48 protein-coding genes (1 of these 48 only partly in view) are annotated in these 55907 nt (G+C 73.6%); 17 read left to right on the top strand and 31 right to left on the bottom strand.

Annotated elements, in window-relative coordinates; translation table 11 throughout:
• On the top strand, positions 1–1165 hold the 3' portion of the coding sequence (locus ACIQ9P_RS14105) for an FUSC family protein (RefSeq protein WP_402354709.1). 497 nt of this gene lie to the left of the window's left edge; the window shows 1165 of its 1662 coding nt (coding positions 498–1662); its start codon lies off the left edge, out of view; it ends in the stop codon at positions 1163–1165.
• A 149-nt stretch (positions 1166–1314) separates the two neighbouring features.
• Here the strand turns inward: ACIQ9P_RS14105 and ACIQ9P_RS14100 are convergent, their stop codons facing one another.
• From ACIQ9P_RS14100 to ACIQ9P_RS14070, 7 genes are read right to left on the bottom strand one after another with little or no spacing between them, the layout of a single operon-like run.
• On the bottom strand, positions 1315–2010 hold the full coding sequence (locus ACIQ9P_RS14100; RefSeq protein WP_402354707.1) for an alpha/beta hydrolase: 696 nt from the start codon (positions 2008–2010) through the stop codon (positions 1315–1317).
• A 14-nt stretch (positions 2011–2024) separates the two neighbouring features.
• Positions 2025–3335, bottom strand: a complete 1311-nt coding sequence (locus ACIQ9P_RS14095; protein ID WP_402354705.1) for a beta-ketoacyl-[acyl-carrier-protein] synthase family protein — start codon at positions 3333–3335, stop codon at positions 2025–2027.
• Positions 3332–4615 carry a beta-ketoacyl synthase N-terminal-like domain-containing protein gene (locus ACIQ9P_RS14090; RefSeq protein ID WP_402354703.1) on the bottom strand — a complete coding sequence of 428 codons (1284 nt, stop codon included), beginning with the start codon at positions 4613–4615 and terminating at the stop codon, positions 3332–3334. Before ACIQ9P_RS14090 ends, ACIQ9P_RS14095 begins: the two co-directional genes overlap by 4 nt.
• 40 nt (positions 4616–4655) lie before the next feature.
• Positions 4656–5510, bottom strand: coding sequence for an SDR family NAD(P)-dependent oxidoreductase (locus ACIQ9P_RS14085; protein ID WP_402354701.1), 855 nt, complete (start codon positions 5508–5510; stop codon positions 4656–4658).
• The gene (locus ACIQ9P_RS14080; protein WP_402354699.1) at positions 5507–6040 is read right to left on the bottom strand and encodes a hypothetical protein; all 534 of its coding nucleotides are present in this window, start codon (positions 6038–6040) and stop codon (positions 5507–5509) included. Before ACIQ9P_RS14080 ends, ACIQ9P_RS14085 begins: the two co-directional genes overlap by 4 nt.
• Positions 6037–6837, bottom strand: coding sequence for an SDR family NAD(P)-dependent oxidoreductase (locus ACIQ9P_RS14075; RefSeq protein WP_402354697.1), 801 nt, complete (start codon positions 6835–6837; stop codon positions 6037–6039). The genes ACIQ9P_RS14080 and ACIQ9P_RS14075 overlap by 4 nt, the downstream gene beginning before the upstream one ends.
• On the bottom strand, positions 6830–7099 hold the full coding sequence (locus ACIQ9P_RS14070; protein ID WP_402354695.1) for a phosphopantetheine-binding protein: 270 nt from the start codon (positions 7097–7099) through the stop codon (positions 6830–6832). Before ACIQ9P_RS14070 ends, ACIQ9P_RS14075 begins: the two co-directional genes overlap by 8 nt.
• A 442-nt stretch (positions 7100–7541) precedes the next feature.
• On the opposite strand from ACIQ9P_RS14070, the gene ACIQ9P_RS14065 reads away from it, so the two are divergent.
• The gene (locus ACIQ9P_RS14065) at positions 7542–8243 is read left to right on the top strand and encodes a helix-turn-helix domain-containing protein (protein ID WP_402354693.1); all 702 of its coding nucleotides are present in this window, start codon (positions 7542–7544) and stop codon (positions 8241–8243) included.
• Here ACIQ9P_RS14065 and ACIQ9P_RS14060 read toward each other — a convergent pair.
• The 4 genes from ACIQ9P_RS14060 to ACIQ9P_RS14045 all read right to left on the bottom strand — a co-directional run bounded on the left by ACIQ9P_RS14060 (position 8213) and on the right by ACIQ9P_RS14045 (position 13695).
• On the bottom strand, positions 8213–9226 hold the full coding sequence (locus ACIQ9P_RS14060) for a trypsin-like serine peptidase (protein ID WP_402354691.1): 1014 nt from the start codon (positions 9224–9226) through the stop codon (positions 8213–8215). The two genes, ACIQ9P_RS14065 and ACIQ9P_RS14060, sit on opposite strands and share 31 nt — an antisense overlap.
• Before the next feature lie 172 nt (positions 9227–9398).
• Positions 9399–10967: an MFS transporter gene (locus ACIQ9P_RS14055; RefSeq protein ID WP_402354689.1), complete on the bottom strand. Its 1569-nt coding sequence runs from the start codon at positions 10965–10967 to the stop codon at positions 9399–9401.
• Positions 10968–11196: 229 nt separating this feature from the next.
• Positions 11197–12921 (bottom strand): DUF885 domain-containing protein, encoded by a 1725-nt coding sequence (locus tag ACIQ9P_RS14050; protein WP_402354687.1) that lies wholly within the window; start codon positions 12919–12921, stop codon positions 11197–11199.
• Positions 12922–13005: 84 nt separating this feature from the next.
• Positions 13006–13695, bottom strand: a complete 690-nt coding sequence (locus tag ACIQ9P_RS14045; RefSeq protein WP_402354685.1) for a rhomboid-like protein — start codon at positions 13693–13695, stop codon at positions 13006–13008.
• Positions 13696–13912: 217 nt separating this feature from the next.
• On the opposite strand from ACIQ9P_RS14045, the gene ACIQ9P_RS14040 reads away from it, so the two are divergent.
• A complete protein-coding gene (locus tag ACIQ9P_RS14040; protein WP_402354683.1) occupies positions 13913–14662 on the top strand; it encodes a TetR/AcrR family transcriptional regulator in 750 nt (249 codons plus the stop codon).
• Positions 14663–14770: 108 nt separating this feature from the next.
• Here the strand turns inward: ACIQ9P_RS14040 and ACIQ9P_RS14035 are convergent, their stop codons facing one another.
• A complete protein-coding gene (locus ACIQ9P_RS14035; RefSeq protein WP_402354681.1) occupies positions 14771–15631 on the bottom strand; it encodes a fumarylacetoacetate hydrolase family protein in 861 nt (286 codons plus the stop codon).
• Positions 15632–15957: 326 nt separating this feature from the next.
• On the opposite strand from ACIQ9P_RS14035, the gene ACIQ9P_RS14030 reads away from it, so the two are divergent.
• Positions 15958–16659: an MBL fold metallo-hydrolase gene (locus ACIQ9P_RS14030; RefSeq protein ID WP_402354679.1), complete on the top strand. Its 702-nt coding sequence runs from the start codon at positions 15958–15960 to the stop codon at positions 16657–16659.
• On the opposite strand, the gene ACIQ9P_RS14025 is transcribed toward ACIQ9P_RS14030, so the two are convergent.
• The 7 genes from ACIQ9P_RS14025 to ACIQ9P_RS13995 form a co-directional block, all read right to left on the bottom strand.
• The gene (locus ACIQ9P_RS14025) at positions 16615–17829 is read right to left on the bottom strand and encodes a protein kinase (RefSeq protein WP_402354677.1); all 1215 of its coding nucleotides are present in this window, start codon (positions 17827–17829) and stop codon (positions 16615–16617) included. The two genes, ACIQ9P_RS14030 and ACIQ9P_RS14025, sit on opposite strands and share 45 nt — an antisense overlap.
• 146 nt (positions 17830–17975) lie before the next feature.
• Positions 17976–18962 carry an ABC transporter substrate-binding protein gene (locus tag ACIQ9P_RS14020; RefSeq protein WP_402354675.1) on the bottom strand — a complete coding sequence of 329 codons (987 nt, stop codon included), beginning with the start codon at positions 18960–18962 and terminating at the stop codon, positions 17976–17978.
• Between the two features lie 42 nt (positions 18963–19004).
• Positions 19005–19757 carry an amino acid ABC transporter ATP-binding protein gene (locus tag ACIQ9P_RS14015; protein ID WP_402354967.1) on the bottom strand — a complete coding sequence of 251 codons (753 nt, stop codon included), beginning with the start codon at positions 19755–19757 and terminating at the stop codon, positions 19005–19007.
• A gap of 80 nt (positions 19758–19837) precedes the next feature.
• Positions 19838–20848 (bottom strand): amino acid ABC transporter permease, encoded by a 1011-nt coding sequence (locus tag ACIQ9P_RS14010; protein WP_402354673.1) that lies wholly within the window; start codon positions 20846–20848, stop codon positions 19838–19840.
• Positions 20849–20876: 28 nt separating this feature from the next.
• On the bottom strand, positions 20877–21830 hold the full coding sequence (locus ACIQ9P_RS14005) for an ABC transporter substrate-binding protein (RefSeq protein ID WP_402354671.1): 954 nt from the start codon (positions 21828–21830) through the stop codon (positions 20877–20879).
• Positions 21831–21903: 73 nt separating this feature from the next.
• On the bottom strand, positions 21904–22416 hold the full coding sequence (locus ACIQ9P_RS14000; RefSeq protein ID WP_402354669.1) for a GNAT family N-acetyltransferase: 513 nt from the start codon (positions 22414–22416) through the stop codon (positions 21904–21906).
• Complete coding sequence (locus tag ACIQ9P_RS13995) at positions 22413–23591, bottom strand: LLM class flavin-dependent oxidoreductase (protein ID WP_402354667.1); 1179 nt, start codon at positions 23589–23591, stop codon at positions 22413–22415. Before ACIQ9P_RS13995 ends, ACIQ9P_RS14000 begins: the two co-directional genes overlap by 4 nt.
• Positions 23592–24293: 702 nt before the next feature.
• Here ACIQ9P_RS13995 and ACIQ9P_RS13990 point away from each other — a divergent pair.
• Both ACIQ9P_RS13990 and ACIQ9P_RS13985 read left to right on the top strand, forming a co-directional pair.
• On the top strand, positions 24294–25376 hold the full coding sequence (locus ACIQ9P_RS13990) for an amino acid ABC transporter permease (RefSeq protein ID WP_402354665.1): 1083 nt from the start codon (positions 24294–24296) through the stop codon (positions 25374–25376).
• Complete coding sequence (locus tag ACIQ9P_RS13985) at positions 25373–27367, top strand: FAD/NAD(P)-binding protein (RefSeq protein WP_402354663.1); 1995 nt, start codon at positions 25373–25375, stop codon at positions 27365–27367. The genes ACIQ9P_RS13990 and ACIQ9P_RS13985 overlap by 4 nt, the downstream gene beginning before the upstream one ends.
• 21 nt (positions 27368–27388) lie before the next feature.
• On the opposite strand, the gene ACIQ9P_RS13980 is transcribed toward ACIQ9P_RS13985, so the two are convergent.
• Positions 27389–29266 (bottom strand): protein kinase, encoded by a 1878-nt coding sequence (locus ACIQ9P_RS13980; protein WP_402354661.1) that lies wholly within the window; start codon positions 29264–29266, stop codon positions 27389–27391.
• A gap of 217 nt (positions 29267–29483) precedes the next feature.
• Here ACIQ9P_RS13980 and ACIQ9P_RS13975 point away from each other — a divergent pair, with 217 nt between their 5' ends.
• Together ACIQ9P_RS13975 and ACIQ9P_RS13970 are read left to right on the top strand one after the other, a co-directional pair.
• Positions 29484–31763 carry an FdhF/YdeP family oxidoreductase gene (locus tag ACIQ9P_RS13975; RefSeq protein WP_402354659.1) on the top strand — a complete coding sequence of 760 codons (2280 nt, stop codon included), beginning with the start codon at positions 29484–29486 and terminating at the stop codon, positions 31761–31763.
• 19 nt (positions 31764–31782) lie between these two features.
• Complete coding sequence (locus ACIQ9P_RS13970; protein ID WP_402354657.1) at positions 31783–32385, top strand: CatB-related O-acetyltransferase; 603 nt, start codon at positions 31783–31785, stop codon at positions 32383–32385.
• Positions 32386–32465: 80 nt separating this feature from the next.
• Here ACIQ9P_RS13970 and ACIQ9P_RS13965 read toward each other — a convergent pair whose 3' ends face one another.
• The 3 genes from ACIQ9P_RS13965 to ACIQ9P_RS13955 all read right to left on the bottom strand — a co-directional run bounded on the left by ACIQ9P_RS13965 (position 32466) and on the right by ACIQ9P_RS13955 (position 33904).
• A complete protein-coding gene (locus ACIQ9P_RS13965; RefSeq protein WP_402354655.1) occupies positions 32466–32657 on the bottom strand; it encodes a DUF397 domain-containing protein in 192 nt (63 codons plus the stop codon).
• Positions 32658–32856: 199 nt separating this feature from the next.
• Complete coding sequence (locus ACIQ9P_RS13960) at positions 32857–33039, bottom strand: DUF397 domain-containing protein (RefSeq protein ID WP_402354653.1); 183 nt, start codon at positions 33037–33039, stop codon at positions 32857–32859.
• Between the two features lies 1 nt (position 33040).
• The gene (locus ACIQ9P_RS13955; RefSeq protein ID WP_402354651.1) at positions 33041–33904 is read right to left on the bottom strand and encodes a helix-turn-helix domain-containing protein; all 864 of its coding nucleotides are present in this window, start codon (positions 33902–33904) and stop codon (positions 33041–33043) included.
• Between the two features lie 295 nt (positions 33905–34199).
• On the opposite strand from ACIQ9P_RS13955, the gene ACIQ9P_RS13950 reads away from it, so the two are divergent.
• Genes ACIQ9P_RS13950 through ACIQ9P_RS13940 form a run of 3 tightly spaced genes read left to right on the top strand, consistent with a single transcriptional unit; the run spans position 34200 to position 35007 of the window.
• Positions 34200–34565, top strand: a complete 366-nt coding sequence (locus tag ACIQ9P_RS13950) for an ATP-binding protein (protein ID WP_402354650.1) — start codon at positions 34200–34202, stop codon at positions 34563–34565.
• Positions 34562–34795: a hypothetical protein gene (locus ACIQ9P_RS13945; RefSeq protein WP_402354648.1), complete on the top strand. Its 234-nt coding sequence runs from the start codon at positions 34562–34564 to the stop codon at positions 34793–34795. The genes ACIQ9P_RS13950 and ACIQ9P_RS13945 overlap by 4 nt, the downstream gene beginning before the upstream one ends.
• Entirely contained in the window at positions 34792–35007 is a 216-nt protein-coding gene (locus ACIQ9P_RS13940) for a hypothetical protein (protein WP_402354646.1), read from the top strand. Before ACIQ9P_RS13945 ends, ACIQ9P_RS13940 begins: the two co-directional genes overlap by 4 nt.
• A 645-nt stretch (positions 35008–35652) precedes the next feature.
• On the opposite strand, the gene ACIQ9P_RS13935 is transcribed toward ACIQ9P_RS13940, so the two are convergent.
• Complete coding sequence (locus ACIQ9P_RS13935; RefSeq protein WP_402354644.1) at positions 35653–36237, bottom strand: hypothetical protein; 585 nt, start codon at positions 36235–36237, stop codon at positions 35653–35655.
• A gap of 86 nt (positions 36238–36323) precedes the next feature.
• Complete coding sequence (locus tag ACIQ9P_RS13930; RefSeq protein WP_402354642.1) at positions 36324–37988, bottom strand: NlpC/P60 family protein; 1665 nt, start codon at positions 37986–37988, stop codon at positions 36324–36326.
• A 413-nt stretch (positions 37989–38401) separates the two neighbouring features.
• On the opposite strand from ACIQ9P_RS13930, the gene ACIQ9P_RS13925 reads away from it, so the two are divergent.
• Together ACIQ9P_RS13925 and ACIQ9P_RS13920 are read left to right on the top strand one after the other, a co-directional pair.
• On the top strand, positions 38402–39595 hold the full coding sequence (locus ACIQ9P_RS13925) for an anion permease (RefSeq protein ID WP_402354965.1): 1194 nt from the start codon (positions 38402–38404) through the stop codon (positions 39593–39595).
• A 29-nt stretch (positions 39596–39624) separates the two neighbouring features.
• Entirely contained in the window at positions 39625–39879 is a 255-nt protein-coding gene (locus tag ACIQ9P_RS13920; RefSeq protein WP_402354640.1) for a hypothetical protein, read from the top strand.
• Positions 39880–40367: 488 nt separating this feature from the next.
• Here ACIQ9P_RS13920 and ACIQ9P_RS13915 read toward each other — a convergent pair whose 3' ends face one another.
• The gene (locus ACIQ9P_RS13915; protein ID WP_402354638.1) at positions 40368–41921 is read right to left on the bottom strand and encodes an MDR family MFS transporter; all 1554 of its coding nucleotides are present in this window, start codon (positions 41919–41921) and stop codon (positions 40368–40370) included.
• Positions 41922–42040: 119 nt separating this feature from the next.
• Positions 42041–42514 carry a MarR family winged helix-turn-helix transcriptional regulator gene (locus ACIQ9P_RS13910; RefSeq protein WP_402354636.1) on the bottom strand — a complete coding sequence of 158 codons (474 nt, stop codon included), beginning with the start codon at positions 42512–42514 and terminating at the stop codon, positions 42041–42043.
• Positions 42515–42625: 111 nt separating this feature from the next.
• On the opposite strand from ACIQ9P_RS13910, the gene ACIQ9P_RS13905 reads away from it, so the two are divergent.
• Entirely contained in the window at positions 42626–43723 is a 1098-nt protein-coding gene (locus tag ACIQ9P_RS13905) for an ABC transporter permease (protein WP_402354634.1), read from the top strand.
• Positions 43724–43800: 77 nt separating this feature from the next.
• Here the strand turns inward: ACIQ9P_RS13905 and ACIQ9P_RS13900 are convergent, their stop codons facing one another.
• The 4 genes from ACIQ9P_RS13900 to ACIQ9P_RS13885 all read right to left on the bottom strand — a co-directional run bounded on the left by ACIQ9P_RS13900 (position 43801) and on the right by ACIQ9P_RS13885 (position 49164).
• A complete protein-coding gene (locus tag ACIQ9P_RS13900) occupies positions 43801–45015 on the bottom strand; it encodes an ROK family protein (protein WP_402354632.1) in 1215 nt (404 codons plus the stop codon).
• Positions 45016–45094: 79 nt separating this feature from the next.
• Entirely contained in the window at positions 45095–45580 is a 486-nt protein-coding gene (locus ACIQ9P_RS13895) for a GtrA family protein (RefSeq protein WP_402354630.1), read from the bottom strand.
• A 119-nt stretch (positions 45581–45699) separates the two neighbouring features.
• Positions 45700–48195 (bottom strand): endopeptidase La, encoded by a 2496-nt coding sequence (gene lon, locus ACIQ9P_RS13890; protein ID WP_402354628.1) that lies wholly within the window; start codon positions 48193–48195, stop codon positions 45700–45702.
• A gap of 186 nt (positions 48196–48381) precedes the next feature.
• Entirely contained in the window at positions 48382–49164 is a 783-nt protein-coding gene (locus ACIQ9P_RS13885) for a rhomboid-like protein (protein ID WP_402354626.1), read from the bottom strand.
• A gap of 549 nt (positions 49165–49713) precedes the next feature.
• On the opposite strand from ACIQ9P_RS13885, the gene ACIQ9P_RS13880 reads away from it, so the two are divergent.
• From ACIQ9P_RS13880 to ACIQ9P_RS13870, 3 genes are all read left to right on the top strand, one after another.
• Complete coding sequence (locus ACIQ9P_RS13880; RefSeq protein WP_093864899.1) at positions 49714–50451, top strand: response regulator transcription factor; 738 nt, start codon at positions 49714–49716, stop codon at positions 50449–50451.
• Between the two features lie 89 nt (positions 50452–50540).
• A complete protein-coding gene (locus ACIQ9P_RS13875) occupies positions 50541–51671 on the top strand; it encodes a sensor histidine kinase (protein ID WP_402354624.1) in 1131 nt (376 codons plus the stop codon).
• Positions 51672–51963: 292 nt separating this feature from the next.
• Positions 51964–55734, top strand: a complete 3771-nt coding sequence (locus ACIQ9P_RS13870; RefSeq protein WP_402354622.1) for a multifunctional oxoglutarate decarboxylase/oxoglutarate dehydrogenase thiamine pyrophosphate-binding subunit/dihydrolipoyllysine-residue succinyltransferase subunit — start codon at positions 51964–51966, stop codon at positions 55732–55734.
• Positions 55735–55907 lie beyond the last annotated feature (173 nt).

Raw genomic sequence — 55907 nt, 5'->3', positions numbered from 1 at the left:
GGTGGCCCTCTTCCAGGCCGCCGCCGTCCGGACCGGACTGGTTCCGGCTCCCGTCCGGGCGCCCGCGCCGGAGTCGGCGCCACCACCGGAACAACCCGAGCCGGAGCCGGCGGCCCGTCGGCGGCCGGGCGTCCACACCCGGACGGCGCTCCAGACGGCGGGCGCGGTGGGCGGGGCGTTCCTCGCCGGGCGGGCCGTCTGGCCGGACCACTGGGCCTGGGTGGTGCTCACCGCGTTCATCGTCTGCAGCGGCGCCCGCGGCCGGGGCGACGTGTTGTTCAAGGGGCTTCAGCGGGCGGTCGGCGCGGCCGCTGGCACGGTGGTCGCGACGGCTGTCGCGGGTGCCTTCGGACCGCACGAGGACGCCGCCGTGGTGCTGATCTTCGCGGTCCTCGCGGTCGCCACCTGGCTGCGCGAACTCAGCTACGCCTACTGGGCGGCCTGTGTCACCGCCGTGCTCTCCCTGCTGTACGGCTGGTTCGGCCAGAGCTCCGACGACCTGCTGCGCACCCGGCTGGCGGCGATCGGCCTCGGCGCGGCCGTCGGCATCGCGGCCTCCTGGCTGATCCTCCCGCTCCGTACCCGGGACGTGCTGCGCCGGCGGACCGCCGACGCGCTGGCGGCGTTGACCGAACTGCTGGGTGTCGCGGGCACCGACCGGCCGGCCCTGCACCGCGGACGGGCCCGGTTCGCGTACGGGGCCGCGCAGCTCGAACTGCTGGCCCGCCCGCTGCGGGCCGAACGCCGGGCCGGGCGGTCGGCCCGGCGGCTGACCGGGCGCGGGTCCCCCGCCGGGGGCCCTTACCGGGCCGACGTGGTGGACGCCGTCGCCGCCTGCGAGGCCCCGCTGGGCGTGCTGGTGGACGGGGCGGTCGCCGACCCCGCGCTCTGGTCCGACCCCCGGGTGGCCCGGCTAAACCGGGCGGTCGCGGCCAACAGCGCGGCGGTCCGGCGGGCGATCGGCCGCCGGCCGGGGCCCGCCTACCAGGGCGTCCGCGCCCGGATCCCCCGGCAGCCGGGTACGGCTCCGGCGGGCTCTCCCGAGCAGCTGCGGATGCTGGCGGCGCTGCTCGCCGTCGACGACGCGCTCGGCACGATGGCCGCGGTCTTCGGCGACCCGCCGCGGGCCGGGGCCGAGGACGCCGAGGGGGCGGTGGCCCCCTGATCGTTCCGGCGGCGAGTACCCCTCGCCACCTCGGCACGGCACCGAAGCCCCCGCTCGCACCGGAAGTCGGCCGGGCCGACTTCGCGCGCAACGGACGGGGCCGGGCTTCGGGAGAGGTCCCGAAGCCCGGCCCCGTCCGAACCCGACGGTCAGCCTCCGTCGGGCCCGGGGCCGAGGACCCGGTCGAGGAAGACCGGCAGTGCGCGCTTCACTCCCCCGAAGGGCTCGTGTCCGGCACGGTAGCGCTGCCAGCCCACCGGGTGGCCCCAGTCCGCCAGGACGTCCCGCACCTTCGCGCCGCTCTGCTCCGGGATGATCCAGTCGAAGGCGCCGTGGCCGATCCAGACCGGCAGGTCCACCGCGACCGCCGACCGGCGGGAGGCCAGCAGCGGGACGGCCTCGTCCGGGAGGAACGGCGCGTACAGCGCCAGCCCGGCCAGCCGCTGCGGGTAGCGCAGGGCCAGCACCAGCGCCATCAGCGCCCCCTGCGAGAACCCGGCGACGACCGTCCGCCCGGCCCCCACCCTCGCGGTCTCATCGTCGAGCACGGCCCGCAGCCGCCGTTCGACCGCGAGCACACCGGGCAGCGACGCCGGGCCGGGGTTCTCCAGGGCGAACACGTCCTGTTCGAACCAGGCCCGCACCGGGTCGCCGGAGACCCGGCCGATCGGCCGCAGCGGTGCCTGCGGGAAGACCCCGCGGATGCCCGCCCGGTCCAGTTCCAGCCGGTCGGCCACCTCCGCCAGGCTCTCCGGCCCCTGGCCGAGGCCGTGCAGCCAGAGGACGGTGGCCCGGTGCCGGCCGACCGGTTCGATCACGTCGACCGGCAGCCGCGCGGTGCCCACCGCGTTCCCGCCGCTCACCGGACCGGGGCCCGACGGGGCTGCGCCGGGCGCTTGAACACCATGGACGCGTACTGCCCGCCGAAGCCGAAGGAGTTCTTCAGCACCGTGGCCACCGGGCGTTCCACCGGCGTCAGCGAGGTCTTCACCGCGCAGGCCGGGTCCGGTTCGGTGCAGGTGACCACCGGCGGGACGACGCCCCGCCCGAGGGTGAGCGCCGCCGCCACCGTCTCCACCACCCCGGACGCGGCCGAACCGTGCCCGGTGAGCGACTTCACCGCGCAGACGTCGAGCTCCGCCGTGCGCTCGCCGAACACCCGGTGCAGCGCCCGGGCCTCGGTGATGTCGTTGAGCTTGGTGGACGTGCCGTGCGCGTTGACGGTGTCGATGTCGTCCGGCGTCAGCCCGGAGCCCGCGATCGCGGTGCGCATCACCCGCTCGACCATGCCGACCTGCGGCGCGGTGATGTGGGTGGTGTCCACCGCCAGGCCCCAGCCGCCGACCACCGCGTGCGCCCCGGCCGAGCCGCGCCGGGCGGCGTGGCCCGCGGTCTCCAGGACCAGCGCCCCGGCCGATTCGTTGATCACCATCCCGGAGCGGCGCCGGTCGAACGGCATCGACGAGAGGGCCGGATCGCCCTTCCAGCGGGACAGCGCCATCAGCTGCCCGTACTGGGAGAGCACGTACTGGGTGTTGCGGGAGACCGAGACCGCGACCACCGCGACCTCCACCCGGCCGAGGCGCAGCAGCCGGACCGCCTCGGCGATCGAGCGCAGGCCGCCGGAGCAGGTGGCCTCCACCCGGGAGGCGATCAGCGGCACGCCCAGGCGTCCGGCCAGTTCGACCGGGAAGGCCGAGTGGTCCGACGCCTCCGCCGACAGCCGGCGGCTCCGCAGGCTCTCCAGCACGGCGGCCGGGTCGTTCCCGATCCGCCGGTACCGGTGGCCGAGCTCCCGGAAGTGGACCGCGTAGTCCTGCGGGAAGGAGCCGCTCGGCCCCGGCCAGACCCGGGACCAGACCAGTCCGGCGGCGTCGCCGCCGAGCGGGGCGGTGATGCCCGCGTCGGTGAGCGCCTGGTCCACGACGCAGTGCAGCAGGGTGTCGCCCCAGGTGCGGTCCGGGGCGCCCCAGCGTTCGGACACCTCCTTCCTGACGTCCTCGGGGATCAGGCCGGCCGCCCAGCCGCAGGGCAGTCCGCCGAGGTCCATCCGGTCCTCGGCGACCACGCCCGACCGGCCGGCCAGATTGGCCTCCCAGAAGTCCTCCACGGTCCCGCCGATCGGGGTGACCACCCCCATCCCGGTGATCACGATGTCCTCGTCCGTCACCGCTCCTCCTCCCGCTGTGCCTGCTGGTCGCCCGGGTCCCCGGTGACGCCGCCGAGCACCAGTGCGCCGGCCGAGGCGCTGCTCCGGCCGTGGTCGATCCCGGTGATCAGGGCGGTGCCGAGCCCCGGAACCGGACGGGCCCGCCCGGTCACGGTGTCCGGTCCGCCCAGCCGCGGGTCGGGCCTGCGCAGCAGGCCCACCGGTGGCAGCTGGCCGCGGCGCAGCGACTCGACCGCGAGGGCGGTGTCGATCAGGGCCGAGCACTCCAGGGCGAGGCCCAGGGTGCCCTTGCTGCTGGTCACCGGCACGGCGCCGATCCGGGGCAGGACGGCCGAGACCTCCTCCCGGTCGGCGGCCGGCGAGCCCGAGCCGTGCGCCCACCAGAGGTCCGGCCGCTCGCCGGCCCGGCGGAGCGCCGCCCGTACCGCCAGCCCGGTCGCGCTCGCCCGGTCGGCGGCGACCACCGTCTCGCAGGCGAGCAACCGGGCCAGCGCCCGGGGCGCCGGGGCGTCCGCCGGGGCGGCCCGCTCCAGCAGGACGGCGGCGGCGCCCTGACCGAGCAGCGGTCCGGCCCGTTCCGCGTCGAACGGACCGCGGCCCGGGGCGGCCTCGGTGCCGAGCGGCTCGTCCCGGTCGAAGGAGTGGAGCGCGGTGACCGAGGACGGCGGGGCCACCCCGACCACCAGTACCCGGTCGAGTTCGCCGCTCTCCAGCAGCCGCAGCGCGAGCGCCAGCGCGCCCAGGCCGCCGGCCGCCACCTCGCCGTAGGCGGCGACGTTGGAGCCCCGGAAGCCCGTCGCCATGCAGACGAACTGGCCGAGCTGGGAGGGGATGCCGCGGATGTAGGAGTAGTCCGGCACCTCCTCGTAGAGCAGGGTGGCGAGCGGGCGCGGGTCGTCCAGGGCCATCCCGGCGAGCCTGGGCATCACGTCGCCCAGTTCGTCGCCGGTGCTGCCGACGGCCATCACGGTGCCGCCGCGTTCCGGGTCCCCCCGGCCCGGCCGGTCGGGGGCGTCCGGGTCGCGGCCGGCCTGCCGCAGGGCGAGCCGGGCCGCTCCGACGGCCCAGTGGGCGGCCAGGTTGGCGTACTTGCGGTTGTCCACCCAGGGCTTGCCGGACGGCCACTCCACGGCGCCGCGGTCGACCGCGGCCACCGGCCAGGGCAGCGGCCCGGCCGGGCCGAAGAGCGAGCGGCCGGCGGCCATCGCGGACCAGAGCGCTTCGGTGCCGAGGCCGGCCGGGGAGATCACCCCGGTGCCGGTCACGATCACGTCGGACATGGCGCGGTTCCCCTTCCCCGCGTCACTCGCCTTCCCCGCGTCACTCGCCGACCCGGAGCGGGCTGTTGAGGTTGCCCCAGAGCGCGTAGCCGCCGTCGACCGTGATGGTCTGCCCGGCGATCCAGGCGGCCTCGTCCAGGCAGAGCATGGCGACCACGTCGGCACTGTTCTCGGGGGTGGTCATGTGTCCGTCCGGCCACGGGGAGACCGACTGCTCGTGCCGCACCCCGTGGTTGAAGTCGGGCCGGACGCTGAAGACGCCGGTCTGCACCAGGCCCGGGCGGACGCAGTTGGCGACGATGCCGTGCGGGGCCAGCTCGTAGGAGAGGAACTGGGTGAGGTTCTCCAGGGCGGCCTTGGCGGCGCCGAGCAGACCGGCCCGCGGCACGATCCGGGTGGTGGTCGAGTTGGTGATGGTGATGAACCGGGCGCCGGGGCGGCCCTTCATCAGCGGCACCCCGTGCTTGGCCAGCAGCCAGGTGGCCCGGGCGTTGGTGTCCTGGACGAACTGCCACTGGCTGAGGGTGGCGTTCTCCAGCAGGGAGAACTTGGTGGCCGCCGCGTTCTGGACCAGGATGTGCAGGTCCCCCCCGTGGGCCTCGCCGACCTCGGCGAGCAGTTCCTCGGCGGCCGTCGGCTCGGACAGGTCGGCCCGGTGCAGCGTCACGCTGGCGCCGGAGTCGGTGAGTTCGGCGGCGAGCTCCTTCGCGGGCCCTCCGCGGTCGACGTAGTTGATCGCCACGGTGGCGCCCCAGGCGGCGAGCTTGCGGCTGATGCCGGCGCCGATGCCGCGCGAGCCGCCGGTGACCAGGGCCACCCGGCCCTCCAGCGGCCGGGGTGCCAGCGGACCGGGCAGCGGGGCGGCCGGCGGGTTGTTCGCGGAGTCGTCGGTCATCGTTCGGTCCTCTCGCTGGTCCCGGCGGGGGCGGTGGCCGCCCGCGCCGGTTCGGTGACGGGTCCCGGGGCGGCCGGGTCCGCGGCGGGCGCGACGGCCGCGGCACGGCGCAGCACCACCACGCTCATCCGGCCGATCGCGTAGGTGCGGTCGTTGTCGTCGTGCACCCGCCGGGTGGACTCGACCAGCCCGAGCCGGTCGTCGATCTCGACGGACCGGCCGGTGCGGGTGGTGAACCAGAACGGGGTGTCGGGGTAGAGCGGGCGGACGAAGTCCCAGGCCAGGGTCCGCAGGCCGACGACGGCGGCCGGCGAGCCGTGCCGGACCACCCAGCCGGAGGTGATCGAGTGGATGAAGCCGCCGGGCACGATCCGCCGGGTGCGGTCGAGGGCCCGGGCGAAGGCGTCGTCGTCGTGGACGGGGTGCTTCTCGCCCATCAGGTCGAGCAGGCGGTCGAGCAGGTCGCCGCCGAAGACCAGCGGACCGAACCGGTGGTCGGGCGCGCCCACCAGGTCCTCCCAGTACTTCACGCCGGCACCCCCGCCCGGCGCGGCCGGGACCCGGCGGCGGCCCGCATCACCAGCCGGCCGCCGTCCACCGTGAAGGTCTGGCCCTGGATGTAGTCGGCCTCCTCGCCGGCCAGGAAGGCGACCAGGCCGGAGATGTCCTCGGGCAGGCCCCAGCGGGTGCCGGCGCCGTCCGAGCCGAGCCGCTCGGCGACGGCGTCGGTCATCCCGGTGCGCACCTTGCCGGGGGCCACGGTGTTGATCCGGATGCCCTTGCGGCCGACCTCGACCGCCAGCGTCCGGGTGAGCGCCTCCAGCCCGCCCTTGGCGGCGGCGTAGGCGCTCTGGCCGGGGCCGGGGATCCGCACCGAGTTGGACGAGATGTTGACGATCCGGCCCCAGCCCTGGTCGAGCATCAGCGGGAGGACCTCGCGGCAGGCCAGGAAGGGGCCGGTCAGGTTGATCCGGAGCACCCGCTCCCAGTGCGCGGTCGGGGTGGCGGCGACCAGCCGGTCGTCGATCACGGCCGCGTTGTTGACCAGGACGTGCAGCGCGCCCTCCCGGTCGGCGATCCGCTCGACCAGGTCGACGACCTGCTTCTCGTCCGCGACGTCGGCGCGGTGGGCGACCGCCCGGCCGCCGGCCGCCGTGACGGCGGCGACGACGGACCGGGCGGCCTCCTCGGCCTCGCGGTAGACCAGGTGCACGGTCAGCCCGTCGGCGGCCAGGCGGTGCGCGACGGCCGCGCCGATCCCGCGCGAGCCGCCGGTCACCAGGGCGATCCGGCCGCTGCCGGGCGCGGTCCCGGTCCGCTCAGACACGCTGGGCCGCCGCGACCGCGGCCAGGATCGAGCCGACCGTGCGGCGGTGCTCGGCCGCGGTCTCGTTCCAGTGGTCCAGGTCGAAGTCGACGCCGAGCCGGCGGTTGATTTTCCGGGCCAGCTGGAGAAGGTCCAGGGAATCCAGCCCGAGGTCCTCGACCACCGAGTCGGCCGGGGTGATCGACTGTCCTTCCAGTCCGGATTTGACGTCCTTGAGCAGCTCGACCAGGACGTTGAAATCGGCGTTTTCCGCGAGTGACATAATGTCTCCTCCGAGAGTTCCGAAATACCGCTGCGGACGCTGCCAATGCCAACAGACCGGTAAAGCCCACCGCAAGGGCCACTCATCCCTCCGACGCCGGACAACCGCCTCGGAGGGCGGTCGTCCGGACCGCCCTTCGTCCAGGCCAGGGCGGCGGAATCCGTCCCACCGCATTCCGGACGAATTGAATCAACCGCCCCTGACAAGCCCCTGTGGTGGCAACTTCTACACCATCGGACGATGCAAAGAAGAAGCAAAGGGGATTGACCTTGGGAGAACCGGATGACTACCGTGGTCGCACCCTTACGTGTACCACCCGGAACGTCATTCGAGGCGATTCACGACATCGCATCGCAGTCGGCTGGCCGAACCGGTCGGACCAGGTTCCGGCCATTACCGGGAACGACGGCCGACCGGGCGGCACGCCGTGGGGAGGGCGGCAATGGCGCGACGCAAGAAGGCGGTGCCCCCGGCGGCACCGCACTACGAACTGGCCCAGTGGCTGCGCGCCCTGCGCGCGGAGTCGGGCCTCACCTACCGGCAGATGGCCGACCGGATCGCCCGCTCGGGGTGCTCGCCGGCCACGCTGTCACGGGCCGACAGCGGCTCCGCCCTGCCCCGGCTGGGGGTGGTCGAGGCGTACGCGGCGGCCTGCGGGGCCTCGGTCCGCGAGGCACGGCAGCGCTGGGAACGGGCCGCCACCGGCACCGGCACGGCGGCGGCCCGCGCCGAACGGCGGCCGGGCGCGGCGCCGGCGGGCGGGCGGGCCCGAAGACTCGAACTGGTCTACGAGCCGGCCCATCTGCTGGAGGCGATGCACCGGCTGCGGCTGGCGGCGGGGCAGCCCTCGCTGCGCGAACTCCAGGAGCGGGCCCGGACCGGTGGCTTCGGGGCGCTGCCGCGCAGCACCCTGGCGGACGTGCTGTCCGGGCTGCGGATGCCGTCGGAACCGCTGCTGGTCACCTACGTCCGCTGCTGCGGCATCCCGGGGGACCGGATCGCCGCCTGGCGCGCGGCCTGGTTCCGGGCGGTCGGCAGTTGCGGGCCGGCCGCGGTGCCGGCCGCCGTCCCCCGGGTGCGCTCCCTGCAACGGCACCTGACCCGCTTCGGCGGTCAGGAGACGGCGGCGACCGTCTCGGCGTAGAGCCCCGCGATCGTGTGGTCGAACAAGGCGCTGTAGGAGGTGTCGTCGGTGTCACCGCCCTGCTGGTAGCCGCCGATGGCACCGACCACATGGCCGGTGGCGGTGGAGATCCAGGGCCCGCCGCTGGTGCCGCCGGGGTAGCCGGGGCAGTCGACCACCCGCTGGTAGGCGCTCTGGCGGCCGGTGGTGTTAGTGCACAGCAGGGGCTGTTCACCGCCCGCGGGGTAGCCGTAGAGCCGGACGGCGGTGCCGAAGGGCTCGTCGGTGCCGAGCGTGTTGCCGCCGACCACGTCCTCGACCCGGCGGCCGCGGTCGTCGGGGGCGGTCTCCAGGATGGCGAAGTCCTCGTCCTGGTCCCCGCCGTGGGACCAGCCGGTGGTGGTGTGCACGGCGGTGACCCGCCAGGTGCCGTACGGGGCCCGGCCGTCGCGGTAGCCCGGGGCGAAGGTGACGCCGCCCGGGTCGTCGAGGCAGTGGGCGGCGGTGAGCAGCAGGTTCCCGGTGGTGCTGTGCAGGACGCTGGCGGTGCAGAAGTGGTCGCCCGCGCGGACGGCGCCGGTGAACAGGGCGCCGACGGTGGCCGCCTCGGGGGTGACCGCGGCGGTGGCGGTGGTGCCGAGCGGCCCGTCGGCGGGGGTGGGGGCCGCCGTCGTGGGCGTGGGCGTGGGGGCGGCCGACCCGGTGGCCGGCTCCGGCCCCGACGGCTCCGACGGCTCCGCGGGTACCGGCGGGGCCGGGGGCTCCGGGGCCGCCGACGGCTCGGTGCCGGCGACCGGGACGGCGGCGGGGACGGTGGGGGTGCCCGGCGCCGCCGGCGCGACGGCGGCCGAGGTGGCCGGGGAGGCGACGGCGGTGGCCCGCGGGGTCAGGCTGTGGGTGCCCACCACCACCGCCGCCACGGTGAGGACGGAGAGGGCCGTGGTGACCAGGGTCGGCGCCAGCAAACGGCGGCGGCGGGGGGTACGGCGGCGGTGCTGGCCCATGTCGGTCGGCTCCTGCCCTGGTCGGCGGCGGTACGCGGTCGGTCCCGACTATCCCGTCCCGAGCTGGGAGGGTCGTGATGCGTCGCTGGGAACGGCATGAGAATTCAGCCGGTCGCCCCCGTTCGGGAGGTCCGCGGACGGGGGCGACGGAATCGGGGTCGACGGGATCGGGTCAGGTGGCCCGTTGCCGTTGGTGGGCCGGGGTCTGGGCCGGGGCCCCCGCGCTCGCCGGGGCCCCGGCGGCGGTGGCCGGCGCCTCGGCGGTCGCCCCGGTGGCCTCGCCGGGCGCGGGCCGGTGGTCGATCATCACGAAGGCGATCAGCGCGGCCAGCAGCAGGATGCCCATGGCGACCCAGGTGGCGATCACGTAGCCGTGCACCGCGCCCTGGGCCTGCACCGCCGGGTCCCCGGCGGTGGTGACCCGGGCGGCGATCCAGCTCGCGGTGGCGCTGGCCGCGATGGTGTTGAGCAGCGCGGTGCCGAAGGAACCGCCGACCTGCTGGGCCGAGTTGATGGTGGCCGAGGCGGCGCCGGCCTCGTTGGGCCTGACGCCGAGGGTGGCCAGACTCATCGACGGCATGAAGATCAGGCCCATGCCGAAGCCGAGCAGCAGTTCGGCGGGCAGCACCATGCCGGCCCAGGGGCTGTCCACCTTCATCTGGGTCAGCCAGGCCATGCCGGCGGCGGCGAGCAGCAGCCCGGGCCCGATCAGGTTGCGGGACGGCACCCTGGTCATCAGCCGGGCCGCGAAGCCGGTGGAACTGATGACGATGGCCGCGGTCATGGGCAGGAAGGAGACGCCCGACATCACCGGCGAGAAGTGTTTGATGACCTGGAGGTAGTAGGTCAGGAACAGGAACAGGCCGAACATGCCGATCATGGCCAGGCCGACCGAGAGGGCGGCGCCGCCCCGGTTGCGTTCGGCCACGATGTGCAGCGGCAGCAGCGCGTGCGGGGTGCGCTTCTCGACCAGGACGAACACCACCAGCAGCAGCACGCCGAGACCCAGCGAGCCGAGCACCAGCCAGTCGACCCAGCCGCGGGTGACGGCCTCGGACGTCCCGTAGACGATGGCGAGCAGGCCGCCGCAGCCGAGTACCGCGCCCGGCAGGTCGAGCTTGGTCCTGGTGTCCTTGCCGATGTGGTCGCGGTTCAGCACGGTGAACGCCGCGAAGGCGGTGGCGATCGCGATCGGGGTGTTCACGAACAGGCACCAGCGCCAGTTCAGGTACTCGGTGAGCAGACCGCCGAGGAGCAGGCCGATCGCGGCGCCGCCACCGGCGATCGCGCCGAAGATCCCGAAGGCGGTGCTCCGTTCCTTGGGATCGGTGAAGGTCGTGGAGAGCAGTCCCAGCGCGGACGGGGCGAGCAGCGCGCCGAAGGCGCCCTGGAGGGCGCGGGCGGCGAAGAGCATGGTGGGGCCGCCGGCGGCACCGCCGATCGCCGAGGCGAGGGCGAAGCCGAGCAGGCCGATGGTGAAGACGCGCTTGCGGCCGAAGAGGTCGCCGAGCCGGCCGCCGAGGAGCAGGAGTCCGCCGAAGGCCAGCGTGTAGGCGGTGATCACCCACTGCCGGTCGGCGTCCGAGATCCCGAGATCCTTCTGGGCCGACGGGAGGGCGATGTTCACGATGGTGATGTCGAGGACGATCATCAGCTGGGCGATGGCGATGACGGCCAGGGCCCACCAGCGGCGGGAGTCCGCCGTTCCTCGACCGGTGGCAGCTTGGGCTTGGGAGGACACTGGGGGAGCCTTTCCGGAGAGGTGCGGAGAGGACACGCAGTCGCCTTCCAGCCAAACGCGCCTCACGGCGAATGGCAAGGAAAAAGCTCACCAAATCGGTGGAAATGGGACAAAAGAACCAGGCCGCCCCGGCCTGCGGCCCGAGGTCCCGGGACCGTGCCCGGGACCTCGCGCCGCGTTCGGGTGCCGTCGGCGGGAGCGCCGTCGGCAAGGGGCCAGGTGGCGGGACTCAGAGCGCGGACAGCTCCGCGACCAGGTCGTCCAGGCCCAGCGAGCCCTGCGACAGCGCCGCCATGTGCCACGCCTTGAGGTCGAACACCTCGCCGCGCGCCTCGTGCGCCGCCCTGGCGGCCGCCCGCCCGCGCAGCCAGGCCCGCTCGCCCAGCTTGTAGCCGATCGCCTGGCCGGGCAGGCCCAGATAACGGACCAGCTCGCTGTCCAGGAAGTCGGCGGACAGCCCGCAGTAGCGGCCGAAGAACTCACGGGCGGCGTCCGGCTCGACCCGCTCCCCCGGGCGGTACGGCGAGTCGGCCGGGAAGTCCAGGCCGGCGTGCATGCCGATGTCGACGATCACCCGCAGCGCCCGCATCATCTGCGCGTTGAGGTAGCCGAGCCGGTGGCCCGGGTCGGTGAGGTAACCGAGCTCGTCCATCAGGCGCTCGGCGTACAGCGCCCAGCCCTCCAGGTTGGCACTCACCCCGCCCAGGCTGACCTGGTAGGTGGAGAGCCGGTCCGCGACGTAGTTCCACTGCGCGAGCTGCAGGTGGTGGCCGGGAACGCCCTCGTGGTACCAGGTCGAGACGAGGTCCCACTCCGGGAAGCGCTCGCGGCCGAGGGTGGGCAGCCAGGTCCGGCCGGGGCGGCTGAAGTCCAGCGAGGGGGCGGTGTAGTACGGCGCGGCGGCGCTGCCGGCCGGGGCGAGACGGGACTCGACCCGGGTGATCGGCTCGGCCAGGTCGAAGTGGATGCCCTGGAGGTCGGCGATCGCGCCGTCCATCAGCCCCTGGAGGAACTCACGGGCGGCCTCGGCCCCGAACCGTGCCGGGCCGTCGGTCTCCAGCCACTTCATGGCCTCCATCGGCCCGGCGCCCGGCCGCACCTTCTCGGCCTCGGTGCGCATCTGGGCCAGCAGGTCGTGGAACTCCTGCCAGGCCCAGGTGTACGCCTCGTCGAGGTCGAGGTCGGCGCCGGTCCAGTAGCGCACCCAGCGGCCGTAGCGCTCGCGGCCGACGGTGTCCGGGGCGTCGGCGGCGGCCGGGCCGTAGACCTCGCCGAGCCAGTCGCGCAGGGCCACCAGGGCCTCGGTGGCGGCCGTCGCGCGGGCGGACAGCTCCGCCTGCAACGGCTCGGGGGCGCCCTGGACCAGGTCGCCGAACCAGCCGGCCGGGGTGTCCCCGGCCAGCCACTCGCCGAGCTGGCCGATCACCGTGGTCACCTGGCGGGGGCCGGAGAGCAGGCCGCGGGCGATGCCCTCGGCGAGGGTCGCGCGGTACCCGGCGAGCGCCTCCGGCACCCGGGCGAGGCGGCGGCCGAGGATCCCCCACTGCGCCTCGGTGTCGGTGGGCATGAGGGTGAAGACGTCACGGAGATTGTGCAGCGGCGAGCCCAGGTTGTGGACGGCCCGGAACCGCTCGCCCGCGTCGTGGACGGCGAGCTCGGCGACGAGCCGCTCGCGCAGCAGGCGCGCGCAGCGCCGTTCGGCCTCGTCCCGGGCGGCACCGGCCGCACCGGCCTGGTCGAGCACCGCCTCGGCCTCGTCGAGCCGGGCCAGGGTGGAGCGCCCGAGGTCCGCGATCGCCTCGGCCCCGGCCGGGGAGAGGTCGGGGAGGCGGTCGTCCTCCGGGTTCAGGCCCAGGTACACCGCGGTCAGCGGGTCGAGCTCGGCAAGGTCCCGCACATAGGCGTCGGCGACACGGCGGGGGGTGGTGCCGTCGGAGCTGATCAGTTCAACCATCCGGACATCATTTCGTGGCACGCGCCGATTGCAAGCCCCTACCTGGTGGCATGGACCGGCCAATTCCCCTCCGCCCGCGCGGGCTCAGCCCCCCGAGCGACGCCGCCACCACCGACGCAGCGCGCGGCCCGGATCCCACCGGGACCGTCCGTGCGCGAAGCGGAAGAAGCAGAGGCCGATCAGTACGGCGCTGAAGTGCCCGAGGTCCGTGAAGGTGTGCGAGACCACCAGCGGCACCAGGTAGAAGACGACGACCCCGGCGCCGTAGAGCCACCGCCAGCCGCCCGCGAACCGGTAGGTGAGCACCGCGACCACCCCCGCCAGCGCGTACGAGACCCCGACGTCCACCGTCTCGGCCATGCTCCGCTGCAGGGTCCCGCGGACGATCCCCCAGGCCACCACGCCCTCGCTGACCAGGGTCGCCAGCACGTGCGCGGTCGCGGCCACCACGAACCAGCGCAGGGTGCCCAGCCAGCGTTCGGCGTTGGCGTGGAACACCGTGAACAGCACGGCGTACAGCGGCCAGCTGGACGTCTCCGTCCACAGCGCGCTGGCCACCAGGGCGTGCACCGGACGCGAGCGCAGCTGGTCCAGGTTGGTCGAGCGGGCGGCCAGGAACCAGTCCAGGGTGTGCTGGTCCATCCGGGCCACCACCAGACTGGTGAGCCCGAGGACGAGCAACCACAGGTACGTCCCCGGCGCCGAGCGCACCCAGGCCAGGAGCGCCCCGCGCGGACGGCGCGCGCGGGGCGGCCGTTCCAGCGTGTGCGCCATCCGGCGGGCCTCCTCGACAGGGTGGCGTGCTGTGTCCCATCCTCGGCCGGGGGCCGGTGGAGCGCCTCCCGGGCCCGCCTTCCGGGCCACCCCGGCACCGGCCTCCGGACGGGCCGTCCCGGGGCGGGGCCGACCGCCCGGACAGGCGCAAACGCCCGTTCGGAAGATCGGTGCAGACCCGGCTCCGATCCGGCCCGGGGCCGTTACGCTGACCGGCATGGAAGCCAGCTCAGCGCCCGTACCGCCGGCCCCCGAACCGGCTCCCAAACCCCGGCGCGCCGGGTACCGGCGGCTGCCGGTGCAGCAGCGGCGCGAGCAGCTGATCGCGGTCGCCCTGGAGCTGTTCGCCCACCGGGCGCCCGAGGAGGTCGGGCTGGACGACGTGGCGCAGGCCGCCGGCGCCTCCCGGCCGCTGGTGTACCGCTACTTCGCGGGCGGCAAACAGCAGCTGTACGAGGCCGCGCTGCGCAGCGCGGCCGAGGAGCTCACCCACCGCTTCGTGGTGCCGCTCGCCGGGACCCCGACCCAGCAGCTGTCCGCCGTCCTGGAGCGCTACTTCGCCTTCGTCGCCGGGCACGGCACCGGCTACTCGGCGCTGCTGCGCGGCGGCTCGGTGGTGGAGACGGCCCGCACCTCGGCGATCGTCGACGACGTCCGGCGGGCGGCGCTCAAGCGCACCCTGCGCCACCTCGGGGTGCGGCAGGCCGGGCCGAGACTGACCCTGCTGGTGCGCTCGTGGATCGCGGTGGTCGAGGGGGCCTCGCTGAGCTGGCTCGACGAGGGCCGGGAGGTCCCGGTGGACGAGCTGCGGGAGTGGCTGGTGGACCAGTTCGTGGCGATGGCGGCGGCGACCTCGCTGCACGACCCGCAGACCGCCGAGGTGCTGTCCGGACTGCTGGCCCTGGAGGGCGCGGACTCGCCGCGGACGGCCCGGCTGCGGGCGGCACTGGGCGGCCCGGCCGAGTAACGGAGCGGCGGGCGGGGTGTGGCACACGCGCGGCCGGGGGAGACCGGGCGGGGCGCGCGGCCCGGGGTCCGGCCCGACCCCCGTGCCAAGGGTCGGGACGGCGGACGGCTACGCCTTGCCGAGGACCTGCCGCTGCCGGCCGAGCCCGTCGATCTCGATCTCCACGATGTCGCCGGGCGCCAGGTAGGGCGTGCCCGGGCGGCCCAGGGTGACCCCGGCCGGAGTGCCGGTGACGATCACGTCGCCCGGCTCCAGCACCATGAACTGGCTCGCGTAGCGGACCAGCTCCAGCACCGGGAAGACCATCCGCTCGGTGGAGCCGTCCTGGCGCAGCTCCCCGTTGACCCACAGCCGCAGCGGCAGCCGCTGCGGATCGGCCACCTCGTCGGCGGTGACCAGCCACGGCCCGAGCGGGGTGAAGGTCTCCGCCGACTTGCCCTTGTCCCACTGACCGCCGCGCTCGAACTGGAACGCCCGCTCGGTGACGTCGTTGGCGATGGTGTAGCCGGCGATCACCCCGGCCGCCGCCGCGTGGTCCGGCAGGTAGCGGGCGGTCCGGCCGATCACCACGGCCAGCTCGGCCTCGTAGTCGGTCTTCTCGCCGCCGCGCGGCACCAGCACCTCGTCGTACGGGCCGACCACGGTCGAGCCGGGCTTGAGGAAGATCACCGGTTCGTCCGGGATCGCCGCGCCCGCCTCGGCCGCGTGGTCCCGGTAGTTGAGGCCGATGCCGACCACCTTGCCGGGGCGCGGCACCGGCGGGCCGACCCGCTGCCCGCCGATCCCGGCCACCGGCAGCCGGCCGGCCGCCAGCTGCCCGGCCAGCGCGGCCGCGCCGCCGCCGGTCAGACCGGCGAGGAAGTCGCCGTCGATGTCCGCGGTCACCCCGGAGAGGTCGTACGCGGTGCCGTCCTGGTCCAGCACGACCGGGCGTTCGGCGCCCGGCGGGCCGACACGGAGGAGCTTCATCCGATCCCCACCTCCTAGTTCGTCGAGTTCGTCGCAGCTCGCCGGACGTCCGGCCCGGACCGCCCGGAGGCGGCACGGACCGCGCCCGACGCCTGTGCAGCGAGGTATATCAACGGCGCGGCGCCCCGGACCAGACCGTCCCGATCGGCGAAATCCTCCCAACCGCCCGAGCCCGGCACCGGCCGACCTGGGTGCCCGTACGGTTGACAGCCCGCCTGGCCCGCCGGCCGTCCCGGCGAAGCGCCCCGACGAAGCGCCCCACCGGGCCGTCACGCCCGGGGCGAACACCCGGTCGAACGACTGCGCCGCGGGGCAGGATCGACCCCATGGAGATCACCCGGATCCGACCCGAACTGACCGTCGTCAACCTCGACTTCGGCACCGTCTTCCTCTGGCGCGACGAGGACGGCTCACTCACCCTGATCGACACCGGCACCGCCGGACAGGCCGACACGATCGAGGCGGCGATCCGCGCCGACGGCGCCGACCCGGCCGCACTGCGCGCCATCGTGCTCACCCACCACCACGAGGACCACGCCGGATCGGCCGCCGAACTCTCCCGGCGGCTGGGCGCCGAGGTGGTCGCCCACCGGCTGGAGGCACCGGTGCTCCGCGGCGAGCGGCAGCCCCGGCCGATGGTGCTGAGCCCCTTCGAGCAGGAGATCTGGGACAGCCTGCCGTCGCTGCCGCCCGCCCCGCCGTGCGCCGTCGACCGCGAGGTGGCGGACGGCGAGGTGCTCGGCTTCGGCGGCGGCGCGGTGGTGGTGCACGTGCCCGGGCACACGGACGGCTCGATCGCGCTGCACCTGCCGGAGCGGGGCGTGCTGTTCACCGGCGACCTCGCGGCCAACGTCGAGCACCGGACCATGCCCGGCGTCTTCAACGCCGATCCGGCGCTGGCCGTGGAGTCCTTCCGCCGGCTGTCGGAGCTGGAGGCCGACACCGTGCTGTTCGGGCACGGCGTGCCGATCGCCGAGGGCGGCTCAGCCGCCCTGCGCCGTGCCGTCGAGCAGCTGGGCCAGCACTAGCGCGGGCGCCGGGTCGGGCGCGGCGCCGGCGCTCTCGCGCTCCCACCGCTCCAGGTCGCGCCCGACATCGGCCCGGGCCCGCGGGTGGCCGTCCAGCGCGGACAGCAGTTCGCGCAGCAGGGCGACGGCCGCCCCCGGCCGGCCCGAGCGGGCCAGCCAGAGCGCCAGGTCGTGGCAGGTGCGCAGGGTCCGGGGATCGGCCGCCCCGAAGGCCCGGGCGAACTGCGGGATAAGCGCGAGCAGTTGCTCGGCGGCCCGCTCGGGCGAGCCGGCCGCGCCGCGCCGCCAGGCGTCGTCGGCCTTCTGCCGCAGTGCCTCCGGGTCGGTGCCGCCCTTGCGGTCCCGCAGCGCCCTGAGGTCGCGCAGCCGGGCGCGGACCTCGGCGGCGTCGGCGGGCCGGTCCGCCGCGTTCTTGGCCAGCAGCTGGAGGATCAGCCGGTCCAGGGCCGGATCGGCGGTGTCCGGGGGCAGCGGCTGCTCGTTGAGGTGCGCGTACATCATGGTGACGGCCTGGTCGGCGTTGAACGGGCGGCGGCCGGTGCACAGCTGGTAGAGCACCACGCCGAGCGCGTAGAGGTCGGCCCGGCCGTCGATCGGCAGGCCCGCCCAGCACTCCGGCGCCAGGTAGACCGGGGTGCCGATGACCACGTCGGTGGAGGTGAGGCCGCCGGCGGCCGGCTGGGAGAGCAGCCGGGCGATGCCGAAGTCCAGCACCTTGGCCTCACCGCCGTCGGTGATCATGATGTTCTCGGGCTTGATGTCCCGGTGCACCACGCCGTTGCGGTGGGCGGCGTCCAGCGCCTTGCAGATCTGCCGCACCCAGCGCAGCGAGACCGCCGGCTCCGGCAGGCCGTCGCGCATCACCTGGGCCAGCGAGCGGCCCCGGACCAGCTCCATCACCAGGTAGTGGGTCGACCGGGCGCCGTCCTGCACCCGCCCGTAGTCGTACAGGGTGACGATGTGCGGATTGGAGAGCAGGCCGACCGTCCTGGCCTCGCGGATGAACCGGCCGACCGCCTCCTCGTCGCCCGCCTTCTCGTCGGAGAGCACCTTGAGCGCCACCGCCCGACCGATGGTCTCGTCGTGGGCGGCCCAGACCACACCGAACCCGCCCCGGCCGAGTTCCCGGTCCAGCCGGTACCGGCCGCCCACGACATCGCCCGCCTGCATGCGCGCCCCCAAGTCCGCCGGAATCGAACACCGTTCATCCTGACCGGGTCACGATAGCGGCGGGGAGCGGCGGCCGGGTGAACGACCCCGGGGCCGCCCCCGGTCCGGGCCCGGCGCGGCCCCGGGCCCGTCGTGGGCGGCGGCCCCTACGGCTTGGGCTTGGGCAGGCCGACCGGGTTGATCTCGGAGGCGGGCACCGCCTCCGCGTCCAGGCCCCAGCGCTTCAGCACCTGGGCGTAGCTGCCGTTCCCGATCACCTCGTCGATCGCCCCGTGCAAGGCATTGACCAGGCCGCTGTCCTTCTTCGTGGTGGCCCCGATCTTGCCCAGCACCTCGGCGCCGCCGCCCGAGTAGGTGCCGATCACCTCGGTCTCGCCGGTCTGCACGGCGTGGAAGGCGGCCACCGGGTTGGGGCCGACGTAGGCGTCGATCCGGCCGGAGGAGAGTGCCAGGTAGTAGTCCGAGGAGTTCTGGAAGTACTTGATGTCGGCCGCCTTCAGGCCGTTCCTGGTGTTCTCCTCGTTCCAGGCGACCAGCAGCTTCTCCTGGTTGGTGCCGGAGGCGACGGCGACGGTCCGCCCGGCGATGTCCTCGGGCCCGGTGACCTTCCAGCCGCTGCCCTTCTTCGCCTCGAAGCCGAGGATGTCCTGCCGGTAGGTGGCGAAGTCGTACTTCTCCTTCCTGGCCTCGGTGACGGTGATGTTGGAGATGCCCACGTCGTACTTGCCGCTGTCCAGGCCGACGAAGATGTTCTCCCAGGAGACCGGGTTGAACTCGACCTTGAGGCCGAGCACATTGCCGATCAGCGAGGCGATGTCCGGCTCGACGCCGATCACCGTCCGGTCGTCGCTGGCGTAGAAGTCCAGCGGCGGCGTGGTGCCGAGCGAGTCGACCACGGTCAGCGTCCCGCGTCTCCTGATCTCCTCCGGCACCAGGGCGGCGAGGGCGTCCACCTTGGGCGTGGTCACCCGGTTCTGCTGCGGGCCGAGGTTCACCGCGGTGCCGTTCGGGGCGGTGCCGCCCTTGGCGGGAGCGAGGTCCGCCGCCGCGTCCGAGGAGCTGCCGCAGGCGGCCAGGGTGAGGGCGGCGGCGAGCGCGGCGGCGGTCACGAGGGCGCGACGGGGTAGGGACATGGCGGAACTCCTGCGGGGTGAAAGAGGGGCGTGACGGATGGTTCAGAGGACCTTGGCCAGGAAGGCCCTGGTCCGCTCGTGCCGGGGCGCGTCGAGGACGTCGGCCGGTGGGCCCTGCTCGACCACGGCCCCGTCGTCCATGAAGACCACGGTGTCGGCGACCTCGCGGGCGAAGCCGATCTCGTGGGTGACCACGACCATCGTGGTGCCGGCCCGGGCGAGGTCCTTGACGACGTCGAGCACCTCGCCGACCAGTTCGGGGTCGAGGGCCGAGGTCGGCTCGTCGAACAGCAGCACCTTGGGGTCCAGCGCCAGCGCCCGGGCGATCGCCACCCGCTGCTGCTGGCCGCCGGAGAGCTGCCGGGGGTAGGCGTCCGCCTTCTCGGCCAGGCCGACCCGCTCCAGCAGCTCCAGTGCCCGGGCCCGGGCCTCGGCCCTGGGCCGGCGCAGGGCGCTGACCGGCGCCTCGACGATGTTCTCCAGCACGGTGAGGTGCGGGAACAGGTTGAAGTTCTGGAAGACGAAGCCGATGTGGGTCCGCTGCCGCAGGACCTCGCGCTCCTTGAGTTCGTGCAGCCGGTCCCCGGCCCGGCGGTAGCCGATCAGCTCGCCGTCGATCGCGACGAAGCCGCGGTCGACCTTCTCCAGGTGGTTGATCGAGCGCAGCAGGGTCGACTTGCCGGAACCGGAGGGTCCGAGCACCACGGTCACCGAGCCGGCCGGGACGTCGAGGTCGACACCGCGCAGCACCGCGTTCGGGCCGAAGCTCTTCCACAGGCCGCGCACCTGCACCATCGGCGGTGCGGCGGTCGGCTCCCCGGCGGGGGCGTCCTCGCCCCGGGGTTCCTCGACGCGGGATTCCTTGACGACGGTGGTCATGAGCGGCCTCCGAGGGCGACGGCGGTGGCGGTGCGGGCGCGCAGGCCCCGGACGAGGGTGCGGGCCCGCTGGAGCGGGGTGGGCGGCGGGGTGCGGTCGGCCCCGCGGGCGAAGTACCGCTCGACGTAGTACTGGCCGATCGACAGCACGGTGGTCAGCAGCACGTACCAGACGGTGGCGACCATCAGCAGCGGCACCACCCGGCCGGTCCGGCCGTACACCACCTGCACCTGGTAGAAGAGTTCGCCGATGGCCATCACGTAGACCACCGAGGTGCCCTTGAACAGCGAGACCACCTCGTTGGCGGCGGCCGGCAGGATGCCGCGCATCGCCTGCGGCAGGACGATCCGCCACGCCTGGCGCCAACGCGGCACACCGAGCGCCGCGGCCGCCTCGCGCTGACCGGGGTCGACGGCGATGACGCCGCCGCGGATGATCTCGGCGGCGAACGCCGCCTGGTGCAGCCCGAGGCCGAGCACGGCCGCGCCCAGTGCGCCCAGCACGCCGATCGTCTCGACGTCGGCGAAGGTCGGCCCGAACGGGATACCGAGGCCGAAGCGCTTGTAGAGGTAGGAGAGGTTGAACCAGAAGACCAGCTGGACGATCAGCGGGACCGAGCGGAACACCCAGACGTAGGCCCAGGCGACGGACCGCAGGACCGCGCTGCGGGAGAGCCGCATCGCGGCCACGACGGCACCCAGCACGAAGCCCAGCACGGTGCCGTAGGCGGTGAGTTCGACCGTGCGGCCGACCGCGCGCAGGATGGTGTCGGCGGAGAAGTACACCCGGAAGGTGGCCCAGTCCCAGCCGGGGTTGGTGGCCAGGCCGTGGGCGAACTGGCCCAGCACGACGAGGGCGGCGAGGCCGGCCGCCCACCGCCAGGGGTACCGGGCGCGGACGGTGCGCAGGCCGTCCAGCTCGCCGAGGTCGAGCGGGGCGGCGACGGGCCCGGCGGGCGCGGCGGGCCCGTCGCCGGGTTTCGCGAGGGGTGCGGTGGCGGTGGTCATGGGGGGCTCCTCCCGGGGGGACAGGGGATCACTGGTGCTCGGGCGGGCTGATCAGGGACTCCTGGACGGCCGAGTCCGTCACCCCCCACTTCTTGAGGATCCGCTCGTAGGTGCCGTCCTTGATCAGCTCGTTGACGGCCGCCCGGAAGGCCGGGGTCAGCGCCGAGCCCTTCTTGAACGCGAAGCCGACGTCGAGCCGGTGGAACTCGCCCAGGAACCTGGTGCCGGACGCCTCCTGGGCGGCCTGGTAGCGCAGGCCGTTGATGGTGGACATCACGACGTCCACCCGGCCCTGCTGGAGGCTGGTCAGTGTGGCGCCGTTGTCGCTGAACGCCTTGACCTCGTAGGGCTGCTTGCCGGCGTCGGCGCAGACGTTCTTCCTGGCGTTGAGGGTGGTCTCGAAGGTGGTCCCGGCGCCGGTGCCGATGGTCAGCCCGCACAGCTGGACCAGGTCGGTGACCGGCTGGACGCTGGTGTTGTCCTTCTTGACCGCGAAGCCCTGACCGTCGTCGATGTAGGTGACGAAGTCGATGGTCTTCAGCCGGGCCGCGGTCACCCCGAAGTTGCCGGTGCCGACGTCGTACTTGCCGCTGTCGAGCGCGGGCAGGATGGTCTCGAACGCCGCCTCCTCGCGCCGCACGGTGAGACCGAGCAGCCGGCCGACCGCGTCGCCGAAGTCGATGTCCACCCCGGCGGCCTTCTTGGTGGCCTGGTCGGCGTAGAAGGCCGAGGGCGGGGCGCCGATCGAGGAGCCGAACTTCACCGTCCCGGCGTCGCGGACGTCGGCGGGCAGCAGCGCGGCGGCGCTGTCCGACTTCTTGAGGCCGGAGACGAGGTCCTCGGCGGCGGCGGAGACGGCCGGCCGGCCGGAGCCGCCCGCCCCGGTGCCGGTGCTCGGGTCCGAGCTGCACGCCGCCAGGGCCAGGACCGGCAGCAGGGCGGTGGCGGCGAGCAGCCGGTGGCGGGCGGTGGTGGTTCTCACGGAGGTGCCTTTCGGGAGGTACGGGGGCGGTGCGGGACGGCGGCGGGCGCGTGGGCCCGGGCGGTGGTCGGGCTCAGTGGAGGTGCTTCTCGAACGGCAGCGGACCGGGCCGGGGTTCCTCCGCCCCGTCGGCGGGCAGGACCGGCGGATCGGCGGGGTCGAACAGCGGGGTGTAGCCGGCGGCCAGGTACAGCGCCCTGGCCTCGGGCTGGCGCGGGCCGGTGGTGAGGAAGATCCGCCGGTAGCCGGCCCCGGCGGCGGCCCGCTCCAGCTCGGCCAGCACCCGGGTGGCCAGCCCCCGGCGGCGGTGCGCCGAGGACGTCCACATCCGCTTCACCTCGGCCGTCCGCTCGTCGTACCGCTTGTACGCGCCGCCGGCCACCGGTTCGCCGCCCTCCAGCAGGAGCAGCAGCAGGCCGTGCGGCGCGGTCCAGCTGTCCGCCGGGTAGCGGGTCATCTCCTCGTGCGCCTCGGGGCCGTAGCGGCGCACGTACTCCTCGGTGAGCTCGCGCACCAGCGGCTCGGCGAGCGGGTCGTCGATGCCGACCCGGCGGACCTCGACGTCGAGCGCCGGTGCGCCGTTCACGCCTGGACCGCGATCAGCTGGTGCCGGTCGTGCTCGGCCCGCCCGCTCCGCTCGGCCTCCGCCGCCGCCTCGGCGGCCGCCCTGGCCGCGTCGCGCTTGGCGACCTCCTCGCGGACGATCGGGATGACGTACCGGCCGAAGTCGATCGCGTCGTCCACCAGGTGGTAGCCGCGGGCGGACAGGATGTCCACGCCCAGGTCGTAGTAGTCCAGCAGCGCCTGGGCGACCGTCTCCGGGGTGCCGACCAGGGCGTTGGAGTTGCCCGCCCCGCCGGTGGCGGCGGCGGTCGGCGTCCACAGCGCCCGGTCGTAGCGCTCGCCCGCCTCGGCGATCTCCAGCAGGCGCTGCGAGCCCGCGTTCTCGGGCGCGGTGCCGGCCGGGCGGCCCCGGCGGATCAGGTCGCCGCCCTCGCGCCGGGCCCTGATCGCGGCGACCGTCCGGTGCGCCTTCTCCCAGGCCAGCTCCTCGGTCGGCGCGAGGATCGGCCGGAACGCCACCTGGATCCGCGGCACGTCGGCCCGTCCGGCCGCCCGGGCCGCCTCCCGGACCCGCTCGATCTGCTCGGCGGTGCGGGCCAGCGGCTCGCCCCAGAGGCAGTAGATGTCCGCCTCGGCACCGCCGGCCGCGTAGGCCGCCGCCGAGGAGCCGCCGAAGGAGACGCCCGGCCGGGGCGCCTGCACCGGGAGGACGTCGGAGACGAAGTCGTGGAAGCGGTAGTGCTCGCCCTCGTGGTCGAAGGGCTCCCGGCTGGTCCACGCCTTCTTGACGATCCGGATGTACTCCCGGGTGCGGTCGTACCGCTGGTCCTTGGTGAGGAAATCGCCCTCACGCTGCTGCTCGTGGTCGTTGCCGCCGGTGATGAAGTGCACGGTGAGCCGGCCGTCGCTGATCCGGTCCAGGGTGGCGAAGGTCTTGGCGGCGAAGGTCGGGTACGAGACGTTCGGGCGGTGGGCGAGCAGGATCTGCAGGTGGTCGAGGCGGGAGGCGATGAACGCGGCGGCGGGCGCCGGATCGGGCGAGCCGGAGCCGTAGGCGAACAGCACCCGGTCCCAGCCGTGCTCCTCGTGGGCGCGGGCCAGCTTCAGGGTGTAGTCGCGGTCGAACGCGGCCGTGGTGCTCGCGGTGGTCTCCGTACCGTCGGCGGTGGCGGCGATGCCGAGGAATTCGACGGGCATGGTGGCGGAACCTTTCGGTCGTCCGCGGTCCGGCCGGAGGCGGGCGGCCGGTGGGCGCGGGAGCGGGGGAAGGCAGGGGGCACCGCCGGCCGGCGGCCGGGGGCGGGAGGGCCGTACGGGAACGGGAACGGGAACAGGAGCGGGGCGGCGGCGGGCACGTGACGGCCCGGGCCGGTGCGGAGGACTGCCGGAGCGCAGCGGGGAGGAAGGGAGGAGGGGCGGCAGCGAGCGGTCGACGAGCCGTCAGGAGGTGACGGCCGTCCCGGCCCGGGACGGGGCACCGAGGGAGGTCGCTCCGGGGGAGGAGGGGGCCGGACGAGCGGCCCGCTGCCGGCTCAGCCGCGACACGCCGCGGACCACACCCGACCGAAGTCGATGTGGTCGCGGGTGACCAAGGGCTGCTCGGCGTACATGGCCCCAAGTTGAGCAGCGAACCTCGCACCGCGTCAACCGTCCACCATTGCCGCACTGTTGCGATCTCCTGTCGCCACGCGACACCTCCCCCGCCCCGGGTGCCCCGCCGCCGACGGGCCTTGACACCAGGCGATCGAGCACGCGTACGATCGAAAGCGGAGTGCAGTGCCCCGCCGGACGCGTTGAGGGACGCGGGCCGGCCGCAACGGCCGTACGTGACCACGCCGTACCCCGCCCCGTGCGCCCGCGCGCATCCCGCGTCCCCGCCCTCCCGCCTGGAGCCTCCGCATGGCCACCCCGCCGGACGTCCTGCCCGCCCCCTCCTCCCCGCCCGCGCCTCCGGCTCCCCGCCGGGGCGGCACCACCACCGCAGCCGCCGACGCCACCACCCCCGACGCCTCGGCCGCCACCGCCCGGATCGTCCCGCGCCGCCGCACCGGCCAGTGGATCTCCGCCGCCGTCGCCCTGCTGCTGTTCGCCATGGCGGTCAACTCCCTGGTCCACAACCGGGCGTTCCAGTGGGACGTGGTCGCCGACTGGTTCACCGCCGCCTCGGTGATGAACGGCCTCACCCTGACCCTCTGGCTGACGGCCGTCACCCTCGGCCTCGGCTTCGTGCTCGGCACCGTCCTCGCCACCATGCGACTGTCCAGCAACCCGGTGCTGCGCACGCTCAGCTGGATCTACATCTGGATCTTCCGCTCCACCCCGGCCCTGGTGCAGCTGCTGCTGTTCTTCAACATCGGCGCGCTGTACCCGACCCTCGGCCTGGGCATCCCGTTCGGCCCGGAGTTCGTCACCGTCCGGACGGTCAACCTGTTCGGCCCGACCTTCACCGCCGTGGTCGGACTGACCCTGCTGGAGGCCGCCTACGCCGCCGAGGTGGTGCGCGGCGGCATCCTCTCCGTCGACCGGGGCCAGCTGGAGGCCGCCGCCGCGCTGGGCCTGGGCCGGTGGCGCGTGCTGCGCCGGATCGTCGTCCCGCAGGCGATGCGCTCGATCGTGCCGACCGCGGGGAACATGCTGATCGGCGCGCTCAAGGGGACCAGCATCATCAGCGTGCTGGCCGTCTCCGACCTGCTCTACTCCGTCCAGCTGGTCTACCTGCAGTCCTACCAGGTCATCCCGATGCTGATGGTCGCCACCCTCTGGTACGTGGTGATCACCACTGTCCTCTCGGTCGGCCAGTACTACGTCGAACGCCACTTCGCCAAGGGCGCCACCCGCGAGGGCCTGCCGCCCACCCCGCTGGAGCGGGCCCGCGCCGGGTACCGCCGGCTGCGCGCGGCCGCGGCGGCGGCCGCTCCTGGAGAGGCCGCGCCCGGAGAGGCCGCCCCGGAGAAGGCGGCCACCGGGGAGGAGGCCCGATGAGCGCTGTCCTGGTCGTGGTCGGCGCCGGGCCGCGCGGCACCGGGGTGCTGGAGCGGATCGCCGCCAACGCCCCCGAACTCCTTCCCGCCGAACGCCCGTTGCACATCCACCTGGTCGACCCCCACCCGCCCGGCGGCGGCCGGATCTGGCGCCACGAGCAGTCCCCGCTGCTGCGGATGAACTCGATGGCGGAGGACGTCACCATGTTCACCGACGAGCGGTCGACCGTCGACGGACCGGTCCGCCCCGGCCCCTCGCTGGCCGAATGGGCCGCGCGCCCGGAGGAGTTCGCGCCCCATCGGGAGATCGCCGACCCCGCCCTGCGGGCCGAGCTGCGCGCCCTCGCCCCCACCGACTTCCCCACCCGGCGGGCCCAGAGCGCGTATCTCGACTGGGTGTTCCGGCGCGCCGTCGCCGACCTGCCGCCGCACGTCACGGTCACCGTCCACCGGGACACCGCGCGGCGGATCGAGGGCCCGACGGACGGGCCGCAGCTGGTCCACCTCTCCGACCGGGTCCTCACCGCCGACCACGTCGTGCTCACCCTCGGCCACCTCGACTCCTCCCCCGACCCCCGCTACGCCGCCGACGCCGCCTTCGCCGCCCGGCACGGCCGCTTCCACCTGCCGCCCGCGCACTCCGCCGACGTCACCGCCGAGCTGGAGCGCATCGCCCCCGGCGAGCACACCGTGCTGCGCGGCTTCGGGCTCGCCTTCGTCGACCTGGTCTCGCTGCTCACCGAAGGCCGCGGCGGCCGCTTCGAGGAGGCGGCGGTCGGCGGAGCCGAGGGAGGCGGTGGCGGCCTGGTCTACCGGCCCTCGGGCCGCGAACCGGTCGTCCACGTCGGCTCGCGGCGCGGCGTCCCCTACCACTCCAAGACCGGCTACCGCCTGGCCGGACCGCCGCCACCCTTCCCCCGGTACTTCGACGCCGCCGCCGTCGACACCCTGCTGGAGCGGCCGGGCGCACTCGAACTGCGGCGCGACGTCTGGCCGTTGATGGCCAAGGAGATCGCCTTCGGTCACTACCACGAGCTGTTCCACGCCCACCCCGGGCGCACCGCCCTGCCCTGGGCGGAGTTCCTCCCCGGTCTCGACGCGCACCGCTGGGCCTCCCCGGAGCTCGAAGCGCTGGTCGGCCGGGCCGTCCCCGACCCGGCCGACCGGCTCGACCTCGAACGCCTCGACCACCCGCTGGCCGGCCTGGAACTCGGCTCCGCCGAGGAACTCCAGCGCCACCTGCGCCGCTACATCGCCGAGGACGCCGACCGGCGCGCCGACCCCGCCCACAGCGCCGACCTCGGTGCCTTCCTCGCCCTGCTCTCGCTCTTCGGCCAGCTGCCCCGGATCCTCGCCTCCGGTCGGCTCACCGCCCGGTCGGTGGGCGAGGAGGTCGACGAGTGGTTCTTCGGCTACTTCAGCTACCTGGCGTCCGGGCCGCCCGGCTTCCGGCTGCGCCAGCTGCTCGCGCTCTCCGAGGCCGGCGTGGTCCGCTTCCTCGGCGCGGCCGTCCGGGTCGAGCGGGACGAGCGCACCGGCAGCTGGCTGGCCTCCGGCGCCACCGTGCCCGGGCACACCGTCACCGCCACCGCGCTGGTCGAGGCGTACCTGCCCAAGCACGTGCTGGACCGCACCCGGGACCCGCTGCTGCGCGAGCTGCACCGGGAGGGGCGGATCGTCGAGGAGGTGGTCAGCGACCCGGAGCACACCCACCGCTCCGGACTGCTCACGATCCGGCCGCGGGACGGCGGCGTCCTCGACCCGGCCCTCGGCGGGGAGCCGCATCCACGGCGCACCGCGCTCGGCCCGCACACCAGCGTGCGGGCGGCGGCCGCGTTCGCCCGGCCGCGCACGGACTCGCCCGGCTTCCGGCAGAACGACGCGGCGGCCCGGGCGCTGCTGGGCGCGCTCGCCGGGGCGGGGTCGCCTGGCGCGGTGAGTCCGGTGGGCGCGGAGGACACGGCGGGCGCGGTGGTGGGGGCGACGGTCTGACCCACCGGCGCGCGGACCGCGTCACGGCCCGTAGATCTCCTCCACCAGGTCCTCGGCCGTGACGTGGTCCGGCGCGGCGAGGATCCACTCGCCGATCTGCTTGATACCGGTGCCCCGTTCCAGCGCGTTCAGACAGGCGTCGGCCTCCCGCTCCGAGGCGAACTCCCAGGTCAGCACGCGGCGGATCAGCACCAGCGCCTCGGCCGGGTGCATCCGCGGCCGCTTGCCGGGCTTCGACCGCCCGACCGGGGCCGACGCCAGTCGCTGCTGCTGGGCGGCCAGGTCCTGCCAGGCGCGGACGGTGACGGGGTGCTGCTCGCCGAGGACGGCGACCAGCTCCGGCAGCAGGGTGCGCAGCTGGAGCACCGCGTTCTCCGGGTCGCCCCGCTCGGCCGTGTACACCGCCAGGTCGTGCCGTGCCTGGAACACCCGGGGGTCGTGCGGGCCCCAGGCCGCGTGCAGCTCCGGCAGCAGCTCGGCGAGCCGGCGCATCGCGCTGATCGTCTCGCCGCTCTCGCCGATGCAGCGCAGCAGGTGGTAGCGGGCGGTGAGGGTGTCCGGGTCGGACGGGCCGAGGGCGAGCCGCAGGTCCTCGGCGACGGTGGACAGCAGCCGGATCGCGCCGTCCAGGTCGCCGGTGCGGCTCAGGAACCAGCCGAAGTCGCGCCAGGCGGAGAGGGTCTCCCGGTCCGCGGGGCCGAGCACGGCCAGCGCCTCCTGGGCGACCGCGTGGAGCAGACCGGCGGACTCCTCGGGCGTCGCCGCCCGGTGCGCGGCGCTCCGGCGCTCGCTCAGGGCGGAGCGGGCGAGGTCGTGCGGTGCCGGCGGGGACACTGGGCCCGGCGGCGGCGTGGTGAGCGGGGGCAGCAGGGCCGGAGCGAACAGCACGGGCGGCGGGAGCACCGGCACCGGCCCGAACACGATCGGCGGCGGGAACACCGGCACCGGCGGGACGAGCACCATCACCGGCCCGAACCCCGGCTGCTCGGCGGGTGCCTCCGCCGCCGACTCGTCCGCCAACTCGTCCACCGGCTCGTCCACCGGGTCCAGCGCCGGCTCCGCCGGGCCCGTCCGCCCGGGGTCGGCGCCCTCCAGCGCCGCGAGCCGCCGCTCCACCGTCCGCGCGTCCGCCGGGCGGTGCTCCGGATCCTTCGCCAGCAGTTCCGTGACCAGCCCGGCCAGCTCCACCGGCAGCCCGAACTCCGCCGGGTCCAGCGCCGGCGGCGGCGCGTTCAGGTGCTGGTACATCAGCACCGGCGTCGAGTCGCCGCTGAACGGCCTTGCCCCGGTACAGAGTTCCACCAGTACGCAGCCGAAGGCGTAGAGGTCCGCCCGGCCGTCCACCCGGCCGCCGGTCCAGCGTTCCGGCGCCATGTACGCCGGGCTGCCGACGACCGTCCCGGTGGTGGTCAACCCGCCCGCGCCGATGTCGAGCTGGGCGATGCCGAAGTCCAGCACCTTCACCGCGCCGGCCTCGGTGACCATGATGTTCTCGGGCTTGATGTCGCGGTGCACCATGCCCGCGTCGTGCGCGGCGGCCAGCGCGGAGCAGATCTGCCGCCCCCAGCGCACGCTCCGCTCCGGACCGGGCGGGCCGTCCCGGAGCACCGAGGTCAGGGTGCGGCCGGTGATCAGCTCCATCACCAGGTACGTCACCCTGCGGCCGCCCAGCTCACCCTCGCCCAGGTCGTGCACGGTGACGATGTGCGGATGCGAGAGGTTGCCCGCCGCGGTCGCCTCGCGGACGAACCGCAGCGCGGCCTTCTGCTGCTCCTCGCCGTGGTGGTTGATGACCTTGACCGCCACCGGACGCCGCATCCGGGAGTCGAAGGCCCGCCAGACCACGCCGAAGCCGCCCTGGCCCAGCCGCTCGACCAGCTCGTACCGACCGTCGAGCACGTCGCCGATCATCACCCGCCCCACCCCCGCACTCGTGCCGCCTCCGCACTCTATCCACGGGACGGCCCGCTCCGGCCGTCCCTTCGGCCGCTCTTTCTCCCCCCTCCACTTCCGGCCTTCCCCCACCTCTCCCCTGCCGCGCCCGAGTGCCCTGGTGGGAGGATGGCAACGGGCCCGCGACGACGCGCGGACCGCACGCACAGCGAGGAGCGCAGTCATGGCCAAGCAGGCCCCGCAGAGCGATCCGGCGCAGGACGCCCCCCGGGTGTCCGCGCCCCAGCACGCGGCCGCCGGGCTGCCCGCGGTCGGCCACAGCCTGCGGATGGCCGCCGAGCAGATGGGTGCCCGCCGGACCCTCAGCACCCTGCTCAAGGTCAACCAGCCCGACGGCTTCGACTGCCCCGGCTGCGCCTGGCCCGAGCCGGGGAAGACGCACACCGCCGAGTTCTGCGAGAACGGCGCCAAGGCCGTCGCCGAGGAGGCCACCGAGCGCCGGATCCGGGCCGAGTTCTTCGCCGCGCACCCGGTCGCCGAACTGGCCGAGCGCTCCGGCTACTGGCTCGGCCAGCAGGGCCGGCTCACCCAGCCGATGCTGCTCGACGAGGGCGCCACCCACTACACCCCGGTCTCCTGGGACGACGCCTTCGCGCTGATCGCCGAGGAGCTGCGGGCCCTGGACACCCCGGACGGCGCCGCCTTCTACACCTCGGGCCGGACCAGCAACGAGGCCGCGTTCGCCTACCAGCTGTTCGCCCGCCGGCTCGGCACCAACAACCTGCCGGACTGCTCCAACATGTGCCACGAGTCCTCCGGCTCGGCGCTCACCGAGACCCTCGGGGTCGGCAAGGGCAGCGTCAGCCTCAAGGACCTCTACCAGGCCGATCTGATCATCGTCGCGGGCCAGAACCCGGGCACCAACCACCCCCGGATGCTCTCCGCCCTGGAGCGGGCCAAGCGCGCCGGTGCCACCATCGTCAGCGTCAACCCGCTGCCCGAGGCCGGTCTTGAGCGGTTCAAGAACCCGCAGCAGGCGCGCGGACTGGTCGGCCACGGCACCAAGCTGACCGACCTCTTCCTGCAGATCCGGCTCGGCGGCGACCTCGCCCTGTTCCGCGCCCTCAACCAGCTGATCCTGGAGAAGGACGCCGTCGACCACGCCTTCGTCGCCGAGCACGGCCACGGCTTCGAGGAGTTCGCCGCCGAGGCCCGGACCACCTCGCGCGAGGAGGTGCTCGCCGCCACCGGCCTGCCGTGGGAGCAGATCGAGGAGCTGGGCCGGATGGTCCTCGCCTCCGAGAAGGTCATCGTCTGCTGGGCGATGGGCCTCACCCAGCACAAGCACTCGGTGCCGACCATCCGCGAGGTGGTCAACTTCCTGCTGCTGCGCGGCAACGTCGGCCGCCCCGGCGCCGGCGTCTGCCCGGTGCGCGGCCACAGCAACGTCCAGGGCGACCGGACGATGGGAATCTTCGAACGGCCCTCCGCCGCGTTCCTGGACGCCCTCGGCCGCGAGTTCTCCTTCGAACCGCCGCGCGAGCACGGCTTCGACTCGGTCGACACCATCCGGGCCATGCGGGAGGGCCGGATCGGCGTCTTCTTCGCGATGGGCGGCAACTTCGTCGCCGCGACCCCGGACACGGAGGTCACCGAGGCGGCGATGCGCCGCTGCCGACTGACCGTGCACGTCTCCACCAAGCTCAACCGCTCGCACGTGATCACCGGCGCCCGCGCGCTGATCCTGCCCACCCTCGGCCGCACCGACCGGGACGTCACCGCGCACGGCGCCCAGTTCGTGAGCGTCGAGGACTCCATGGGCCAGGTCCACTCCTCGCGCGGCGGCCTGCGCCCGCCGGCCCCGGGCCTGCTCTCCGAGGTCGCCATCGTCTGCCGCCTCGCCCGCGCCGCCCTCGGCCCGCAGGACACCGTGCCGTGGGAGGACTTCGCGAACGACTACGACACCCTGCGCGACCGGATCGCCCGGGTCGTCCCCGGCTTCCAGGACTTCAACGACAAGGTCCGCCGCCCGGGCGGCTTCACCCTCCCGCACGGCCCGCGCGACACCCGGACCTTCCCGACGGCGACCGGCAAGGCCAACTTCACGGTCAACCCGCTCACCGCGCCGGAGGTCCCGGAGGGGCGGCTGCTGCTCCAGACGCTGCGCTCCCACGACCAGTACAACACCACCATCTACGGCCTCGACGACCGCTACCGCGGCATCCAGGGCGGGCGCCGGGTGGTGCTCGTCAACCCGGCCGACGCGGCTGAACTGGGCGTTTCGGACGGCCAGTACGTGGACCTGGTCAGCGAGTGGAAGGACGGCGTGGAGCGCCGCGCCCCGCACTTCCGCGTCGTCCACTACCCGGTGGCCCGGGGCGGCGCGGCCGCGTACTACCCGGAGACGAACGTACTGGTGCCGCTGGACTCCACGGCGGACGTCAGCAACACCCCGACGTCGAAGGCCGTGGTCATCCGTTTCGAGGCCGACAGTGGAGCCTGACCCCACGGTTCTCCACCCGATGCCGGAGCAGCCCCGCGTGGTGCTGCTCCGGCCGCTGGTGAAGTCCCCGCTGATCGAGGTCGGGGAGTTCACGTACTACGACGACCCGGACGACCCGACGGCGTTCGAGAGCCGGAATGTGCTGTACCACTACGGGCCGGAACGGCTGGTCATCGGCCGGTACTGCGCCCTGGGCACCGGCGTCAGGTTCATCATGAACGGCGCCAACCACCGGACGGACGGGCCCTCGACCTTCCCGTTCCCGATCATGGGCGGCTCGTGGGCCGATTCCTTCGACCTGCTCACGGATCTCCCCAACCGGGGCGACACGGTGGTGGGCAGTGATGTGTGGTTCGGCAACGGCGTGACGGTGATGCCCGGTGTCCGCATCGGCCACGGCGCCATCGTCGCCACGGGGAGCGTGGTGACGGCTGACGTCCCGGACTACGCGGTGATCGGCGGCAACCCGGCCCGGGTGATCCGCTCCCGGTACAGCGAGGACGAAATCGCCCGCCTGCTGGCCGTGGCCTGGTGGGACTGGCCGACCGAGCACATCACCGCGCACGTCAGGACGATCATGTCCGGCACCGTCGAGGAGCTGGAAGCCGCCGCACCGAAGTAGGAAGTCGGCCCGGCCGACTTCTCACTCCCCGACTCACAGGCGGCTGCCCCTCGCTCCGGGAGAGCGAGGGGCAGCCGAGGTCAGGCGTGGTGGTCGAGATCGCCGGCCTTGATCGTGGCTAGGAGATCCGCGAAAGCGGCGGGCCCTGCCGTGAGAACCAGGCCAGGCACATCGGATTCGCGGAGCTCAACCGCCTCGGCACCGACCCGGACCTCGACACACTCGTTGTTCGCCGCGCTGTAACTGGACTTCTGCCACTCAGAGCTAGACACGTCCGCTCGCCACTTCCTTCTCACGGACCGGATAAAGGCGGAATCATCGACTTCCCAGATTGACCGATCAGGGAAGTATTGAGATAGAGGCAGCAAGGTTGGGACCATAGGATCACCGAGCAGGAAATCCGCGACCCGGCTGCCCACTCCCCGGCCCTCAGGTGGCTGGCCCTGGCTCGGAGAGCCAGGGCCAGCCAGATCAGGCGTGGCGGTCGAGGTCACCGGCCTTGATGGTGCGGAGCAGGTCGGCGATGGCGGCTGGAGAAATCCGTAGGGTGACCTCGCCCTCCTCGGATTCCCGGAGTTCGACTGCTCCAGCTTCCACCCGGAGCTCAATGCACTCATTACTTGACGCACTGAAGCTCGACTTCCGCCACTCCATATCAGGCATTCGAGGACTCCACTTCCTTCATGATCGATCGGATGAAATCGCGAGATTCCTTCTCGGCGAGGGCAGTGGCGTCGAGGCGAGAGAAGATCGCTCGGTGGTTGGCCAGATCGGTCGGCGATTCGAGGAAGAGGGCGCCTTGGGAGACGTCCACCTCCACGGTGTCCAGCTCAGCCACGGGACCGTTGGCGAAGGTGAGGTTCTCGCCAGCGCCCGGAAAGGTGTCAACGGCGAACGGAACGATCCGAACAGAGATCCCTGGCCGTTCAGAGTCATCGAGTAGGGCCCGTAGCTGGTCCAGGAGGACCGATGGGCCACCGAACTGCATCCGCAGTGCAGCCTCGTGGATGAAGGTGTGCAAGGGCGTGCCGCCCGAGCGAATGAGCTCCTGCCGCCGGATTCTGAACTCGGTCCTGGTCTCGATCTCTCGCGGCGGCAGGGGTGGGAACAGTCTCGCGAAGACCGCCGACGCATAGGCCGGGGTCTGGAGCAGGCCCGGGATGTATGCGGTGGTGCAGAAGGTGATCCGCTCGGCGTGGGCTTCGAGTTCGGCGACCTCAAGGAAGTCGACGGTCAGTACGCCGCGATACTCCTCCCACCACCCCTTGCCCCGCTCCGACGTCATGCGAGCGAGTGCATCGATCAGCGGCTCGTTGGAACACCCGCACGCCGAGGCCACCATTCGCAAGCGCTCGGGACTGACGCCGATCCTGGCCTGCTCCATCTGCGTCATCTGTGCGGGGCCGATGCCGAGTCTCCTGGCGAGCTCGCTGCCGCCGAGGCCCGCCTGCTCCCGCATGCGTCGCAGCTCGCTCCCGAGGCGACGCTGACGGAGGGTCGGATTTGGGCGAAGGGCCATGACGTCCTCTCTCACGGGGGCGGGATCAGTGTGCCGCGCGCCCGGCGGGCCGGTCCAACTACGGGTCGACCACACGGTAGGGGGAACTTTCTCGCCGAGACCTATAAATAGAGGTGCTGTCGGCTATGGTCTACCTCACAGCGATCCGACGGATCGTCAGTAATGCCTGCTTGTCGGGGCAGTAGGTGCACGCTGCCCATTTGCACCGCAGAGCGGCCGGGTCCGGACCGGCCTCGTTCACGGTGACGCGTCCGTCGACGCTCCTCCCTCCCTGCCCCTCCTCTGGAGGTTCGCCATGCGTGCCTGCAACCCGCCCGACTGCTCCGCCGTCCGGGCCGAACTCCGCACCCTCCTCCACACCTCCGGGTGGCGCCCGGACAGCATCGCCGACGCCGAACTCGCCTTCCAGGAACTGTTCATCAACGCCTGGCAGCACGGCGGCTGCCCCGCCCCGGCCGTCCTGGTCTCCCTGCGACCGGCCGTCCTGCGCGTCTCGGTCTGCGACGACTGCCCCGACCTCCCCGCCCCCCGCATCTCCGCCGACCCCTACGAAGTCTCCGGACGCGGACTCCACCTCGTGCGCGCCCTCACCGACCGGTTCGGCGCCGACCCCACCAAGACCGGCAAGGTCACCTGGTTCGAGCTGGACTTCGCCGCGTGAACACCCCCATCGGCCCCCACGACAAGATCCTCCGCACCTACACCGAACCCGAGGTCACCGCCCTCCTGCGCGAACTCCACGAGCGGGGCGCACCGCTCGGCATCCGCTGGGGCTCCGTCGCCGTCTCCGACCCCACCATCGACGGCCGGCTCCTCGTCGACTTCGGGGATGCCCCGGTCTCCACCCTCCTCAACCTCCTCGAACTCCTCCGCGAGACGGCCCGCAGGTGAGCACCTTCCTCGTCGGCGCCGCCTTCGCCGTCCTCCTGGCGCTGGCCATCGCCACCGTCGTCACCGGTGTCGTCACCGCCCTGAAGATCGGCCCGCCCCCGCCGCCCATCTCCCGCAACGGCCACTGGGAAACCCACACCCACCCCGACGGCACCACCGAACACACCTGGACCCCCCACCAGGCCGACCCCGACAACCCCCAGCCCCACTGACCGCCGAAGCCGCACCCCACCGGTGGCCCCTTGCAACCAGCAAGGGGCCACCGGAAAGAGCCTTCAGGAGTGGGAAGTCGGGCCGATCGACTGCCCACTCCGAGCCCGGCTGTGCCGCCGCTCGGCAGAACTGACCGTGCGCTGGAGGTCGGCCGTTCCGACTCCCTACTCCCCCGGGGGCGCATCTCAGCTCCGGTGGCTCCCTTGCCGCCCGCAAGGGAGCCACCGGAAGAACTCCGGGCGGGAAGTCAGGACCACCAACCTCCCGCTCCAAGGTGGTGAGGGGGTGTGGGTCCACGGCAGTCGGGTCGTGGAGTGGGAAGTCGAGCGTTCCGGCAACTCGCTCCCCCACTGGTGCAGCTCGGGTCCAGGTGGCTCCCTTGCTGCTGGCAAGGGAGCCACCGGACAAAGCCCCAGGAACAGGAAGTCGGCGGCTTCGACTTCCTGCTCCTGCTCGCCTTCGTCCTCGCCGGGAAGGACGGCGGTAGTCCGGTGGCCCCCTTGTGCGACAAGGGGGCCACCGGAATGAGCAGTGGCAAGCTCACGCAGCTACGCGCCGCACACCGAGCCGGTCAGCCCCGGGGTGGGAATGGGAAGTCGACGGCACCGACTTCCCGCGCCGGACCGGATCGGGTGAAGCGGCGATCAGTTGTAGAGGCTCAGGAAGCCGGTGATCAGCTCGGGCGGGTTGGCGGCCACCGTGGCCTCTTCCTCCCAGCCCGGGGAGTCCATGTCGAACACGACCACGGGCAGCGGGCGGCCGAAGATCCGCTCCACCGTGCCGCTCTCGTTGAGCCGGCGGGCGAGGTCGATCACGCTCGTGTGGAAGTGCAGCCGCAGCCCGTCCGTCCGGGCGGCCACCGCGGGGTCGTCCAGGGAACGGTCCAGGTCGAACGGGCCGTCGTACCAAAGACCGAGGCGCGCGGCCTCCGCCTTCCACAGTGCGCCGCCGACCGGGTCCCCGGGCACGTTGCCGAGCCGGTCAAAGCCGTCGAGGATCCAGTGGGCGTAGAGCCAGCGCGCTTCCTCGGGGTCGGCGTCCGCCGCCTTCCGGTACTGGCTCTCGGTGTTGTGGCCGATCTCGACGTACGGGCGCCGGTCGTCGGCATCCACCCGCCAGATGTTGAGGGCGAGGACGTAGACCTCGGCCCTCACCGGCCCGGGCAGGCGCTCCAGGATGACCGTGCTCGCCCGCAACAGATGTGCCCCGAATGTCTCCACCCCTGTCATGGGGCGAGCCTCCCACGCGACCGCACCGGCGAAGGCGGCAGGGCCGGGCTCCGGGAGGTCTCCCGGAGCCCGGCCCTGCCGGGAGGTCAGTGCTGGTTCGGCGGGAGGGTGCCCGTGCTGGTGCCGGAGGCCGTGGCGGACGCGGTGCCGGAGGCGGTGGCCGCAGCGGAGCCGGAGGAGGTGGGCGAGCCGGTGCCGGTCGGGGTCGAAGTCGGGGTGCCCGTCGGGGTCTCGGTGGGCGTGCCGGTCGGGGTACCCGTGGGAGTCCCGGTGGGCGTGCCCGTCGGGGTCCCGGTCGGCGTACCCGTGGGTGTGCCGGTGGGCGTGCCCGTCGGGGTACCCGTGGGCGTCCCGGTCGGCGTGGTGGTCGGGGTGCCCGTGCCCGGGTCGGTCGGCGTGCCGGTCGGCGTCGTGCCGGGCGTGCTCGGCGTACCCGGGTTGGTCGGGTCGGGCGTGCCCGGGGCCGGCGTACCCGGCGCAGGCGTCCCCGGAGCGGTCGGCGTGCCCGGCAGGGCCGGGACGACCGGCGGGACCACGGTGCCCTCGGGGACCGGCGGCTGGTTCAGCGGGCTGGACGCGATCGGGGTGACCGCGTCCCAGCCGGCCGGCAGGTCCGGCACCTTCCAGCTGCCGCCCGCCTCGTCGGCCGCCCCGCTCGGGTCCGGCCGGACGGCGCCGAGGATCGGGTTGGCCCCGATCGGCCCGACCTTGACGTACGAACCCGGCCGCGGCGCGTGCACGACCAGCCCGCCGCCGATGTACATCGCGACGTGCGTGGCCCCCTCGAAGTAGATGACGAGGTCACCGGGCCGCATCTGGTTCAGCGGGATGTGCTGGAGCTGCGCCCACTGCTCCTGGCTGGTGCGCGGGATCGGCTTGCCGGCGTGCAGCCACGCCTGCGAGGTGAGCCCGGAGCAGTCGAAGACGTCCGGACCGGCGCCGCCCCACACGTACGGCTTGCCCAACTGGGCGAGCGCGAAGGCGACGGCGGCCCGCCCGGCCAGCGAGGGGGTGCGCTCGCCCTGGCCGAGCACCCCGGAGGCGAGCAGCGCGAGCTGGGCCTCGTCGGCCTTGGCCTTCTCGACCTGCTCCAGTTCGGCGCGCTGCGCCCCGGTGAGCGAGGAGACCAGCTGCTCGACGGCGGCGAGGTCGGCGGCGACCTTGGCCTTGGCGGCGTCCTGCTGGGTGACCAGGGTCTGCGAGGTGCTGAGCGCCTCCTCGTTCTGCTTCTGCAGCACGCCGAGCGCGTCGCGGTCCGAGGTCAGCTTGGCGAGGAACTCGTTCTGCGAACGGCTCGCGGTGGCGAGCAGCTCGGCGATGGTGACGGCCTCGTACGGGTCCTTGGAGAGCAGCAGTTCGGCGTAGGCGGAGGCGGCGCCGTTGCGGTACTGGGCGGCGGCGAGCTGGGACGCGATGTCGGTGCCGGCGTCGACCTGCTTCTCCTGCCGCTCCACCTTGGTCTTGAGCTCGGCGAGCGAGGACTGCTGCTCGGCGACCTTGGTGACGGCCGCGTTGTACTGCTCGGTGGCGGCCTCGGCGCCCTGGTAGAGCGTGTGCAGCTGGTCCAGCAGCGGGCCGAGGGTGGCCTTGGCGGCGGCGAGCGGGTCGCCGCCGGGGTCGGTCACGGGCGCGCCGGGCGCGGTGGTGCCGGGGGCGGGCTGGGCCGGGTCGGCCCAGGCGGCGCCGGCGGCCAGCGGCAGCGCGAGCGCGGCGGCCGCGAGGACGGCCCCGCAGCGCAGTGCGGCGCGCACCCAGGCGGGCTGTGCGCCACCGCGGTTGCCCGCCCGTCGTCCGTCGGTCCGTTCGGCCTGTCGTACCCCGCCGCCCATAGGTCCTGTCCTCCCCGTCCGCCCCACGCTCCGGGGTCCCCGGACCTCCGCAGATCCTGCCATGGGTTACTCGCCGGAAACAGACCGCACCCGTACGGCTCGATGAATTTTTCACCACCGTGTGAGACAGCTCTCAGCAAAACGGGCGAACCGGTCAGATCTCCACTAATGTCCAGCTCAGCGCAGCCGACGACATCCCTTGGAAAGACTCTGGCCACCCCTCGGACACCATCGGAACCACGATTCCGATGCGTGTTCACCTTCTGTTCATCCAGCATCCCTACCGTCGCGAACGACGCCAACGTCTGTGCGACAACTACGACGATTGTTTGGGTATGGAACACATCTCGTTCCTGGTGGCCGTTGTGATCATCACGGCGCTCGCCTTCGACTTCACCAACGGGTTCCACGACACCGCCAACGCGATGGCCACCTCCATCGCCACGGGAGCCCTCCGGCCGAAGGTCGCGGTCACCATCGCGGCCGTCCTCAACTTCGCGGGTGCGTTCCTCTCCGTGAAGGTCGCCACCACCATCTCGGGCGGCATCGTCAACGAGAAGGCGGGCATCCATCCGGAGATCATCTTTGCCGCACTGGCCGGCGCGATCCTCTGGAACCTGCTGACCTGGCTGCGCGGTCTGCCGTCGAGCTCCTCGCACGCGCTCTACGGCGGCCTGATCGGCGCCACCGTCGTCGGCGTCGGCGTCAACGGCGTCAACTTCGACACCGTCGTCAGCAAGATCCTCATCCCCGCCGTCGCCTCCCCGCTGGTGGCCGGCCTGGCCGCGTGGGGCGCCACCAAGCTCGCCTTCGCGATCACCCGCAAGAGCAAGGACGAGACGGTCGGCAAGGGCTTCCGCACCGGCCAGATCTTCTCCTCCTCGCTGATCTCGCTGGCGCACGGCACCAACGACGCCCAGAAGACGATGGGCATCATCACCCTGACCCTGGTCTCGGTCGGCGCCCTGCCCAAGGGCGCGCTGCCCCCCACCTGGGTCATCGTCTCGGCCGGCGCCGCGATCGCGATCGGCACCTACATGGGCGGCTGGCGGATCATCCGCTCGATGGGCAAGGGCCTCGCGGACATCACCCCGCGCCAGGGCTTCGCCTCCGAGTCGGCCGCCGCGACGGTCATCCTGACCTCCTCGCACATGGGCTTCGGCCTCTCCACCACCCAGGTCTGCTCCGGCGGCATCATGGGCGCCGGCCTCGGCGGCCCGAAGGCCGAGCTGCGCTGGGGCATGGTCCGCCGGATGGTCTACACCTGGGGCCTGACCCTGCCCGCCGCCGCCACCGTGGGCGGACTCGCGGCCTTCCTCGCCGAGCAGGGCAACTGGGGCGTGGCGCTGGTCGGCGTCGTCCTGGTGGCCGGCTCGGGCGCGATGTGGGTCATCTCCCGCCGCCAGCCGGTCGGGGCGGACAACGTCACCGCCGACGACGTCAGCGACATCACCGACGTCACCCCGGTCGAGGTCGGCCCGGCCGCGCCCGCCACCCCGACCCCCGCCTCGACCACGGTCGCGGCCTGACCGCCGCCGGCTGAGGAGCTCGAAACACCATGCACATCAAGTGGAACGCCCTGGCCCAGACCGCAGGTGTCAGCTTCGGCATCACCGTCGCCGTCGTCGCCGTCTTCGCCCTCGGCATCCTGGCCCTGTCCCGCCGCGAGGCCACCCTCACCGCGCAGCGCGCGGCGGGCGGCCCGGACGCCCCGGCGAACGGCGGCCGGCTGGCCCTGGCCGGCGCCTACGCCTGCTTCGCCGTCTGCGGCGCGGCCGTCCTCTACGGGCTGTCGCTGATCGCGGGCAAGTAACCGGTCCGCGCGGCCCCGCACGACACGGCCGGAGGGCCGGGAGTGGTGATCCACTCCCGGCCCTCCGGCCGTTCCGGTACCGGTGCCCGCCCCGACGGCGTGCCGGACACCCGCCCGGGCGTCGGGCGGACGACCGGCACGGGACGACCCCGGACACCGGACACCTGACGCCGGACACCTGACGCCGGACACCTGACGCCGGTCGGACGCACGACGGAACCGCCCGCACACCCGGACGGTGTCCGACCCGGCACTCGCCGGATGCGGCCCGGGGTGCGCGCAGCACCGCCTCCCGTACGAACGGCCCCGGACACGCGTCGGACGCCCACCCGGCAGGCGGGCGGGCGTCCGACGAACGGGCGGTCGTCCAACCAGCCGTCAGGCGTCCGTGATACGGGACGAGGTCCAGCGGGCAGGCGACCGCCCGAGGGACTGACCGGCGTCCGACCACCGGGCGGGCGTCCGTACGGACCGGAACCCGTCCCGGATCAGTCCTGGGCGGTGCGCAGCACCGTCTCCCGGACGAACAGCACCGTGACGAAGGCCAGCAGCGCGAACGGCGCCGCGACCAGGAACACCACCCCGACCCCGTGCCCGAAGGCGTCGGTGACCAGCGGCACCAGCGGCGCGGGCAGCTTGTGCAGGTCCGGGATGCCGCCGCCGAGCGCGCCGCCGGTGGCCGGGACGTGCGCGGCGGCCAGGTTCTCGGCCAGGTAGTGGCCGACCCGGTTGTTCATCAGCGCGCCGAGCGCGGAGACGCCCATCGCGCCGCCCATGGTGCGGAAGAAGGTGACCACCGAGCTGGCCGCGCCGAGCTCGGCGCGCGGCACGGTGTTCTGCACCGCGAGGACGAGGTTCTGCATGGTGAGGCCGAGGCCGATGCCGGTGATCGCCATGTAGACCGAGAGCAGGCCGTAGGCCGTGTCGGCGCGGGCGGTACCGAGCAGGGCGAAGCCGACGGCGAGCAGCAGGGTGCCGGCGACCAGGTACGCCTTCCAGCGGCCGTACTTGGTGATCAGCCGGCCGGCCACGGTGGACGAGACGGCGAGGCCGAGGATCATCGGCAGGGTCATCAGGCCGGCCACGGTCGGGGACTTGTCCCGGGCGAGCTGGAAGTACTGGCTCAGGAACGTGGTGGCGCCGTACATCCCGATCCCGACCAGGACGCTGGCCAGCGCGGACAGGGTGACGGTCCGGTGCCGGAACAGGTGCGGCGGGATGATCGGCTCGACGGCGCGGCGCTCGACCACGACGGCGAGGGCGCCGAGCAGCAGGCCGCCGCCGACCATGGCCGCGGTCTGCCAGGAGAGCCAGGCGTAGTTCTTGCCGGCCAGGGTGATCCAGATCATCAGCAGGCTGACCGCGCCGGTGATCACCAGCGCGCCGAGGTAGTCGATCTTCACCTTGCGCCGGACCACCGGCAGCTTCAGGGTGCGCTGCAGGACCAGGATGGCGGCGAGCGCGAACGGGATGCCGACGTAGAAGCACCAGCGCCAGCCGAGCCAGGAGGTGTCCACGATGACGCCGCCGATCAGCGGGCCGCCGATGGTGGCGAGGGCGAAGACGGCGCCGAAGTAGCCGCTGTACCGGCCGCGCTCGCGCGGGGGCACCATCGCGGCCAGGCAGATCTGGGCGAGCGCGGTGACACCGCCGGCGCCGATGCCCTGGAGGGCGCGGCAGGCGATCAGCTGGCCGGTGTTCTGGGAGAAGCCGGCCAGGGCTGAGGAGGCGATGTAGATGACGAGCGCGATCTGCAGCAGCAGCTTCTTGCTGGCGAGGTCGGAGAGCTTGCCCCAGATCGGGGTGGAGGCGGTGAGGGTGAGCAGGGTCGCGGTGATCACCCAGGTGTAGGCGGACTGTCCGCCGTGCAGGTCGGTGAGGATCCGGGGCAGCGCGTTGGAGACGACGGTCGACGAGAGCACGGCGACGAAGAGGCCGAGCAGCAGGCCGGAGAGGGCCTCCATCACCTGCCGGTGCGTCATCGGTTGATCGGTGTCGGCGGCGGCTCCGGTCAGGGCGGTCGGGGTGGCGGTGGCGGTCATCGAGGTCCTTCGGGATAGTTGCCTGACACAACCATAGGCGCAGATGGTTGACTTGGGCAACATTCTTCAAGAACAAGTAAAGCCCGGACCGGTCCCGGCCCGGGCTCCCGCGGCCGCCCTCAGGCGCTCGGCACGGCCGCCTCGCCCACCACGTCGTTGAAGCGGTGCAGCAGCTGGGCGAAGCGGACCACGTCCTCCTCCGACCAGTCGGCCATCAGCTCCCGCACCCGGCCCATCCGGGCGTCCCGGGCGACCAGGTAGCGCCGCCGGCCCTCCTCGGTGAGCGAGACCAGCGCCGAACGGCGGTCCAGCGGGTCCACCTCCCGGGCCAGCAGGCCCAGCTCCTCCAGCGCCCGGATCTGCCGGCTGATGGTCGCCTTGCCGACCGCGAAGTGCACACCGACATCGGTCACCCGCACCGGACCGGCCTGCTCGACATGGCCCAACAGGCTGTACGCCATGCCCTCCAGCCGCGGATGGACCCGCCGGGACAGCTCCGCCACCCGGGCCCGGCCGCGCCGGAACAGCACCCCGACCTCGCGCTCCACGGCCAGCAGGGGCTGCTCGTCGTGTTCCTCGTTCGGCACCTTCACCGCGCCAGTATCCCGCAGCCCGCCCGGGCCACTGCGGCGCGGGAGATACCCGGAGGAAACTAGTTCATGCTATTAAGTATCCGGTTTCCCCCGATACACAAGGAGATGTGCATGACCTCCGCCCCCGGGCAACAGTCAGGCCAGGAACCGGCGCGGGAGCCCGCCCCGGCATCGGCGCCGGAACCGCGGAAGGGCTTCGTCACCGAGCTGAAGGGCGCGGTCACCCCGCGCGCGGCGATGCTGGTCATCGGCGTGCTGCTGCTCCAGCTCGGCTTCGTCACCTCGTACGTCGGCGCCCTGCACCACCCCGCCCCGCACGAGCTGTCGATCGCGGTGGTCGCCCCGCCGCAGGTCGCCCCCAAGTTCGTCCAGGGCCTGGAGTCGGTCCCGGACCAGGCCGTGAAGGCCGTCACCGCGCCGGACGCGGAGACCGCCACCGCGCAGATCAAGGACCAGAAGGTCTACGCCGCCCTGGTGGTGGACCCGGCCTCCACCGAGGACGTGCTGCTGGTCGCCAACGCGCGCGGCCCGTCCGCCGCCCGGGCCGCCGAGAGCATCGTGACCGGCCTGGAGAAGACCCAGGGCCGGACCGTGAAGGTCGAGGACGTGGTGCCGCTCGCCAAGGGCGACGCCAACGGCCTCTCCTCCTTCTACCTGGTGATCGGCTGGTGCGTCGGCGGCTACCTGGTCGCCTCCATCCTCGGCGTCAGCGCCGGGGCCAAGCCCGCCAACACCAACCGGGCGCTGATCCGCCTCGGCACGCTCGCCCTCTACTCGGTCGCGGCCGGGATCGGCGGGGCGATCATCGTCAAGTCGGTGCTGGACGCGCTGCCGGGGCCGTTCTGGTCGATGTCCGCCGTCGGCGCGCTGGTGGTCTTCGCGGTGGGCGCGTTCACCATGGCGCTGCAGTGCCTGTTCGACATCGTCGGCATCGGCGTCGCGGTGCTGCTCTTCGTCGTGCTCGGCAACCCGAGTGCGGGCGGCGTCTTCCCCCCGCCGCTGATGCCGCCGTTCTGGCGGGCGATCGGGGCCTGGTTCCCGAACGGCGCCGGCACCGACGCGACCCGCTCCATCGCCTACTTCGACGGCTCCGCGCTGACCAAGCCGCTGCTGGTCCTGCTGGCCTGGGCCCTGGTCGGGATCGGGGTGACCTTCGCCGCCGTACTGCGCCGGCCCTCGCACCGCAGCCGCGAGCTGGTCGAGAGCTGACCGGTCCGGCTCCCGCCGATCCGGCCGCTCGGGCGTCCGGCCGGCCCGGGTCCCCGGCCGCTCGGGCGCCCGGTGGCTCAGGTCTCCGGCCGGCCCGGATCGGCGAGCACCGACCGGACCACCCCCGCCGCGGCCCCCAGCAGGGGGCCGCGGCGGCCCAGCCGGGAGACCGTCAGCCGCTCGTCCGTCCACGGGCGGACGGTCACCCGAGCAACCAGCTCGGCCCGCATCGCGGGCAGCAGCCAGGGCGCCAGCTGCGCGTAGCCACCGCCCAGCACCACCTCCGCCGGGTCCAGCAGGTTCACCGCGCCCGCCGCCGCGATCCCCAGCGCGGCCCCGGCCCCGGCCAGCGCCTCCCGCACCTCCGCGTCCCCGGCCCCGGCCCGCTCGGCGAGCAGCGCCACCCAGTCGCCCCGGACGCCCTCCAGCCCGGCCGCGCGCAGCACCGCCGCCTCCCCCGCGTACTGCTCCAGGCAGCCGTGCGCCCCACAGGCGCAGCGCGGACCGTCCGGACGCACCGGGACATGCCCCAGCTCGCCCGCGTAGCCGCTCGCGCCGCGCAGCAGCCGGCCCTCGACCACGATCGCCGAACCGATCCCGGCCTCGGCCGAGACGAGCAGGAAGTGGGCCGGCCGGCCGCCGAGCCAGAGCTCGGCGAGCCCGCCGAGGTTGGCCTCGTTGTCGGCCCGCAGCGGCAGCTCGGCCAGTTCCCCGGCGCCGGCGGCGCGCAGCGCGAGCCGCAGTTCGGCGGCGAGCGGCACCTCCTCCCAGCCCAGGTTGGCGGCCCGCCGGAGCAGCGCGCCGTCGGCCCCGACCAGTCCGGGCACGGCCAGGACCAGCCCGGCCGGACGCGGTCCGGCCCCGGCGGCGGCGCGGCGGACCAGTTCGGCGAGGTCGGCCATGACGGCGGCGGGGCGTCGGCCCCTGTTGCGGATCTCCTGGCGGTGCCAGGACCGGACCTCGCCGCGCAGGTCGACCACGCAGGCGCCCAGGTGCTCCACCCCGATCTCGGCGCCGAGGCCGCCGGGGCCGTCCGGGTCGAGCCCGAGCGCGGTGCCGGGCCGACCGACCTTGCCGCTGGGCGCGGCCGGGCCCTCCTCGACCACCAGGCCGGCCGCGATCAGCTCCTCGGCGAGCGAGGAGACCGCGGCCCTGGTCAGCCCGGTCGTGGCGGCCACCTCGGCGCGCGAGCGCGGGGCGCTCGCGATCACCCCGAGGACCAGCGCCAGATTGGCCCGGCGCATCCCCTGCTGGCTCGCCGGCCCGGTCGGGGCGCCGTCCGCCTCGCGCATCACCCTCACCCGCTCCGGCCGCGGTTCACGTCCCCCGGTCCTTCGAGCCTAGGTCGCCCGGGCCTCGGACGCCCGGCGCTCAGGTCTGCTCCACCCGGATGAAGACCCAGCGCTGCATGGCCCAGAAGCGGAACAGCATCGCCACGAAGGTGCCCAGCACCATCCCGCTCAGGAAGTCGGCCAGCTCCTGGGTGAACGGGCTGACCCAGGGCTCGCGCAGGTTCAGCAGGTAGCGCGAGGCGATCAGCGGCAGGTCGTTGACCGCGACGGCGACGGCGCTCACCAGGACGAACATCAGCGGTTCGCGCCGGCGCCAGGAGGACCGGAAGGACCAGCGCCGGTTGAGCAGGTAGGAGACGACGGTGCCGACCACGGTCGCCAGGGTGAGCGCCAGCACCGGCTTCCGCGGCATGACGGTGAACCGCAGCGCGTAGTTGATCAGCACCGTCAGGGCGAAGCAGCCACTGCCGACCAGCAGGAACTTCACCAGCCGCCGGTGCCGGACCAGGGCCGGACGGACCCGGACCGGTACCCGGACCAGGACGCGCTGGGTGAGCGACGGCATCCTCGCAGTCTGGCACGGCGCACGGAGCCCGTCCCGTCCGGCGGACCGGGCGGGACGGGCTCCGTGCGCGGGACCGGACCTGGTCCCGGCCGGGGAGGAGCCCCCGGCCGACGACCGGGTCAGGCGACGGCGGCCAGCACCTCGGCCGGCTCCAGGGCCAGCCTCAGCACCTCACGGACGTCCGCGACCGGGTGCACGGTGAGCCGCTCCAGCACCTCCGCCGGGACGTCGTCCAGGTCGGCCTCGTTCCGCTTGGGGATGATCACCGTGCTGACCCCGGCCCGGTCGGCGGCGAGCAGCTTCTGCTTCACCCCGCCGATCGGCAGCACCCGCCCGGTCAGCGACACCTCGCCGGTCATCGCCACATCGGTGCGCACCTTGCGTCCGGAGAGCAGCGAGGCCAGCGCCGTGGTCATGGTGATGCCGGCGCTCGGCCCGTCCTTGGGGACGGCCCCGGCCGGGACGTGCAGGTGCACGCCACGGTCCCGCAGCGAGGTGACCGGCAGCTCCAGCTCGGCGCCGCGCGAGCGCAGGAAGGAGAGCGCGATGTGCGCGGACTCCTTCATGACGTCGCCCAGCTGGCCGGTCAGGGTCAGCCCGGTGCCACCGGTCTCGGCGTCGGCGAGCGAAGCCTCGATGTAGAGGACGTCGCCGCCGGCGCCGGTGACCGCCAGTCCGGTGGCCACCCCGGGCACCGCGGTGCGCCGCTCGGCGGGCTCCTGGGCCGCCTCCGGCACGTGGTGCGGTCGGCCGATCAGGGCGCGCAACTCCTCCGCGCCGATCGCGGCGGGCAGCTCGCGCTCCCCCAGCTCGGTCTGCGCGGCGATCTTGCGCAGCACCCGGGCGATCGCCCGTTCGAGGTTCCGGACGCCGGCCTCGCGGGTGTACTCGCCGGCGAGCTTCCGCAGCGCCGGCTCGTCGACCGCGACCTCCTCGCCCTTGAGCCCGGCCCGCTCCAGCTGGCGCGGGAGCAGGTGGTCACGGGCGATGACGACCTTCTCGTCCTCGGTGTAGCCGTCCAGGCGGACCAGCTCCATCCGGTCGAGCAGCGGCTCGGGGATGGACTCCAGCACATTGGCGGTGGCGAGGAAGACCACGTCGGAGAGGTCCAGCTCGACCTCCAGGTAGTGGTCCCGGAAGGTGTGGTTCTGCGCCGGGTCGAGCACCTCCAGCAGGGCGGCGGCCGGGTCCCCCCGGTAGTCGGAGCCGACCTTGTCGATCTCGTCGAGCAGGACGACCGGGTTCATCGAGCCGGCCTCCTTGAGCGCCCGGACCAGCCGGCCGGGCAGCGCGCCGACGTAGGTGCGCCGGTGGCCGCGGATCTCCGCCTCGTCCCGGACGCCGCCGAGCGAGACCCGGACGAAGCTGCGGCCCATGGCGCGGGCCACCGACTCGCCGAGCGAGGTCTTGCCGACGCCGGGCGGGCCGACCAGCGCGAGCACCGCGCCGCCCGCCCTTCGCCCGCCGCCCTTCGGGGCGGCCTCGCCCGGCCCGTCCTGCTCCCCGGCCGACGCCCGACCGTCGGCCGCACGACCCTCGGCCGCCAGCCCCGCGGCCGCCTGCTCGGCCCGGCGCTTGCGGACGGCCAGGTACTCGACGATGCGGTCCTTGACGTCGCCCAGGCCGGCGTGGTCGGCGTCCAGCACCGCGCGGGCGCCGGCGATGTCGTAGCTGTCCTCGGTGCGCTCGTTCCAGGGCAGCTCCAGGACGGTGTCCAGCCAGGTGCGGATCCAGGAGCCCTCGGGCGACTGGTCGCTGGCCCGCTCCAGCTTGTCGACCTCCTTGAGGGCGGCCTCGCGGACCTTGTCCGGGAGGTCGGCGGCCTCGACCCGGGTGCGGTAGTCGCCCTCCTCGTCGGCCGGGTCGCCGTTCAGCTCGGCCAGCTCCTTGCGGACGGCCTCCAGCTGGCGGCGGAGCAGGAACTCCTTCTGCTGCTTGGCGACGCCCTCCTCGACGTCCTTGCGGATGGTGTCGTTGACCTCCTCCTCGGCGAGGTGGTCGCGGAGCAGGCCGAGCGCGTACTCCAGTCGCGCGACCTGGTCGGCCTCCAGCAGCACCTTGAGCTTCTGCTCGGCGGTGGCGAAGGGCGCGTAGCCGATGTTGTCGGCGAGCTCGCCGACGCCCTCGATCGCGGCCACCCGGTCGACGATCTGCCAGGCGCCGCGACGGCGCAGCCACTGGGTGGAGAGGGCCTTGTACTCCTTGACCAGCTCGGCGGCCCGGCCGGCCACCGGGGTGCCGACCGAGGACTCGCGGAACGGTGTGGTCTCCACCCAGAGCGCGGCGCCGGGCCCGGTGGTGCCGACGCCGATCCGTACCCGGCGCACGGCGCGGACCAGCGCGGCCGGCTGCCCGATCCCGTCCGGGCCGTCGGCCAGCCGGCCGACCTGCTCGACGGTGGCGAGGGTGCCGGCCGCCGCGTAGGAGCCGTCCACCCGCGGGACCAGCAGCACCTGGGGCTTCCCGGCGCCGCCGGTGGCCGCGGCGCGCGCGGCCTCGACGGCGGCGCGGACCTCGGCGTCCTTCAGGTCCAGCGGGACGACCATGCCCGGCAGGACGACCTCGTCGTCCAGCGGCAGCACGGGCAGGGTGAGCGGTGTGGACGTCGATGCCATGATCTCTCCCCAGTCAGTGAACTTGAGTCGACCTGACTAAGGCTTGGCGGCCGCCGGATGTTCCCCGCCGCTTGTTCGCCGTGAGCGAACGCGGCGGGGTAGTCGCGGGCTGTCGCGGCGCCGTCAAAAAGGCCCGTCCGGGCGAACCCGGACGCGCGGACCCGGAGGCCGCCCGCGCCCGCGGGCTCAGAACCGGCCGGGCACCGCGGCGCCGCGGGCCGGGGGCACGGACGCCGGCCGGGACAGCTCCCCCGGCACCCCGACCCGGCCGCGGCGCGGCCCGCGGCCCTCCCAGCGGCGCAGCCACCGCCACAGCGCCACCCCGGCCAGCAGCGCCACCGGATGACCGACCCCGGTGACGAGGTCCCGGTCGGCGGCGATCTGCTCGGCGATCAGCGCCACCGCCAGCGCGAGCACGGCCGCCCGCCCGACCGGCCGGAGCAGCCCCGCCAGCGCGCCGAGGCTGGCGAGCACGCCGTAGCTGACACCGATGTCGAGGGAGTCCATCGCGGCCGGCTCCAGCCGCCCGGTCCCCACCCCGACGACGACCACGCCCTGGGAGAGCAGGGTGGCGGCGACGTGCCCGGCCGCGAAGACCGCGGCCGCCCGACCGGGACCGACCCGGCGCTCCAGCGGCGCGACGGTGAAGGCGAAGGCCCAGAGGTAGGGCATCCAGACCGGCCCGGCCACCCAGAAGCCGCTGAACAGCAGCGCGCGCAACGGGTGCTGCAACAGGTTGTGCCCGTCCGAGCTGGACGCCTCCTGGAGCCGGAGCACGAGTTCCGGGGCGGCCAGTCCGGCGAAGGTGGTGGTGGCGGCGACCACGGCGAGGTAGCCGAGCGCGAAGGGATTGCGGCGCAGGGTCGGCACCCGGGCCAGGACCCAGTCGACCGCGCCGCCCCGCAGGCCGGCCCGGAGCATCCCGTACGGCGGCCCGCCGGGTCCGGCGGGCGCCTGCCGCTCCGTCATGCCGCCTCCGCTCCAACGCCCGCGGCCGTCACCCGCGTGTGCCCAACGTACCGGCGCGTACCGGAAATCCCACCCCCACGAATTTGTCGTGGCCACGGTACGTCCGATGGCTGGGAGTCCGCTGGGAGAACGCCGTGAGGATCCGGGGTCCGAACGGGCCCGCATTGGTCCAGACCTTCCATCACTTTCGGTACCGCTTTTCGCCCTGACCGGCGGCTTGGTGTCAACTCATGTGCATACGTACCGTTACAGAGTGAAAAAACGCCGGGTAAGGTATCGGCCCGTGCCCACTTCCCGGTGGGCCCGAAAGTCGGCCGGACAGGCCGGCCCGCGGGCCGGAAATGTCCGGTCCACCTGCCGGGAATCATCTGCGGTCCGTACGCTGCCAGGTGTACGGGAGACGGAGAGCGGCCCACGCCCTCGCCGTCACCCGCGCACGCGACGGGACGGCGGACCCGGCACAGTCCACGACGGAACAAGACTACGAAGCGGAGCCTTCGCCATCCCCACAGGTGGCCGGCCCGCAGCCCTGGGGGCGGTGGCGTGACCGTGACAGAAATTCAGCAGGACAACCAGAACACCGGCGGCACGGTGAGCAGCCAGCGCAGAGTGCTGGTGGTGGAGGACGAACCCACGATCGCCGAGTCCATCGCGGCCCGGCTGGGCGCGGAGGGCTTCAAGGTGGCGGTGGCCCACGACGGCCCCGGCGCCGTCGACGGCTTCCACACCTGGCAGCCGGACCTCGTCGTCCTCGACATCATGCTGCCCGGCTTCGACGGCCTCGAAGTGTGCCGCCGGATCCAGGCCCAGCGCCCGGTGCCGGTCCTGATGCTCACCGCGCGGGACGACGAGACGGACCTGCTGGTCGGCCTCGGCGTCGGCGCCGACGACTACATGACCAAGCCCTTCTCCATGCGCGAACTGGCCGCCCGGGTCAACGTGCTGCTGCGCCGCGTCGAGCGCGCGCAGCAGGCCGCCCGGACGCCCGCGCTGGGCAGCCTGCGCTTCGGCGAGCTGGAGATCGACCATGTGCAGCGCCGGGTCCGGCTGGCCTCGGGCGACGTCCACCTGACGCCGACCGAGTTCGACCTGCTCGCCTGCCTGGCCGCCCAGCCGCGCGCCGTGCTCACCCGTGAGCAACTGCTGGCCGAGGTCTGGGACTGGACGGACGCGTCCGGCACCCGCACCGTCGACAGCCACGTCAAGGCGCTTCGCCGGAAGATCGGCGCCAGCTGGATCCGCACCGTCCACGGTGTCGGGTACGCGCTGGAGGCCCCGCTCTCGTAGCGGGTGACACCCTCGGACACCGGGCCGCCGGGGGGCCCGTTGTCCGAACCGCCGTGCGGCGGACCCACGCGGGGGACCACAGGGGACCAATGACCTTTCCACAGCAACGCAACGGGGACATCGACGGCAGTCGGCCGCCCACCCTGGCCGCCCGCGCCGCGAGACGGGTCTGGGCCGACATCCGGCCGCTGGACCCGGTCCGCTCCATCAAGGGCAAACTCGCCCTCCTGGTGATCGTCTCGGTCTTCCTGGCCACCGGCATGGTGGTCGTGGCGATCCGGTCCGAGACCCAGATCCGGATCATCATGATCTTCTCGATGATCGCCTCGCTGCTCTTCATGCAGTTCCTCGCGCACGGGCTGACCGCCCCGCTGCGCGACATGACCGCCGCCGCCCGCGCGATGGCCTCCGGCGACTACAGCCGCCGGGTCGAGGTGAACTCGCGCGACGAGATCGGCGAGCTCGCCGCGACCTTCAACCAGATGGCCTCCGACCTGGAGGCCGCCGACCGGCACCGGCGCGAGCTGGTCGCCAATGTCTCGCACGAGCTGCGCACACCGATCGCCGCACTGCGGGCCGTACTGGAGAACGTGGTCGACGGCGTCGTCCAGCCCAACCCGGCGACCCTGGGCGCGGCGCTGGAGCAGACCGAGCGGCTCGGCCGGCTGGTCACCCACCTGCTCGACCTCTCCAAGATCGACGACGGTGTGGTCGACCTGGACGCGCGCCCGTTCGAGGTGCGCGAGTTCCTGGACGGCGTGCTGCGCGGCGTCACCGTGGACGGTGCCACGGCCGGCGGGGCCTTCTCCCGCCGCGGCGACGTCCGGCTCGCGCTGGAGGTCAGCCCGGCCGGGCTGACCGGCGTCGCCGACACCGAACGGCTGCACCAGGTGGTGGCCAACCTGGTCGACAACGCCTGCAAGCACTCCCCGCCCGGCGGCACCGTGACCGTCCGGGCCAGGCCGGACGAGGGCCCCGGGGCCCTGCTGCTGGAGGTCGAGGACGAGGGTCCCGGCATCCCGGCGGCGGACCGGGCCCGGGTCTTCGAGCGGTTCGGCCGCAGCGGCACCGCGACCGCGGCCGGGCCCGGTGCCGACGGCGGGACCGGCCTGGGCCTGGCCATCGCCCGCTGGGCGGTGGACCTGCACGGCGGGCGGATCGAGGTCGCCGAGGCTTCGCTCGGCTGCCGGATCGAGGTCCGGCTGCCGGGCCCGCGCTGAGCGGGCACCGCCGGGCGGCGCCGGGGCGGATGTCACAGATACGACACAGTGCCGCAAAGAGGATCAACACCCCTCTTTGTCCGTGTTTGTCCAGCTTTAGCTGGCGATCGGAACCGGTCGGTTCCCCGCCGATGTGGCTTTCTAACGCACATTTCCAGCCAAACAGCAGGTCAGGACTGTGATCTGGGCGACGCCTGCCCCCCGGGGACTGCGCGATCACTGATCGGAGGCGTAGCCTTAATCCCCGCTGTCCAAACATCCCAAAAGGAAGCGGAAGAGGGCGGTTGCCGCCGTGTCGCCACAGTCCCCCGAACACCCCAACAGCTCGGCTAGCTCCACTGGCTTCGGCCCCAATGAGTGGCTCGTCGACGAGATCTACCAGCAGTACCTCCAGGACCCGAACTCGGTCGACCGAGCCTGGTGGGACTTTTTCGCCGACTACAAGCCCGGTACCGAGGTGACCCCAGTGACCCAGGCCGCGACCCAGGTCGGCGCGACGCCGACCCCCGCCGCCGCCCCCGCGCCCGCCGCTGCTCCGGCCGTCCAGGCCCCCGCCGCCCCGGCCGCCCCCGCGCCGGCGCAGCAGGCCCCGACGGCCCCCGCGGCTCCTGCGGCCCCCGCGCCGCTCGCCGCCGCCCCGGCCGCGCCCCCGGCGCCCAAGGCCGCCGCTCCGGCGCCCGCGCCGGCCGCGGCGAGCGCGGGCCCCGAGCTGGTTCAGCTCCGCGGCCCGGCCAAGGCCGTCGCGACCAACATGGACGCCTCGCTGGAGGTGCCGACCGCCACCTCGGTCCGCGCCGTCCCGGCCAAGTTGCTGATCGACAACCGCATTGTCATCAACAACCACCTGCAGCGCGCCCGCGGTGGCAAGGTCTCCTTCACCCACCTGATCGGTTACGCCCTGGTCCAGGCCGTCAAGGCATCCCCGGGCATGAACCACAGCTACAAGGTGGAGGACGGCAAGTCCTACCTGGTCAAGCCCGAGCACGTGAACCTCGGCCTGGCCATCGACCTGGTCAAGCCGAACGGTGACCGCCAGCTCGTCGTCGCGGCGATCAAGAAGGCCGACACCCTCGACTTCTTCGGCTTCTGGCAGGCGTACGAGGACATCGTCCGCCGGGCCCGCGCCAACAAGCTGACCATGGACGACTTCACCGGCGTCACGGTCTCGCTGACCAACCCCGGCGGCATCGGCACCGTGCACTCCGTGCCGCGCCTGATGCAGAACCAGGGCACCATCGTCGGCGTCGGCGCCATGGAGTACCCGGCCGAGTTCCAGGGCTCCGCCCCGGAGACCCTGTCGCGCCTCGGCGTCTCCAAGATCATGACGCTGACCTCGACCTACGACCACCGCGTCATCCAGGGCGCGGCGTCCGGCGAGTTCCTGCGCACGATCCACCAGCTGCTGCTCGGGCAGAACGGCTTCTACGACGAGATCTTCGAGTCGCTGCGGATCCCGTACGAGCCGGTCCGCTGGGCCACCGACGTCGCCACCACGCACGACGACGAGGTCAACAAGACCGCCCGCGTCATCGAGCTGATCCACTCCTACCGGGTCCGCGGCCACCTCATGGCCGACACCGACCCGCTGGAGTACAAGCAGCGCAAGCACCCCGACCTGGACGTCACCACCCACGGCCTCACCCTGTGGGACCTGGAGCGCGAGTTCGCGGTCGGCGGCTTCGGCGGCCAGCGGATGATGAAGCTCCGCGACATCCTCGGCCTGCTGCGCAACACGTACTGCCGCACCGTCGGCATCGAGTACATGCACATCCAGGACCCGAAGCAGCGCAAGTGGCTGCAGGAGCGCCTGGAGAAGCCGTACACCAAGCCGGAGCGCGAGGAGCAGCTGCGCATCCTGCGCCGGCTGAACTCGGCCGAGGCGTTCGAGACCTTCCTGCAGACCAAGTACGTCGGGCAGAAGCGTTTCTCGCTGGAGGGCGGCGAGTCGCTCATCCCGCTGCTGGACGCCACCATCGACTCCGCCGCCGAGCACCGCCTCGACGAGGCCGTCATCGGCATGGCCCACCGCGGCCGCCTCAACGTGCTGGCCAACATCGTCGGCAAGCCGTACGGCAAGATCTTCGGCGAGTTCGAGGGCAACCTCGACCCGAAGTCGATGCACGGCTCCGGCGACGTGAAGTACCACCTCGGCTCCGAGGGCACCTTCACCGGCCTGGACGGCGAGACCATCAAGGTGTCGCTGGCCGCGAACCCCTCCCACCTGGAGGCCGTGGACCCGGTCGTCGAGGGCATCGCCCGCGCCAAGCAGGACATCCTGGACCAGGGCGGCACGACCTTCCCGGTGCTGCCGATCCAGATCCACGGCGACGCGGCCTTCGCCGGCCAGGGCGTCGTCGCGGAGACCCTGAACATGTCGCAGCTGCGCGGCTACCGCACCGGCGGCACCGTGCACGTCGTGGTGAACAACCAGGTCGGCTTCACCGCCGCCCCGGCCTCCAGCCGCTCCTCGATGTACTGCACCGACGTGGCCCGCATGATCGAGGCCCCGATCTTCCATGTGAACGGCGACGACCCGGAGGCCGTGGTCCGCGTCGCGCGGCTCGCCTTCGAGTTCCGCCAGGAGTTCCACAAGGACGTCGTGATCGACCTCATCTGCTACCGCCGCCGCGGTCACAACGAGGCCGACAACCCGTCGTTCACCCAGCCGCTGATGTACGACCTGATCGACAAGAAGCGCTCGGTGCGCAAGCTCTACACCGAGGGCCTGATCGGTCGCGGCGACATCACCATGGAAGAGGCGGAGCAGGCGCTCCAGGACTTCCAGGGCCAGCTGGAGAAGGTGTTCGCCGAGGTCCGCGACGCCGCCCAGGCCCCGGCCCCCGCCACCAGCGGCAAGCCGGTCGCCGACTTCCCGGTCACCATCCGGACCGGCATCTCCGAGGAGATGGTCAAGCGGATCGCCGCCTCGCAGGTCAACCTGCCGGACTGGATGACGGTCCACCCGCGTCTGCTGCCGCAGCTGCAGCGCCGGGCCGGCTCGGTCGAGGACAACACCATCGACTGGGCGATGGGGGAGACCCTCGCCATCGGCTCGCTGCTCATGGAGGGCCACCCGGTCCGCCTGGCCGGCCAGGACAGCCGCCGCGGCACCTTCGGCCAGCGGCACGCCGTCCTGATCGACCGGGTCACCGGCGAGGACTACACCCCGCTGCAGTACCTCACCGAGGACCAGGCCCGCTACACCGTGTACGACAGCCTGCTGTCCGAGTACGCGGCGATGGGCTTCGAGTACGGCTACTCGCTGACCCGCCCGAACGCGCTGGTCATGTGGGAGGCGCAGTTCGGCGACTTCGTCAACGGCGCGCAGACCATGGTGGACGAGTACATCGCCTCCGCCGAGCAGAAGTGGGGCCAGCACTCGGGCGTCACCCTGCTGCTGCCGCACGGCTACGAGGGCCAGGGGCCGGACCACTCGTCCGCCCGCCCGGAGCGCTTCCTCCAGATGTGCGCGCAGGACAACATGACGGTCGCCATGCCGACCCTGCCGTCGAACTACTTCCACCTGCTGCGCTGGCAGGCGCACAACCCGCACCACAAGCCGCTGATCGTCTTCACCCCGAAGTCGATGCTGCGTCTGAAGGCGGCGGCGAGTGCGACCGAGGAGTTCCTCTCCGGCTCGTTCCGCCCGGTCATCGGTGACACCACCGTCGACCCGGCGAACGTCCGCAAGGTCGTCATCACCGCCGGCAAGTTCTACTACGACGTGGAGGCGGCCCGCACCGAGCGCGGCATCACCGACACCGCGATCGTCCGGGTCGAGCGGCTCTACCCGCTGCCGGTGGCCGAGCTCCAGGAGGAGCTGGCCAAGTACGGCGACGACGTCCAGTTCGTCTGGGCGCAGGAGGAGCCGGCCAACCAGGGTGCCTGGCCGTTCATCGCGATGAACCTGGTCGACCACCTGCAGGTCGTCATCGGCCGCAGCGCCGACGGCCCGCGGCTGCGCCGCGTCGCCCGCACGGCCTCCTCGGCCCCGGCGGTCGGCTCGGCCAAGCGCCACGGTGCCGAGCAGCGGGCGCTGCTGGAGGAGATCTTCACGATCTGACGCCCGGTCCCACCGGTTCCCACCGGTCGGACGCGCGCACGGCGGCGGGGGCCCCCGCGCCCCCCCCCCCCCCCGGCCGCGCGGCGCGCCCCCCCCCCCCCCCCCCCCCCGCCCCCCCCCCGCCCGCGCGGCCCGCCCCCCCCCCCCCCCCCCCCCCCCCCCCCCCCCCCCCC

This window comes from Kitasatospora sp. NPDC094019, from assembly GCF_044764505.1.
Classification (GTDB): Bacteria; Actinomycetota; Actinomycetes; order Streptomycetales; family Streptomycetaceae; genus Kitasatospora.
Note: the sequence above shows the minus strand (reverse complement) of the source record. Positions and strands in the feature narration are given on the sequence as shown.

Excerpts from the sequence above, each read along its gene's own strand:
- ACIQ9P_RS14090 (WP_402354703.1), bottom strand. The coding sequence starts at position 4,615 with ATGTCCGACGTGATCGTGACCGGCACCGGGGTGATCTCCCCGGCCGGC.
- ACIQ9P_RS14085 (WP_402354701.1), bottom strand. The coding sequence starts at position 5,510 with ATGACCGACGACTCCGCGAACAACCCGCCGGCCGCCCCGCTGCCCGGT.
- ACIQ9P_RS14070 (WP_402354695.1), bottom strand. The coding sequence starts at position 7,099 with ATGTCACTCGCGGAAAACGCCGATTTCAACGTCCTGGTCGAGCTGCTC.
- ACIQ9P_RS14065 (WP_402354693.1), top strand. The coding sequence starts at position 7,542 with ATGGCGCGACGCAAGAAGGCGGTGCCCCCGGCGGCACCGCACTACGAA.
- ACIQ9P_RS14060 (WP_402354691.1), bottom strand. The coding sequence starts at position 9,226 with ATGGGCCAGCACCGCCGCCGTACCCCCCGCCGCCGCCGTTTGCTGGCG.
- ACIQ9P_RS14050 (WP_402354687.1), bottom strand. The coding sequence starts at position 12,921 with ATGGTTGAACTGATCAGCTCCGACGGCACCACCCCCCGCCGTGTCGCC.
- ACIQ9P_RS14045 (WP_402354685.1), bottom strand. The coding sequence starts at position 13,695 with ATGGCGCACACGCTGGAACGGCCGCCCCGCGCGCGCCGTCCGCGCGGG.
- ACIQ9P_RS14040 (WP_402354683.1), top strand. The coding sequence starts at position 13,913 with ATGGAAGCCAGCTCAGCGCCCGTACCGCCGGCCCCCGAACCGGCTCCC.
- ACIQ9P_RS14035 (WP_402354681.1), bottom strand. The coding sequence starts at position 15,631 with ATGAAGCTCCTCCGTGTCGGCCCGCCGGGCGCCGAACGCCCGGTCGTG.
- ACIQ9P_RS14030 (WP_402354679.1), top strand. The coding sequence starts at position 15,958 with ATGGAGATCACCCGGATCCGACCCGAACTGACCGTCGTCAACCTCGAC.
- ACIQ9P_RS14025 (WP_402354677.1), bottom strand. The coding sequence starts at position 17,829 with ATGCAGGCGGGCGATGTCGTGGGCGGCCGGTACCGGCTGGACCGGGAA.
- ACIQ9P_RS14020 (WP_402354675.1), bottom strand. The coding sequence starts at position 18,962 with ATGTCCCTACCCCGTCGCGCCCTCGTGACCGCCGCCGCGCTCGCCGCC.
- ACIQ9P_RS14015 (WP_402354967.1), bottom strand. The coding sequence starts at position 19,757 with ATGGTGCAGGTGCGCGGCCTGTGGAAGAGCTTCGGCCCGAACGCGGTG.
- ACIQ9P_RS14010 (WP_402354673.1), bottom strand. The coding sequence starts at position 20,848 with ATGACCACCGCCACCGCACCCCTCGCGAAACCCGGCGACGGGCCCGCC.
- ACIQ9P_RS13995 (WP_402354667.1), bottom strand. The coding sequence starts at position 23,591 with ATGCCCGTCGAATTCCTCGGCATCGCCGCCACCGCCGACGGTACGGAG.
- ACIQ9P_RS13990 (WP_402354665.1), top strand. The coding sequence starts at position 24,294 with ATGGCCACCCCGCCGGACGTCCTGCCCGCCCCCTCCTCCCCGCCCGCG.
- ACIQ9P_RS13985 (WP_402354663.1), top strand. The coding sequence starts at position 25,373 with ATGAGCGCTGTCCTGGTCGTGGTCGGCGCCGGGCCGCGCGGCACCGGG.
- ACIQ9P_RS13975 (WP_402354659.1), top strand. The coding sequence starts at position 29,484 with ATGGCCAAGCAGGCCCCGCAGAGCGATCCGGCGCAGGACGCCCCCCGG.
- ACIQ9P_RS13970 (WP_402354657.1), top strand. The coding sequence starts at position 31,783 with ATGCCGGAGCAGCCCCGCGTGGTGCTGCTCCGGCCGCTGGTGAAGTCC.
- ACIQ9P_RS13960 (WP_402354653.1), bottom strand. The coding sequence starts at position 33,039 with ATGGAGTGGCGGAAGTCGAGCTTCAGTGCGTCAAGTAATGAGTGCATT.
- ACIQ9P_RS13955 (WP_402354651.1), bottom strand. The coding sequence starts at position 33,904 with ATGGCCCTTCGCCCAAATCCGACCCTCCGTCAGCGTCGCCTCGGGAGC.
- ACIQ9P_RS13950 (WP_402354650.1), top strand. The coding sequence starts at position 34,200 with ATGCGTGCCTGCAACCCGCCCGACTGCTCCGCCGTCCGGGCCGAACTC.
- ACIQ9P_RS13935 (WP_402354644.1), bottom strand. The coding sequence starts at position 36,237 with ATGACAGGGGTGGAGACATTCGGGGCACATCTGTTGCGGGCGAGCACG.
- ACIQ9P_RS13925 (WP_402354965.1), top strand. The coding sequence starts at position 38,402 with ATGGAACACATCTCGTTCCTGGTGGCCGTTGTGATCATCACGGCGCTC.
- ACIQ9P_RS13920 (WP_402354640.1), top strand. The coding sequence starts at position 39,625 with ATGCACATCAAGTGGAACGCCCTGGCCCAGACCGCAGGTGTCAGCTTC.
- ACIQ9P_RS13915 (WP_402354638.1), bottom strand. The coding sequence starts at position 41,921 with ATGACCGCCACCGCCACCCCGACCGCCCTGACCGGAGCCGCCGCCGAC.
- ACIQ9P_RS13905 (WP_402354634.1), top strand. The coding sequence starts at position 42,626 with ATGACCTCCGCCCCCGGGCAACAGTCAGGCCAGGAACCGGCGCGGGAG.
- ACIQ9P_RS13900 (WP_402354632.1), bottom strand. The coding sequence starts at position 45,015 with ATGCGCGAGGCGGACGGCGCCCCGACCGGGCCGGCGAGCCAGCAGGGG.
- ACIQ9P_RS13895 (WP_402354630.1), bottom strand. The coding sequence starts at position 45,580 with ATGCCGTCGCTCACCCAGCGCGTCCTGGTCCGGGTACCGGTCCGGGTC.
- lon (WP_402354628.1), bottom strand. The coding sequence starts at position 48,195 with ATGGCATCGACGTCCACACCGCTCACCCTGCCCGTGCTGCCGCTGGAC.
- ACIQ9P_RS13885 (WP_402354626.1), bottom strand. The coding sequence starts at position 49,164 with ATGACGGAGCGGCAGGCGCCCGCCGGACCCGGCGGGCCGCCGTACGGG.
- ACIQ9P_RS13875 (WP_402354624.1), top strand. The coding sequence starts at position 50,541 with ATGACCTTTCCACAGCAACGCAACGGGGACATCGACGGCAGTCGGCCG.